Origin of the sequence: Aquihabitans sp. G128 (assembly GCF_019048865.1) — a bacterium.
Lineage (GTDB): Bacteria > Actinomycetota > Acidimicrobiia > Acidimicrobiales > Iamiaceae > Aquihabitans.
In genome coordinates, this window is the sequence record NZ_CP077604.1 from 3,923,589 (window position 1) to 3,981,259 (window position 57,671).

At 73.4% G+C, this 57,671-nt stretch carries 43 protein-coding genes and 1 pseudogene (1 of these 44 only partly in view); 26 read left to right on the top strand and 18 right to left on the bottom strand.

The annotated features are described in order from the left end of the window. Nucleotides 1-327 precede the first annotated feature (327 nt). Together KSP35_RS18855 and KSP35_RS18860 are read left to right on the top strand one after the other, a co-directional pair. Nucleotides 328-1,383 carry a GAF domain-containing protein gene (locus KSP35_RS18855; protein ID WP_216997316.1) on the top strand — a complete coding sequence of 352 codons (1,056 nt, stop codon included), beginning with the start codon at nucleotides 328-330 and terminating at the stop codon, nucleotides 1,381-1,383. Then, nucleotides 1,356-2,744, top strand: a complete 1,389-nt coding sequence (locus tag KSP35_RS18860; RefSeq protein WP_216997317.1) for a bifunctional diguanylate cyclase/phosphodiesterase — start codon at nucleotides 1,356-1,358, stop codon at nucleotides 2,742-2,744. Before KSP35_RS18855 ends, KSP35_RS18860 begins: the two co-directional genes overlap by 28 nt. 4 nt (nucleotides 2,745-2,748) lie before the next feature. Here the strand turns inward: KSP35_RS18860 and KSP35_RS18865 are convergent, their stop codons facing one another. Further along, on the bottom strand, nucleotides 2,749-3,975 hold the full coding sequence (locus KSP35_RS18865) for a YbhN family protein (protein WP_216997318.1): 1,227 nt from the start codon (nucleotides 3,973-3,975) through the stop codon (nucleotides 2,749-2,751). Between the two features lie 180 nt (nucleotides 3,976-4,155). Here KSP35_RS18865 and KSP35_RS24785 point away from each other — a divergent pair, with 180 nt between their 5' ends. The 4 genes from KSP35_RS24785 to KSP35_RS18890 all read left to right on the top strand — a co-directional run bounded on the left by KSP35_RS24785 (nucleotide 4,156) and on the right by KSP35_RS18890 (nucleotide 11,061). Further along, nucleotides 4,156-7,545: a UvrD-helicase domain-containing protein gene (locus KSP35_RS24785; RefSeq protein ID WP_254126852.1), complete on the top strand. Its 3,390-nt coding sequence runs from the start codon at nucleotides 4,156-4,158 to the stop codon at nucleotides 7,543-7,545. Between the two features lie 80 nt (nucleotides 7,546-7,625). After that, nucleotides 7,626-9,359 carry a class I adenylate-forming enzyme family protein gene (locus tag KSP35_RS18880; protein ID WP_216997319.1) on the top strand — a complete coding sequence of 578 codons (1,734 nt, stop codon included), beginning with the start codon at nucleotides 7,626-7,628 and terminating at the stop codon, nucleotides 9,357-9,359. A gap of 275 nt (nucleotides 9,360-9,634) precedes the next feature. Beyond that, the gene (locus tag KSP35_RS18885; RefSeq protein ID WP_216997320.1) at nucleotides 9,635-10,156 is read left to right on the top strand and encodes a GNAT family N-acetyltransferase; all 522 of its coding nucleotides are present in this window, start codon (nucleotides 9,635-9,637) and stop codon (nucleotides 10,154-10,156) included. Further along, on the top strand, nucleotides 10,153-11,061 hold the full coding sequence (locus KSP35_RS18890; protein ID WP_216997321.1) for an SDR family oxidoreductase: 909 nt from the start codon (nucleotides 10,153-10,155) through the stop codon (nucleotides 11,059-11,061). The genes KSP35_RS18885 and KSP35_RS18890 overlap by 4 nt, the downstream gene beginning before the upstream one ends. Here KSP35_RS18890 and KSP35_RS18895 read toward each other — a convergent pair. Next, nucleotides 11,001-12,404: a zinc-binding dehydrogenase gene (locus tag KSP35_RS18895; protein ID WP_216997322.1), complete on the bottom strand. Its 1,404-nt coding sequence runs from the start codon at nucleotides 12,402-12,404 to the stop codon at nucleotides 11,001-11,003. The two genes, KSP35_RS18890 and KSP35_RS18895, sit on opposite strands and share 61 nt — an antisense overlap. A 138-nt stretch (nucleotides 12,405-12,542) precedes the next feature. Beyond that, nucleotides 12,543-13,055, bottom strand: a complete 513-nt coding sequence (locus KSP35_RS18900; protein WP_216997323.1) for a hypothetical protein — start codon at nucleotides 13,053-13,055, stop codon at nucleotides 12,543-12,545. A gap of 231 nt (nucleotides 13,056-13,286) precedes the next feature. On the opposite strand from KSP35_RS18900, the gene sucC reads away from it, so the two are divergent. Both sucC and sucD read left to right on the top strand, forming a co-directional pair. Further along, nucleotides 13,287-14,426 carry an ADP-forming succinate--CoA ligase subunit beta gene (sucC, locus tag KSP35_RS18905; protein WP_216997324.1) on the top strand — a complete coding sequence of 380 codons (1,140 nt, stop codon included), beginning with the start codon at nucleotides 13,287-13,289 and terminating at the stop codon, nucleotides 14,424-14,426. A gap of 13 nt (nucleotides 14,427-14,439) precedes the next feature. After that, nucleotides 14,440-15,324 (top strand): succinate--CoA ligase subunit alpha, encoded by an 885-nt coding sequence (gene sucD, locus KSP35_RS18910; protein WP_216997325.1) that lies wholly within the window; start codon nucleotides 14,440-14,442, stop codon nucleotides 15,322-15,324. A gap of 135 nt (nucleotides 15,325-15,459) precedes the next feature. Here sucD and KSP35_RS18915 read toward each other — a convergent pair whose 3' ends face one another. Beyond that, entirely contained in the window at nucleotides 15,460-15,930 is a 471-nt protein-coding gene (locus KSP35_RS18915; RefSeq protein WP_216997326.1) for a hypothetical protein, read from the bottom strand. A 154-nt stretch (nucleotides 15,931-16,084) separates the two neighbouring features. Between KSP35_RS18915 and purN the strand changes: the two genes are divergently transcribed. The 4 genes from purN to KSP35_RS18935 all read left to right on the top strand — a co-directional run bounded on the left by purN (nucleotide 16,085) and on the right by KSP35_RS18935 (nucleotide 20,123). Beyond that, nucleotides 16,085-16,651 (top strand): phosphoribosylglycinamide formyltransferase, encoded by a 567-nt coding sequence (purN, locus tag KSP35_RS18920; RefSeq protein ID WP_216997327.1) that lies wholly within the window; start codon nucleotides 16,085-16,087, stop codon nucleotides 16,649-16,651. 28 nt (nucleotides 16,652-16,679) lie between these two features. Beyond that, on the top strand, nucleotides 16,680-18,233 hold the full coding sequence (gene purH / locus KSP35_RS18925; RefSeq protein ID WP_216997328.1) for a bifunctional phosphoribosylaminoimidazolecarboxamide formyltransferase/IMP cyclohydrolase: 1,554 nt from the start codon (nucleotides 16,680-16,682) through the stop codon (nucleotides 18,231-18,233). 146 nt (nucleotides 18,234-18,379) lie between these two features. Further along, a complete protein-coding gene (locus tag KSP35_RS18930) occupies nucleotides 18,380-19,252 on the top strand; it encodes a bifunctional 5,10-methylenetetrahydrofolate dehydrogenase/5,10-methenyltetrahydrofolate cyclohydrolase (RefSeq protein ID WP_216997329.1) in 873 nt (290 codons plus the stop codon). Between the two features lie 13 nt (nucleotides 19,253-19,265). Next, complete coding sequence (locus KSP35_RS18935) at nucleotides 19,266-20,123, top strand: methylenetetrahydrofolate reductase (protein ID WP_216997330.1); 858 nt, start codon at nucleotides 19,266-19,268, stop codon at nucleotides 20,121-20,123. A 122-nt stretch (nucleotides 20,124-20,245) separates the two neighbouring features. Here the strand turns inward: KSP35_RS18935 and KSP35_RS18940 are convergent, their stop codons facing one another. Further along, nucleotides 20,246-22,474: an NADP-dependent isocitrate dehydrogenase gene (locus KSP35_RS18940; RefSeq protein WP_216997331.1), complete on the bottom strand. Its 2,229-nt coding sequence runs from the start codon at nucleotides 22,472-22,474 to the stop codon at nucleotides 20,246-20,248. Between the two features lie 185 nt (nucleotides 22,475-22,659). Between KSP35_RS18940 and KSP35_RS18945 the strand changes: the two genes are divergently transcribed. Continuing rightward, nucleotides 22,660-24,384: an amidohydrolase family protein gene (locus tag KSP35_RS18945; protein WP_216997332.1), complete on the top strand. Its 1,725-nt coding sequence runs from the start codon at nucleotides 22,660-22,662 to the stop codon at nucleotides 24,382-24,384. 118 nt (nucleotides 24,385-24,502) lie between these two features. Here the strand turns inward: KSP35_RS18945 and KSP35_RS18950 are convergent, their stop codons facing one another. Then, the gene (locus tag KSP35_RS18950; protein WP_216997333.1) at nucleotides 24,503-24,883 is read right to left on the bottom strand and encodes a hypothetical protein; all 381 of its coding nucleotides are present in this window, start codon (nucleotides 24,881-24,883) and stop codon (nucleotides 24,503-24,505) included. A 984-nt stretch (nucleotides 24,884-25,867) separates the two neighbouring features. On the opposite strand from KSP35_RS18950, the gene KSP35_RS18955 reads away from it, so the two are divergent. Further along, on the top strand, nucleotides 25,868-27,298 hold the full coding sequence (locus KSP35_RS18955; protein WP_217002291.1) for an aldehyde dehydrogenase family protein: 1,431 nt from the start codon (nucleotides 25,868-25,870) through the stop codon (nucleotides 27,296-27,298). A gap of 105 nt (nucleotides 27,299-27,403) precedes the next feature. Here the strand turns inward: KSP35_RS18955 and KSP35_RS18960 are convergent, their stop codons facing one another. Then, nucleotides 27,404-27,853: a gamma-glutamylcyclotransferase gene (locus KSP35_RS18960; RefSeq protein ID WP_216997334.1), complete on the bottom strand. Its 450-nt coding sequence runs from the start codon at nucleotides 27,851-27,853 to the stop codon at nucleotides 27,404-27,406. Nucleotides 27,854-27,929: 76 nt separating this feature from the next. Between KSP35_RS18960 and KSP35_RS18965 the strand changes: the two genes are divergently transcribed. After that, nucleotides 27,930-29,558 (top strand): NAD(P)/FAD-dependent oxidoreductase, encoded by a 1,629-nt coding sequence (locus KSP35_RS18965; RefSeq protein WP_216997335.1) that lies wholly within the window; start codon nucleotides 27,930-27,932, stop codon nucleotides 29,556-29,558. 108 nt (nucleotides 29,559-29,666) lie between these two features. Then, entirely contained in the window at nucleotides 29,667-30,656 is a 990-nt protein-coding gene (locus KSP35_RS18970; protein WP_216997336.1) for a malate dehydrogenase, read from the top strand. 68 nt (nucleotides 30,657-30,724) lie between these two features. Here KSP35_RS18970 and KSP35_RS18975 read toward each other — a convergent pair whose 3' ends face one another. Together KSP35_RS18975 and KSP35_RS18980 are read right to left on the bottom strand one after the other, a co-directional pair. Next, nucleotides 30,725-31,561: a DNA-formamidopyrimidine glycosylase family protein gene (locus KSP35_RS18975; RefSeq protein WP_216997337.1), complete on the bottom strand. Its 837-nt coding sequence runs from the start codon at nucleotides 31,559-31,561 to the stop codon at nucleotides 30,725-30,727. Next, nucleotides 31,554-31,979 carry an SCP2 sterol-binding domain-containing protein gene (locus KSP35_RS18980; protein WP_216997338.1) on the bottom strand — a complete coding sequence of 142 codons (426 nt, stop codon included), beginning with the start codon at nucleotides 31,977-31,979 and terminating at the stop codon, nucleotides 31,554-31,556. Before KSP35_RS18980 ends, KSP35_RS18975 begins: the two co-directional genes overlap by 8 nt. Before the next feature lie 77 nt (nucleotides 31,980-32,056). Between KSP35_RS18980 and KSP35_RS18985 the strand changes: the two genes are divergently transcribed. The 3 genes from KSP35_RS18985 to KSP35_RS18995 are packed head-to-tail and all read left to right on the top strand — an operon-like array spanning nucleotide 32,057 to nucleotide 35,349. Next, nucleotides 32,057-32,989, top strand: a complete 933-nt coding sequence (locus KSP35_RS18985) for a hypothetical protein (protein WP_216997339.1) — start codon at nucleotides 32,057-32,059, stop codon at nucleotides 32,987-32,989. Nucleotides 32,990-33,044: 55 nt separating this feature from the next. After that, nucleotides 33,045-34,316 carry an acyltransferase gene (locus KSP35_RS18990; RefSeq protein ID WP_216997340.1) on the top strand — a complete coding sequence of 424 codons (1,272 nt, stop codon included), beginning with the start codon at nucleotides 33,045-33,047 and terminating at the stop codon, nucleotides 34,314-34,316. Between the two features lie 52 nt (nucleotides 34,317-34,368). Further along, nucleotides 34,369-35,349 (top strand): hypothetical protein, encoded by a 981-nt coding sequence (locus KSP35_RS18995; RefSeq protein WP_216997341.1) that lies wholly within the window; start codon nucleotides 34,369-34,371, stop codon nucleotides 35,347-35,349. Nucleotides 35,350-35,732: 383 nt separating this feature from the next. Here KSP35_RS18995 and KSP35_RS25315 read toward each other — a convergent pair whose 3' ends face one another. The 6 genes and pseudogenes from KSP35_RS25315 to KSP35_RS19020 form a co-directional block, all read right to left on the bottom strand. Beyond that, the gene (locus tag KSP35_RS25315; RefSeq protein WP_216997342.1) at nucleotides 35,733-40,076 is read right to left on the bottom strand and encodes an alpha-(1->3)-arabinofuranosyltransferase family protein; all 4,344 of its coding nucleotides are present in this window, start codon (nucleotides 40,074-40,076) and stop codon (nucleotides 35,733-35,735) included. A gap of 154 nt (nucleotides 40,077-40,230) precedes the next feature. Continuing rightward, nucleotides 40,231-41,685, bottom strand: a complete 1,455-nt coding sequence (locus KSP35_RS19005) for an FtsX-like permease family protein (protein WP_216997343.1) — start codon at nucleotides 41,683-41,685, stop codon at nucleotides 40,231-40,233. After that, nucleotides 41,636-41,803, bottom strand: a pseudogene (locus tag KSP35_RS26180) (hypothetical protein); the annotation flags it as partial. The gene KSP35_RS19005 and the pseudogene KSP35_RS26180, both read right to left, overlap by 50 nt. Continuing rightward, nucleotides 41,761-42,708, bottom strand: a complete 948-nt coding sequence (locus KSP35_RS19010) for a hypothetical protein (protein ID WP_216997344.1) — start codon at nucleotides 42,706-42,708, stop codon at nucleotides 41,761-41,763. The gene KSP35_RS19010 and the pseudogene KSP35_RS26180, both read right to left, overlap by 43 nt. 37 nt (nucleotides 42,709-42,745) lie before the next feature. Then, complete coding sequence (locus KSP35_RS19015) at nucleotides 42,746-43,471, bottom strand: ABC transporter ATP-binding protein (protein ID WP_216997345.1); 726 nt, start codon at nucleotides 43,469-43,471, stop codon at nucleotides 42,746-42,748. A gap of 101 nt (nucleotides 43,472-43,572) precedes the next feature. Next, the gene (locus KSP35_RS19020) at nucleotides 43,573-44,070 is read right to left on the bottom strand and encodes an LPXTG cell wall anchor domain-containing protein (protein ID WP_216997346.1); all 498 of its coding nucleotides are present in this window, start codon (nucleotides 44,068-44,070) and stop codon (nucleotides 43,573-43,575) included. Nucleotides 44,071-44,329: 259 nt separating this feature from the next. Between KSP35_RS19020 and KSP35_RS19025 the strand changes: the two genes are divergently transcribed. Both KSP35_RS19025 and KSP35_RS19030 read left to right on the top strand, forming a co-directional pair. After that, complete coding sequence (locus tag KSP35_RS19025) at nucleotides 44,330-46,570, top strand: hypothetical protein (protein WP_216997347.1); 2,241 nt, start codon at nucleotides 44,330-44,332, stop codon at nucleotides 46,568-46,570. A 62-nt stretch (nucleotides 46,571-46,632) separates the two neighbouring features. Continuing rightward, nucleotides 46,633-47,205 (top strand): hypothetical protein, encoded by a 573-nt coding sequence (locus KSP35_RS19030; RefSeq protein WP_216997348.1) that lies wholly within the window; start codon nucleotides 46,633-46,635, stop codon nucleotides 47,203-47,205. 55 nt (nucleotides 47,206-47,260) lie between these two features. Here the strand turns inward: KSP35_RS19030 and KSP35_RS19035 are convergent, their stop codons facing one another. Continuing rightward, nucleotides 47,261-49,219: a hypothetical protein gene (locus KSP35_RS19035; protein ID WP_216997349.1), complete on the bottom strand. Its 1,959-nt coding sequence runs from the start codon at nucleotides 49,217-49,219 to the stop codon at nucleotides 47,261-47,263. A gap of 193 nt (nucleotides 49,220-49,412) precedes the next feature. Here KSP35_RS19035 and KSP35_RS19040 point away from each other — a divergent pair, with 193 nt between their 5' ends. Genes KSP35_RS19040 through KSP35_RS19050 form a run of 3 tightly spaced genes read left to right on the top strand, consistent with a single transcriptional unit; the run spans nucleotide 49,413 to nucleotide 54,807 of the window. Then, nucleotides 49,413-51,473 carry a glycosyltransferase gene (locus KSP35_RS19040; protein WP_216997350.1) on the top strand — a complete coding sequence of 687 codons (2,061 nt, stop codon included), beginning with the start codon at nucleotides 49,413-49,415 and terminating at the stop codon, nucleotides 51,471-51,473. After that, a complete protein-coding gene (locus tag KSP35_RS19045; RefSeq protein ID WP_216997351.1) occupies nucleotides 51,470-52,339 on the top strand; it encodes a hypothetical protein in 870 nt (289 codons plus the stop codon). The genes KSP35_RS19040 and KSP35_RS19045 overlap by 4 nt, the downstream gene beginning before the upstream one ends. Continuing rightward, a complete protein-coding gene (locus KSP35_RS19050; protein ID WP_216997352.1) occupies nucleotides 52,339-54,807 on the top strand; it encodes an acyltransferase in 2,469 nt (822 codons plus the stop codon). Before KSP35_RS19045 ends, KSP35_RS19050 begins: the two co-directional genes overlap by 1 nt. 18 nt (nucleotides 54,808-54,825) lie before the next feature. Here KSP35_RS19050 and KSP35_RS19055 read toward each other — a convergent pair whose 3' ends face one another. Then, nucleotides 54,826-55,566, bottom strand: coding sequence for a class I SAM-dependent methyltransferase (locus KSP35_RS19055; protein ID WP_216997353.1), 741 nt, complete (start codon nucleotides 55,564-55,566; stop codon nucleotides 54,826-54,828). 60 nt (nucleotides 55,567-55,626) lie between these two features. On the opposite strand from KSP35_RS19055, the gene KSP35_RS19060 reads away from it, so the two are divergent. Next, nucleotides 55,627-56,802 carry an acyltransferase gene (locus tag KSP35_RS19060; protein WP_216997354.1) on the top strand — a complete coding sequence of 392 codons (1,176 nt, stop codon included), beginning with the start codon at nucleotides 55,627-55,629 and terminating at the stop codon, nucleotides 56,800-56,802. Further along, the gene (locus KSP35_RS19065) at nucleotides 56,799-57,545 is read left to right on the top strand and encodes a class I SAM-dependent methyltransferase (protein WP_216997355.1); all 747 of its coding nucleotides are present in this window, start codon (nucleotides 56,799-56,801) and stop codon (nucleotides 57,543-57,545) included. The genes KSP35_RS19060 and KSP35_RS19065 overlap by 4 nt, the downstream gene beginning before the upstream one ends. A 54-nt stretch (nucleotides 57,546-57,599) precedes the next feature. Here KSP35_RS19065 and KSP35_RS19070 read toward each other — a convergent pair whose 3' ends face one another. Beyond that, nucleotides 57,600-57,671: the 3' end of a DedA family protein gene (locus tag KSP35_RS19070; RefSeq protein WP_216997356.1), read on the bottom strand. It continues 684 nt past the right edge of the window; the window shows 72 of its 756 coding nt (coding positions 685-756); its start codon lies beyond the right edge, outside the window; the stop codon is at nucleotides 57,600-57,602.

Consider the following 57,671-nt stretch of genomic DNA (forward strand, 5'->3'; position numbering starts at 1 on the left):
TGGCCCTGATCGACGTGGTGGCCGACGGCGTGGCCCGGGTCCTCGAGCACCAGGCCGACACGCGGGCGCGGGTGCGCGTGGAGTCCCAGGCCGAGGCCATGATCGACCTGATCCCCGACCCGGTGGTGCGCCTGGACCGGGACGGGCGGGTGCTCGACGGCGAGGCGGCCGGCGAGCGGTTCGACCCGTGCCGAGCGGTGCGCGAGCCCGGCTCGGCGCCCGAGCCGGCGCTGCTCGACGAGGTCGTGGCCACCGTGGCCGGCGCGCTGGCCGCCGGCTCGCTGCGGACCGCCCTCTTCGCCTCGGGCACCGAGCCCACCGCGCCGGGTGGAGGCCCGCTTCGTGCCGGCGTCGTCGCACGAGGTCCTCTGCATCGTGCGGGACATCACCGACCGCCACCGGGCCGAGCAGGCGCTGGCCGAGCAGGTTGCGTTCGAGGCGCTGGTGACCGCGATCTCGACCCGCCTGATCAGCTGTGCGCCCGGCGCGCTCGACGCGGCCATCGTGGCCGGGCTGGGGGAGATCGCCGGCTTCTTCGCCGCCGACACCGCGTTCATCGACGAGCTCTCCGCCGACGGCGGGACGCTGCACCTGTCGCACCTGTGGACCCGACCGGGCCACGAGGGCGGACGGTGGCGGGGGCAGCGGGTGGACCTGGCCGGCTTCGGCTGGCTCACCGCTCGCTTCGAGCGCACGGGCCACGTCTTCGCCCGAGGGCCCCGGCACCTGCCGCCCGAGGCCACCGAGACCTCGCTCGTCGGCGCCGACGACCTGGGCGTGCTGTGGGTCCGCCTCGGAGCCGGCGGCGACCTGGCTGGGGTGGTGGGGCTGACGTGGACCAGCCACGAGCCGCCCGCCACCGACGAGGTGCTGGGCCTGGTGCGCTTCGCCGCCGACGCGTTCCACGGCGCCATCCGCCGGCGCAGCGTGGCGCTGCTGGCCGAGGGCCAGGCCGAGGTGTTCGAGGCCATCGCCCGCAGCGAGCCGGTCGCCACCGCGCTGCTGGGCGCCGGCCAGCTCCTGGCCCGCCACACCCTGGGGGCCACGGTGCTGGTGATCACCGTGGGCGAGGACCGCCTCGACCTGGTGGCCGAGGACGTCGACGACCCGTGGGTCAGCTGGTTCGCCGAGCGGCCGCTCGACCTGGCCAACCCCTACGGGCAGGCCGTCGTCACGGGGGAGCCGGTGGTGGTGGCCGACGCCCTGAGCGACCCCCGCTTCGGCGGCGACGCGGTGCCGGAGCCCTCCTTCCGCTCGGTCTCGGTGCTGCCGGTGCGCTCGCCGCGGGACGGCCGGACCCTGGCGCTGATCGCCCTCCTGGGCGCCGAGCCGGCGGCCACCACGCGCGCGCCGGCGTGCGCGACTCGGCCATCTCCCTGGTGACCGTCGCCCTCGAGCGCGAGCACGACATCGCCCGCCTCGCCCACCAGGCCACCCACGACCCGCTCACCGGGGTGGGCAACCGCGCCGCGCTGCTGGACCGGCTGAACGTGGTGCTGGCCCGCGCCCGGCGAACCAGCCGCGCCGTGGCGGTCCTGTTCTGCGACCTCGACGGGTTCAAGGCCGTCAACGACCAGTACGGCCACGACCGGGGTGATCGGCTCCTGGTGGAGGTGGCGAACCGGATCCGCGGTGCGGTGCGCCCGAGCGACACGGTCTCGCGCACCGGCGGCGACGAGTTCGTGGTGGTGTGCGAGGACCTCGGCTCACCGGAGCAGGCGCACCAGATCGCGTCGCGCGTGCACGAGGCGGTGGAGGGCTCACCGGTCGAGCTGGGCGAGGCCCACCTCGACATCCGGCTCAGCATCGGCGTCGCCCTGGCCGACCCGGTGCTCGACGACCCGGACCGCCTGCTGCGCAACGCCGACCTCGCCATGTACGAGATGAAGCAGCGCAGCCGGGCGCCGTCGGAGGTGGCCGGCGGCGACGCCGGCGTGTCGCGGGCCAGCGGGCCGGTCGCCCTCGGCCGCCCGATCGACCCGTTCGAGGACGACCTGTCGCGGGCCATCGCCGAGGGCGCGCTCGAGCTGCACCAGCAGCCCCTCGTCGGCCGCGACGGATCGCTGGCCGGCGTCGAGGTGCTGCTGCGGTGGCAGGACGAGCGCCACGGCCTGCTGGGGCCCGAGCGGATCGTGGCCGCTGCCGCCGAGCTCGGCCTGTCCGCAGCGCTCGGCCGCTGGGTCCGGCGCGAGGCGCTCGCCCTGCGTCGGCAGTGGAACCTCGGCGCCGCCGCCCGGCCACCCGTGCACGTCAACGTCGGCGGTGGCGAGCTGGTCGCCGACGGGTTCGTGAACGACCTCGTCGACGACCTGCGAGCGGCGTCGATCGGGCCCGACGACCTCGTCCTGGAGGTGCGGGAGGCGAACCTGCTGCGACCCGGGGCCCGACCGGTGCTGGTGGAGCTGGAGCGCCTCGCCATCCCGGTGATCGTCGACGGCGTGGCCCAGGGCGGGCTCCCGCTCGACGTGCTGGCCGCCCTGCCGGTGCGCGGCATCAAGCTGGCGCCGGGCCTGGTGCGCCGCATCGACGACGAGCCGTCCGGCGTCGAGGTCGTCCGGTCCCTGGTCCTGCTCGCCCACGGGCTGGGCTGGCACTCGATGGCGGTCGGGGTGGAGACCGAGCGCCAGCGGGCCGTGCTCTTCGGCTTCGGGATCGACGCCGTCCAGGGCCGGGCGGTCACCATGCCCGTGCCCGCCGAGGCGTTCAGCCGGTGGCTGGGCGACCGCGGCAGCGACGGCCGCTGAGGGCTCAGCCGAGGGCGTTGGTGGACGGCTCGCCGCTGTCGGCAGCGTCGTCGCCGGCCGCGTCGTCGTCGGCTGCTTCGTCGGCCGGCGGGGAGCTGCCCGGCGCGGGGTCGCGGCCGACCACCCGGTACTCGCCGGTGGCCTCGTCCCACACCCGCTTGTGGGCGCTCTGGCCGGCCTCGGCCGCCAGGGCCCGCACCCGGGCCAGGCGGCGCTCCTTGTGCCCCAGCGGGCCCAGCTTGAGCGGCGCGTACGCGATGCCGCCCAAGGGGATCGGCAGCCAGTACTGGGCGAAGCGCCAGCAGAGGACGGCGGCGGTGGCCGTGGTGCCGGGGACGCCGAAGCCGATGAGGGCGGTCGGCAGGGCCAGCTCGACCACGCCCAGCCCGCCCGGCGTGATGGGGATGGCGGCCAGGACGCCCGCCAGGCCGTAGGCGACGATCAGGTTCACCGGGCTGACCACCGACCCGAACGCCCACAGCAGCGCCCACAGGCACGCGGCGTCGAGCAGCCAGTTGGCCGCAGCCCAGATGACGCCCCGGCGGACGAGGTCGGGCTGGGCGGCCAGGTCCTGGAGCCGGTCGGCGATCTGGTGCACGAACCGTGACGCGGTCTCCTCCTCGACGAAGGGCAGCTTGCGGAAGATCGTGCGCATCACGCGCTCGGCGCGGTCGCGGCCTTCGAGCAGCAGGTAGACGAGGGCCGCGGCGAAGGCGAGCAGGAGGATGCCGACGATGGCCGCCGACACGTACGCCGGCTTCAGCCCGTTGAACGGGATCGAGATCAGCAGCGCCAGCCAGAGCATGAGGTTGAGCACCACCGCCGAGCCCAGCCCCACCGTCGCCAGCGAGAAGCCGGCCGCGGTGGGGGCGACGCCGGCCTCGGTCAGCAGCCGGTAGCCGAGCGTGCCGCCGGCCGCCGAGCCGCCGGGAACGGTGTTGGTGACGGCCTTGGTGGCGAGCTGGATCCGGAAGAGGGTGGAGAGCGCCAGCTTGGGCTCGGCCGGCAGCGTCACCTTGGTGAGGACCGTGTAGGCCAGCAGCGCGGCGACCTCGAGGCCGATCGCCAGCAGCACGAGCAAGGGGTTCACCCGCCGGAGGGCCTCGGCCGCCTCCTTCTGCTGACCGACCTGTGGGAGGACGATGTAGAAGAGGATGAACAGCGTGCCGATGACCAGCACGGTCCGCTTCGCGGCGGTCTTGGCCGGCCCGGCCTGGCGACGGGGGCTCATCGCTCGACGGGCGGTCGGGGCCGGGAGGGCCGGGTGGCTGGGCAGCGGATCGGGCCATTCTTCCCGCCCGTGGGGGTGCCGACGCTCATCGCCGCCAGAACGCCCGTCCGGCCGGCGGGCGGCGCGGTGGGCTCGGAGGGCCCGGATGGCCTGTCACCCCTCACCGGTAGGGTGGCCGTGATGCCCGATCGCCCTCACCGCTCGGCCCTCCTCGAGGGGCTCAACCCCGTGCAGGAAGAAGCGGTGGTGCACACCGAGGGGCCGCTGCTGGTGGTCGCCGGTGCCGGGTCGGGCAAGACGCGGGTGCTCACCCACCGCATCGCCCACCTCATCGAGGAGGGGGTGTCGCCGTTCGAGATCCTGGCCATCACCTTCACCAACAAGGCGGCCCAGGAGATGCGCGAACGGGTGGGCGCCCTGGTGGGCCCGGTCGCCCAGAAGATGTGGGTGTCCACGTTCCACGCCGCTTGCGTGCGCATCCTGCGCCGTGACGGCCACCGCCTGGGCTTCCCGTCGTCGTTCACCATCTACGACCAGGCCGATGCCCAGCGCCTCGCCGGCTACGTCATCCGCGACCTCAACCTGGACGCCAAGCGGTTCCCCACCCGGTCGGTGCACGCCATCATCTCGGCCGCCAAGAACGACGACCGGGGCCCCGAGGAGTTCGCCGCCCGGGCCGAGGTGATCTTCGAGCGCAAGATCGCCGACGTGTACCGCGAGTACCAGGCTCGGCTGCTGAAGGCCGGCGCCATGGACTTCGACGACCTGCTGCGCAACACCGTCGAGCTGCTGCGCACCGAGCCCGAGGTGCTGGAGCACTACCGCACCCGCTTCAAGCACGTGCTGGTCGACGAGTACCAGGACACCAACAAGGTCCAGAACGAGCTCGTCCTCCAGATCGCCGGCGGCCACCACAACGTCTGCGTCGTGGGCGACAGCGACCAGTGCCTGCTCCCCGGCACGCTGGTGCGCACGCCCACGGGAGAGGTTCCCATCGAGTCGATCCGTGTGGGCGACGAGGTCCTCGGCGCCGCGGCCGCCGACGCCGCGCTGCCCGCTCGGGTCACGCAGGTCATGCCGGGCCGGTACCAGGGTCGGGTGTACCGGGTCTCCGCCGACGGCCACCAGGTCACCGGGACGCCCCACCACGTCGTGCTCGCCCGACCGTCGCTCGATGACGACCGGCACGTCGTCTACCTGATGGAGCGGGCCGACCGCGGCTACCGGATCGGTCGGACCACCAGCGTCCGGCAGCGCTCGGGCGGCGGGCCGGACCTCGGCCCCCGCGTGCGGCTCAACCAGGAGCACGGCGACCGGCTGTGGATCCTCGGCGTCTACGACACCCTTGCCGACGCGGCGTGGTGGGAGTCCTGGTTCGCCGCCCAGTACGGGCTGCCCACCGCCTGCTTCCAAGCCTCAGGGCGTCGGCTCGCGCTCGGCGAGCCCGAGCTCGACCGGCTGTTCGCAGCGATCGACACCCGCACCCGCGCCAAGGACCTCATGGAGGACCTCGACCTCCACCCGGACTTCCCGCACCTGGTCCCGCAGAACGGGGCGCGACGCCAGACCCTGAACCTGACGATGTTCAGCGATCCCCGGGGCGGGGTCGTCGGCCACCACCGCATCCAGTGGTCCTCGAACCGCTCCGACGTCGCCGACCAGCTCCGAGACGCCGGCTTCTCGGTCCGCGCCGGCAAGGCGGGCGGGCATCGGGTCGAGACGCTGCGGCGCGACTACGTCGATGCTCTGGAGCTGGCCAAGGCGATGGCGCACGCCGGGGGGCTGCGGATCCGGCGACGGGCCAACGTGGCCGGCGCCATCTGGGACTTCCAGCCGCTCAGCCACCTGCGGCCGGGGATGGAGGTGCTGGTGGCCGACGCCGCCGGGGAGCTCCGGGCCCGGCGCATCGATCGCGTCGAGGTCGGCGAGCACGACGGGCCGGTCTACGACCTCGAGGTGTCCCCCACCCACACCTACATCGCAGGTGATCTGGTGGTGCACAATTCGATCTACAAGTTCCGGGGCGCCGACATCCGGAACATCCTGGAGTTCGAGGAGGCGTTCCCGGACGCCACGGTGATCGTGCTGGAGCAGAACTACCGCTCCACCCAGACCATCCTCGACGCCGCCAACTCGGTGATCGCCAACAACCTCGGGCGCAAGCCCAAGGAGCTGTGGACCGACGAGGGCGACGGCCACACCATCGTCCGCTACCACGCCGACGACGAGGGCGACGAGGCCCAGTGGGTGGCCCACGAGATCGCCAAGCTGCACGACTCCGGAGAGCACGTGTGGGGCGACGTCGCCGTCTTCTACCGCACCAACGGCCAGAGCCGCGTGGTCGAGGAGCACCTCCTGCGCGCCGGCATCCCGTACAAGGTGGTCGGCGGCACCCGGTTCTACGACCGGCGCGAGATCAAGGACGCGCTGTCCTACGTGCGCGCCGTGGTGAACCCGGCCGACGAGGTGTCGGTGAAGCGGGTCCTGAACCAGCCCAAGCGCGGGATCGGCGAGTCCACCGTGGCCCGGCTCGACAACTGGGCCGCCGGCCACGGCTACACGTTCATGGAGGCCCTGCGCCGAGCGGACGACGCCGGCGTCCAGGGCCGTGCGGTCCGGGGCATCGAGGCGTTCCTCGCCCTCATCGACGGCGTGGCCGACAAGGTCGAGGAGGGGCCCGGCCCGCTGCTCGAGGCCCTGCTCGATCGCAGCGGGTACGTGGCGGAGCTGCAGGAGGAGCACTCCATCGAGGCCGAGGGCCGGTTGGAGAACCTGGCGGAGCTGGTGGGCTCGGCGCGCGAGATCGAGTCGACGGTGGAGTTCCTGGAGCAGGTGAGCCTGGTGGCCGACACCGACCAGGTCCCCGACGACGACTCCCAGGTCATCCTCATGACCCTGCACTCGGCCAAGGGCCTCGAGTTCCCGGCGGTCTTCCTGGTGGGCCTGGAGGACGGGATCTTCCCGCACCTCCGCTCCATCGGCGAGCCCGACGAGCTGGAGGAGGAGCGGCGGCTGGCCTACGTCGGCATCACCCGGGCCCGGGAGCGGCTGTACCTGAGCCACGCCTGGAGCCGCACCATCTACGGCTCCACGCAGTACAACCCGCCGAGCCGGTTCCTGGACGAGATCCCCCAGCGGCTCGTGAGCGCCATCGAGGGCAACCGCCGGTCGTCGCGCTCGGGCTCCTGGGCCGACTCGTCGTCGTCCGATTCGACGGTGTCGAGCTGGGGCGACCGTCCGAACCGGCGCAGCGGCATCTCGTCGGAGCGCCGCCAGGCCAACCGCGACCGCATGGTCGACCAGGCCATGGCGGCCGGCCAGGGTCGCTCCTCGTTCGGCTCGTCGGGCTCCTCATCCGGGGCGTCGGGCACCTCGTCCGCGGCGGCGGCCGCCGCTGCCGGGCCGGCCGGCGGGTTCCGCGTGGGGGAGGACGTCGTCCACGGCAAGTGGGGCGAGGGCATCGTCATGGACCTGCGCGGCAGCGGCGACAAGACCGAGATCACCATCAACTTCCCCACGGTCGGCCAGAAGGTGCTCCTCCTCGCCTGGGCGCCGCTGAAGAGGAACTGAGGGCGCTCGGCGTTCGACCGTTCGGGTGGACCCGGTCGCGCAAGTGGCCGCGGTCCCGAGGCCGTTCCTAGGGTGGCTCGATGCGCTTGCTCGACCGGATCGCCCTGGCTCGTGGCCGGGAGCTCACCCTCGGCACCCTCATGGAGCGGCTGGCCGCCATCCACGGTGACCGCCCGTTCGTCACCGAGGCCGACGGCGGGTTCGCCGCCACCTTCGCCGAGGCCGCCGCGCTGGTCGACCGGTGGGCCGGCGGCATCGCCGCCCAGAGCGAGCCCGGCAGCCGCGTGGTGCTGGCCACGGCCAACGGCTACGAGCAGTTCCTCCTGACGCTGGCGGCGTCGCGGGCCGGGCGGGTGCCGGCCCCGGTGAACGGGCAGATGTCCAAGGCCGAGATCGAGCACGTGGTGGCCGACTCGGGGGCCTCGCTCGTGGTCCGGGCGGTGGCGGACGTTGACGACGCCGAGGTCGAGCCGTTTGGTCCGGCGGCGGCCGCCGATCCGGGCGACATCGGCGCGCTCTTCTACACGTCCGGCACCACCGGCAAGCCCAAGGGCGCCGAGCTCACCCACCGCGGCCTGGTGGGGGGCATGTCCATGGCGGCGCTGCTGCCCAGCGGCCTCCGTCGCGACGAGGTCGTGCTCGGCCTGCCGGTGGCACACATCTTCGGCTTCACCGCCGTGGTGGGGGCGGCCTGCGGCGGGCTGCCCGTCTACTTCTTCCCGCGCTTCAACCCGGCCAAGGCCCTCGACGCCATCGAGTCGCGCCGAGCCACGATCTTCGTGGGCGTGCCCGCCATGTACCGGATGCTGCTGGAGGCCGGTGCCGAGGACCGCGACCTGACCTCGGTCCGGCTCTGGATCTCGGGCGCCGACGCCATGCCCACCGAGCTGGCCACGCGCTTCAAGCGCTTCGGCGCCACCGCCACCCTGCCTCTGGTCGGGCCGATCGGCGAGGCATCGTTCGCCGAGGGCTACGGCATGGTCGAGACCGGCGGCGGCGTGGCTGTGCGCCTGTCGCCGCCCCTGCTGCCGGCGGGGCTCGGCGGCTCGGTGGGCGTGCCGCTGCCGGGGAACACCTTCAAGGTGGTGGGCGACGACGGCGAGGAGGTCGCGGTCGGCGGGGTGGGCGAGCTCCTGCTCAGCGGCCCCGGGGTCCTGAAGGGGTACCACGGTGCTCCCGAGGCGACCGCGGCGGCGCTCACCGACGACGGGTGGCTGCGCACGGGCGACCTCGCCCGCCGCGGCGTGGCCGGCATGGTCAACTTCGAGGGCCGCATGAAGGACGTCATCAAGCGCGGCGGGTACTCCGTGTACGCCCTCGAGGTGGAGAAGACCCTCGAGGAGCACCAGGACGTGCTGGAGGCGGCGGTGGTCCCGGTGCCAGACGACCGCGACGGCGAGGTGCCGGTGGCTGCGGTGCGGCTGCGTCCCGGTGCCGACCTCGCCTCGCTCGACCTGGGTGCCTGGGCGGCCGAGCGCCTGTCGAAGTACAAGGTCCCGCTGCGGTTCGTCGCCGTGGACGACCTGCCGCGCACGGGCACCAACAAGGTGCAGCGCAAGGAGGTCGTGGCGCTCGTCGAGGACGCTTCCGACGCACCGGGTGCCGAGGCGGCGGCTGCAGGCTCGACGGCTTCGGGTTCGACGGCGAAGGCATCGGCCAAGCGGGCGCCGGCCAAGAGGGGCGCGGCAAAGAAGGCGGCGGGCAAGAAGGCACCGGCGAAGAAGGCGGCGACGACCAAGGCGCCGGCCAAGAAGGGCGCGGCGAAGAAGGCGGCGACGAGCGCGGCACCGGCCAAGAGGGCACCGGCGAAGTAGCCGGCGACGAGCGAGGCGCCGGCCATGAGGGCACCAACGAGGAAGGCTGCGGCGAGGGGTTCGACGCCCAAGGGGGCGCCCGCCAAGCGGGCACGGACGACGAAGCCGGCGGCGAACGAGGCGCCCGCCACGAAGGCGACTGGCTCGACCACCGCTCCGTGATCGGCCGGTAGCGCCAGCGAGGTGGCGCCGGGGTCGACAGACTGTCGGCCGAGCGCAGCCCGCGCCGCGGACGTCCGCCCGTGCGGCTGCCAGGCCGACGGACGGGGTGCAGGGTGGACCAGCGGAGCGGTGGTGGCGACGGCGAGCACGCCGCGCACGGGTGCCTCCTGCGGCCGGCAGGGGTGGCCGACATCGATGACATCGCCCGCATCTGGCACGACGGCTGGCGAGATGGCCACCTCGGGCACGTGCCGGACGGGTTGATCGCCCACCGAGCGCCGGAGGCGTTCGCAGCTCGGGTGCCGGAGCGGGTGGCTGCGACGACGGTGGCCGTCGTCGACGGTGTCGTGGTGGGGTTCGCCACCCTCGCCGACGACGAGCTCGAGCAGCTCTACGTCACCGCGGCGAGCCGAGGCTCGGGCGCCGCCGACCGGTTGATCGACCACGCCGAGGCGGCGATCGGCGCCTGGCACCTGGTGGCGTGGCTGGCCGTCGTGGCGGGCAACGCCCGGGCCCGCCGGTTCTACGAGCGGCACGGCTGGTCCGATGCCGGCGAGTTCGACTACGAAGCCGAGGCGGTGGGCGGCACCTTCGTGGTGCCCAGCCGTCGCTACGAGAAGGAGGTCGGCCGATGACCGACTGGCAGCCCGATCCCGAGGCGCTGCGCGGCAAGGTGGCGGTGGTCGCGGGCGCCACCCGTGGCGCAGGGCGAGGCATCGCCGCCGCCCTCGGCGAGCTGGGGGCGACCGTGGTGTGCACCGGTCGGAGCAGCCGGACCGGCTCGCTGCGCTCGGACTACGCGGGGCGCACCGAGACCATCGAGGAGACCGCCGAGCTGGTCGACTCGCTCGGCGGTCAGGGCGTCGCCGTCGCCGTCGACCACCTGGATCCGGCGCAGGTGGCGGCGCTGGCAGATCGCCTCCGCGTCGACCACGGCCACGTCGACGTGCTGGTGAACGACATCTGGGGCGCCGAGGTGCTCAAGGGCGGCCCCGACGAGTGGGACACGCCGCTGTGGGAGCACGACCTCGACGCCGGCCTGCGGATCCTGCGACTGGCCATCGACACGCACCTGATCACGTCCCACCACCTGCTCCCGCTGCTCGTCGACCGGCCCGGTGGGTTGGTCGTCGAGGTCACCGACGGGACCACCGCCTACAACGCCGACACCTACCGGATCTCGGTCTTCTACGACCTGGCCAAGGTGGCCGTGAACCGCTTGGCGTGGTCCCAAGGCCACGAGCTGGCCGCCCACGGGGCGACGGCGGTGGCCGTCACCCCCGGGTGGATGCGATCGGAGATCATGCTCGAGGCGTTCCACACCGATGAGGAGCACTGGCGGACGGCGGCCGCCCCGCCCGGCTTCGTCCACTCGGAGACCACCCGCTTCGTGGGGCGGGGCATCGCCGCGCTGGCGGCCGACGAGGGCCGGGCCCGCTGGAACCAGGGATCGGTCACCGCCGGCGAGCTGGCCCGGCACTACGGCCACACCGACCTCGACGGCACCCAGCCCGACGCCTGGCTCCACATGGACGACTGACCCCGCCCGCCCGCCCGCCCCCCGCCCGCCGACCCCCGCCCCGCTGCCCCGAGCACCCCAGTGGTCGCTGGGGTCGTCCTCGGCGGCGATTCGACGTCGATTCGCCGCCGAGGTGGCCGCCGCCGACACCTCCGAGGTGGGGTCGATGGTCTGGCGAACGGCGTCCAGGGCCGCGCCGATCGCCCGCAGCGGTGCGTGCTCGACGCCCTGACCTGGCGCGATGGCGCTGGCTCCCCGCCCGCACCGTCCCCTGGTCGGCGGCCGCGGGCGGCCCTCGGTGCCGGGTCGACGCCGAATCGGGGTGAGCGCCGGGGTGAGCGCGCAGCCGACGGCGGGGGAGCGGCAGCGCAGCCCCGGTCCTCGGCGGTCAGGCGGGGGTGAGGACGGCCTTGCCGCGGAGGCGCCGCTCGAGCAGGTCCCGCAGCACGGCGCCCGCCTCGGCGAGGGGCCGCTCGGTGGGCGGGGAGGGGTGCAGCGAACCGTCGGCCACCGCCCCCAGCACCTCGTGCAGCAGCGCCGCTTGCGCCGCGCCGTCGCGCATGGCCCAGGCCCCCCCAGTCGACCCCCACCACCGACCGGTTGTTGAGCAGGACCTGGTTCGCCGGCAGCGAGGGGATCCCGCCGGCGGCGAACCCGATCACCAGGAGCCGTCCGCCCACGCCGAGCGCCCGCAGCGCCGCATCGGTGTGGGGTCCACCCACCGGGTCGACCACGACGTCGACACCACCGGCGGAGAGCTCGCGGGCCCGCACCTTCAGGTCCTCGGTCTCGTACGCGATGGTGGCCTCGGCGCCCATGGCGGTGGCGTCGGCCAGCTTCTCCGGTGACGAGGCCGCGGCGATCACCCGCGCCCCGAGGGAGCGGGCCACGTCGATGGCGGCCAGGCCCACCCCGCCGGCCGCGCCCAGCACGAGCACCGTCTCGCCGGCCGCCACCGTCGTCCGACGGGTCAGGGCGAACCACATGGTGCAGTAGCTCTGCACGAGCGCCGCCGCGGTGGCCAGGTCGAGCCCGTCGGGCACCGGCGTGACGGCGGCGGCGGGCACCACCGCGTGGGTCGTCCAGGCGCCGAGCCCGAGCGAGGAGAGCACCCGGTCGCCGACGGCCAGGCCCTCGACCCCCTCGCCCAGTGCGGCGACCGTCCCGGCCAGCTCGCTGCCGGGCGTGAAGGGCGGCGGCACCTTGATCTGGTAGGTCCCGCCGACGAAGAGGGCGTCCACGAAGTTCACCCCGGCGGCTGCGACGTCGACCACCACCTGGCCCGGTCCCGGCGTCGGGTCGGGCTCCTCGACGAGCTCCAGGTCCTCGGGCGGTCCCCACTGCTGGCAGACGATGCGGCGCATGGCGTCGACCCTAGGAGCGGGCCACCGGCCCCGCCGGACGGCGGGAGCGCGGCGGCGACCCGGTCGGCCGGGGCGGCCCGCGGCCCGGTCGGCGGGGGCAGATCAGCCCGGTCAGCCGGGGCGATCAGGCCGGGTCGGTCACCCGGGTGCGCTCGTCGTGGTGGTGGAGGCCTGCTTGCGGGCGTCGGCGTTCAGGTCGACGTCGACCTTGCCGCCGCTGACGGTGACCTTGAACTGGGGGAGGCCCTTCCCGTCGGCCGGGGCGGTGAGCTTGCGGTCGCACTTGGCCCGGAACAGCTCCTCGTCGCGCTGCCACTGCCAGGTGCAGTCCCGGGCCTTGTCGGTGGGCGCCGCCAGGAAGGCGGTCCAACCCTTGTCGGGATCGGACCCCAGGTGCTGCACGATGATGTCGCGGTCCTTGCGGCCGGACACGTCGCCGTAGATGATCGGGCCGCGATCGGCGATCTCGTCAGCCAGGTCGCTGGCGTCCTGGCGGTTGAAGGTCTGGTCGCCCAGGCGCAGGTCCGGGCTGTTGCGGCCCTTGAGCGCCAGCGTGGTGAGGCCGAGCACGGCGAAGAGCACCACGACGCCCACGAGCGCCACCACGGCGGCCCGGCCGACGTGGTTGTTGGAGGGGGCGACGGGGCTCACCGGCGGCCTCGCCGGGACCGGTGCGGATGAGGGTGGACCACAGGCACCTGCCTAGTATCCCTGGCGTGGAGCGCCGTCAACGAGTCGCCCGGGCCGCAACGGCCCTCGACCGCTGCCGGTCTCGGATCGCAGCCCCCGGCGGGTCGCTGCGCAGGTCCGGCCCCATGCCAGAGCCGTTCGACGTGGCCTCCGCGCCCGGCACCGACCAGTAGCGACCTTCCAGGAGTCCGAGTGGACCTTCTCGAGTACCAAGGCAAGCAGTTCTTCGCGAGCTTCGACATCCCGGTCTCACCGGGCGAAGCCGTCACCACGGTGGACGAGGCGGTGGCCGCGGCCGACCGCATCGGCTACCCGGTGGTCGTGAAGGCCCAGGTCCACGTCGGTGGGCGGGGCAAGGCGGGTGGCGTGAAGCTCGCCGCCAACACCGAGGAGGCCCGCGAGCACGCCGGCAACATCCTCGGCCTCGACATCAAGGGCCACGTCGTCAAGATCGTGTGGATCGAGGCGGCCTCGGACATCGCCGAGGAGTACTACGCCAGCTTCACCCTCGACCGTGCCGCCAAGAAGCACCTCGGCATGCTGTCGGCCCAGGGCGGCGTGGAGATCGAGGTCGTGGCCGAGAAGGACCCCGACGCCATCGCCAAGATCTGGATCGACCCGGTCGACGGCCTCACCGAAGAGGCCGCCCGTGCCTGGGTGACCGCCGCCAAGCTCAACCCGGAGGCCAACGACGGCGCCGTCGACATCCTCCTCAAGCTCTACAAGGCCTACACCGAGGGCGACGCCGACCTCTGCGAGATCAACCCGCTGATCCTCAAGCCCACCGGCGAGGTGCACGCGCTGGACGCCAAGGTCACCCTCGACGGCAACGCCGAGTTCCGCCACGAGGGCTGGGACGTCTACGACGCCACCCAGATCCGTGACGACCGCGAGCAGGCCGCCCACGACAAGGGCCTGCAGTACGTCGGCCTCGACGGATCCGTCGGCGTGATCGCCAACGGCGCCGGCTTGGCCATGTCCACCGTCGACATCGTCAACCAGGTGGGCGGCAGCCCCGCCAACTTCCTCGACATCGGCGGCGGCGCCAACGCCGAGGTGATGGCCGGCGCGCTGGAGGTCATCAACAACGACCCCAACGTGAAGTCCATCTTCATCAACATCTTCGGTGGCATCACCAAGGGCGACGAGGTGGCCAACGGCATCGTCACCGCCCTGGGCCGCGTCAAGATCGACGCCCCCATCGTGATCCGCATCGACGGCACCAACGCCGAGCAGGGTCGAGCGATCCTGGCCGAGCACGAGTCCGAGAAGCTCCAGTCCAAGTCCACGATGCTCGAAGCGGCCCGCACGGCCGTCGAGCTGGCGAAGTAGAGGTAGGGAACCCATGGCGATCTTCGTCGACGAGAACACCAAGGTCCTCTACCAGGGCCTCACCGGTTCGCAGGGCCGCTTCTACGGCCTGCGCAACCGCGACTACGGCACCCAGGTGGTGGCCGGGGTCAACCCCAAGAAGGCCGGCACCGACGTGGACGGCATCCCCGTCTACGCCTCGGTGGCCGAGGCCAAAGAGGCCACCGGCGCCACGGTGTCGTGCGTCTTCATCCCCGCCCCGGGCGTGCAGTCCGCGGTGCTCGAGGCGGCTGAGGCCGGCCTCGAGCTGGTGGTCGTCATCACCGAGGGCGTCCCCGCCCAGGACGAGGCGTACTTCTTCAACAAGGTGAAGCGGGACTTCCCCGGCACCCGGATCCTCGGGCCGAACTGCCCCGGCATCATCAGCCCCGGGAAGGCCAACATCGGCATCACCGCCGGCGAGATCGCCAAGCCCGGCGGCCCGGTGGGCATCGTGAGCCGCTCCGGCACGCTCACCTACCAGGCCCTCTACGAGCTCAAGCTCCAGGACATCGGCGTCACCACCTGCGTGGGCATCGGTGGCGACCCGGTCCCCGGCACCTCGTTCATCGACTGCCTGGAGGCCTTCGAGGCCGACCCCGAGACCAAGGCCGTCATGCTCATCGGTGAGATCGGTGGCTCGGCGGAGGAAGAGGCCGCCGAGTTCATCAAGCACAAGATGACCAAGCCGGTCAGCGCCTACATCGCGGGCGTCACCGCCCCTCCCGGCAAGAAGATGGGCCACGCCGGCGCCATCGTGTCGGGCGGCAAGGGCACCGCGGCGGCCAAGATGGAGGCCCTCACCGACGCCGGGGTCAAGGTGGGCAACAACCCGACCGAGGCCGGCGAGCTCATGGTGGAGATCGTCAAGGGCCTCTGAGCCCGTCGATCGCCGAGCGCTCGGCGGCCTTCGGGCCGCACCCGAGCCAGCACCGCACGCGGAACGGCCCGCCCCTTCGGGGGCGGGCCGTTCACGTTCTCGGGGCTCGGTCGTCGGCCGCCGCCGACCGAGGTCCTAGAAGGGGGTGCTGGGGCCACCCGGGGCGGCGGGGCCGCTGCCGGCGCCGGTGGTGCCGCCGACCTCGATGCCGAGGAGCTCCATCACGGAGCCGGCGAAGAGGGCGATGGCGCCGAGGAGCGACAGGAGCAGGCCGGCGCCGGCGTCGAGGCCGTCGGGCAGGCCGATGAGCAGGCCGATCAGGATCACCAGGCCGGTGAACGAAAGCATGAAGTTGATCTGCTTCCAGTTCAGCGTGAGGATCTGTTCGGGCAGCTTGACGTCGGCGAAGAGGGTGGCGGCGGTGGTGCCGCCGACGATCAGGCCGAAGAGCAGCGGGAAGATGGTCAGCGGGAAGTAGAAGTCCCCGCTCCACGCGCTCACCCCATCGCCGAACGACGGCTTCACGAAGTTGAGGAAGCTGAAGATCAGCAGGACGACGGCGCCAGCGAGGATGGCGATCTGGCTGGGTTTCGGGGTGGTCTTCATGACGGCCCGCTCCTTGGAGGTTGGTGAAGTTGCCGGGGGTGTTGCGGCGACGCTATCCCAGCGCTGGTGACGGCTGAGCGGATCCTTGCTGGCGCTTCTCTGTCCTGGCCGCGCACTTCCTGGGCGCCGGAGGTCGGCTGGTAGCGTCGCCCCAGTGCGCGTGGGTGTCTTGGTGTCGGGAACAGGGACGATCCTGCACGCCATCCTCGCCGCCGGCATCCCCGTCTCGCTGGTGGCCGCCGATCGACCGTGCGCCGGGCTGGGCATCGCCGCCGACGCCGGGATCGCCACCGAGCTGGTCGCCCGGGACCGCTTCGACGGCGCCTTCGACCGGGACGCGTACTCGGCCGAGCTGGCCGGCGTGCTGGCGTCGCACGACCTCGACTGGGTGGCCATGGCCGGCTTCGGCACCATCCTCGCCGAGCCGGTCCACGCCGCCTTCCCGGGCCGCATCCTCAACACCCACCCGGCCCTGCTGCCGTCGTTCAAGGGCTGGCACGCGGTGCGGGACGCGCTGGCCTACGGCGTGAAGGTCACCGGCTGCACCGTGCACGTGGCGGGGCTCGACGTCGACACCGGGCCGATCCTGGCCCAAGAGGCCGTCTCCGTCCTGCCGGACGACACCGAGGCTTCGCTCCAGGAGCGCATCAAGGAGGTGGAGCGCCGCATCTACCCCGCCGTGCTCCGCCAGCTCATCGACCAGGGGCAGGTCGCCCCGTGAACCACCCAACGCAAGGACGCCACCTGCCATGAGGGCCCTCATCTCCGTCTACGACAAGTCCGGGATCGGCGAGCTGGCCCAGGGCCTGGCCGACCTGGGCTGGGACCTGGTCTCCAGCGGGGGCACGGCCCAGCAGCTGCGCGAGGCCGGCCTCACCGTCGTCGACACCGCCGAGATCACCGGCTTCCCGGCGATCCTCGGCCACCGTGTGGTCACCCTGCACCCGAAGATCCACGGCGGGATCCTGGCCGACCGCAGCAACCCCCACCACGTGGCCGAGATGGAGCAGTACGACATCGAGGGCATCGACCTGGTGGTCGGCAACCTGTACCCGTTCGGCTCCGACCCGGCGGCGTTCGCCCATGGCGGCGGCACCGCCGAGGACGTCATCGACATCGGTGGCCCGGCCATGGTGCGGGCCGCGGCCAAGAACCACGCCCACGTCGGCGTCGTGGTCGACCCCGCCGACTACGACGGCGTGCTGGCCGAGCTGCGCGCCGACGGCTCGCTGTCGGCCGCCACCCGGCGCCGCCTCGCCCGGTCGGCCTTCGCCCACACCGCGGCCTACGACGCTGCCGTGGTCGCCTGGTTCGACGCCGGCGACGAGGAGCTGCTGCCGCCGACCCTGCACGTGGCGGCCACCCGTGAGGAGCGGACGCTGCGCTACGGCGAGAACCCGCACCAGAAGGCGGCGCTCTACCGCAGCCAGGGCGAGGACCCCTGGTGGGCCACCGCCACCCAGCACGGCGGCGTGGCGCTCAGCTACCTGAACCTCTACGACGCCGACGCGGCGTGGATCCTGGCCCACGACCTCGGCTCGGCCGGCGGCTCGAAGCCCGCACGGCCCACCGTCGCCATCATCAAGCACGCCAACCCGTGTGGCGTGGCCGTGGCCGACACGCTGGCCGAGGCCTACCAGCGGGCCTTCGACTGCGATCCCCGCTCGGCGTTCGGCGGCATCGTCGCCCTGAACCAGGTGGTCGACGACGACACCGTGGTCGAGATGGTCGCCGCCGCCCAGGCCGATGTGGTGATCGCTCCCGGCTACGCCCCGGGCGTGGTCGAGGCGCTGCAGGCCAAGCGCAAGAACACCCGGCTGCTCGAGGCCGTGGCGCCGACCCCGCCGAGCCGGCACCTGCGCCCGGTCTCCGGCGGCTGGCTGGTCCAGGAGCCCCACCGGGTGGTCTCGAGCCCCGACCAGTGGGACGTGGTCACCAGCCGCGTGCCCACCGCCGACGAGCTGGCCGACGCCGACCTGGCGTTCCGGGTCTGCGCCGCCACCATCTCCAACTCGATCGTGCTGGTGAAGGACGGCGTGGCCTGGGGCATCGGCGCCGGGCAGCAGAACCGGGTGGAGGCCGGCCAGATCGCCGCCGAGAAGGCGGCGGGGCGGGCTGCGGGCGGGGCCTGCGCCAGCGACGCCTTCTACCCGTTCCCCGACGGCATCGAGGCGGCGGCTTCGGCCGGCGTCGCCGTGATCGTCCAGCCCGGCGGCTCGGTCCGCGACGCCGAGAACATCGCCAAGGCCGACGAGCTCGGCGTGGCCATGGTGTTCACCGGCGAGCGCCAGTTCAAGCACTGATCCCACCCCGCCAACCCGCCACCCCCTACCCCACCCCGCCACCCCGCGTGGCGGCACCCCTTCGCTGGGGCGGATCAGCGGCGAATCGACGTCGATTCGCCGCCGACCTCGACCCAGCCACCACCTGCACCTCCGAGGAGCGCCCCATGACCGCCAAGCTGATGCCGGGCAAGCCCGTCGCCGACGCCGTCTTCGCCGACCTGGCGCCGCGCATCGCCGCCCTGGTCGCCGCCGGCCACACGCCGGGCCTCGGGACCCTCCTCGTCGGCGGCGACTCCGCCAGCGCCGGCTACATCCGCATGAAGCAGGAGAAGGCCGCCGAGCTTGGCTTCACCTCGCCGCACACCCACCTGCCCGAGGACGCCACCCAGGCCGACGTCCTGGCCGCGATCCGCGAGATGAACGACGCCGACGACGTCGACGCCGTCCTGCTCCAGCACCCGACGCCGCCCCAGATCGACTTCGACGCCGCCCTGCTCACCCTCGATCCCGACAAGGACGTCGACGGGCTGCACCCGGTGAACATGGGCCGCCTGGCCCTCGGCATGCCCGGCCCCGTGCCCTGCACCCCCGCCGGCATCGAGGCGCTCCTGGCCCACTACGAGGTCCCGATCGCCGGCAAGGACGTGTGCATCCTCGGTCGAGGCACCACGCTCGGTCGCCCCCTCGCCCTCCTGCTGTCGCAGAAGCGCCCCACCGCCAACGCCGCGGTCACGGTCGTCCACACCGGGGTGCCGAACTGGGCCGACTACACCCGCCGGGCCGACGTCGTGATCGCCGCGGCCGGCGCCCCCGGCATCCTCCAGCCCGAGCACCTCACCCCCGGGGTGACCGTCGTGGGCGGCGGCGTCCGCTACGAGGGCCGCAAGCTCCTGCCCGACGTCGACGAGCGCTGCGAAGAGGTGGCCGGCGCCATCACCCCGCGCATCGGCGGGGTCGGTCCCACCACCATCGCCCTGCTGTTCCGCAACGCCGTCGAGGCCGCCGAGCGCCGCGCCGGCCTGGCCGCCCGCGCCTAGCCTCGCCGCCACCATGACCCGGATCGCCGACCTCCTCGCCAAGGGCACCACCTGGTCCTTCGAGTTCTTCCCGCCGAAGACGCCCGAAGGCCTGGTCGCCTTCGACGCCGCGGTCAACGACCTCTCGGCGCTGGAGCCGTCGTACGTTTCGGTCACCTACGGCGCCCTCGGCGCCACCCGCGACACCACCCGGGACCTCGTCCTGCGGGTCAACCGGGAGCAGTCGTTCCCCGCCATGCCCCACCTCACCTGCGTCGGCCACACCCGGGCCGAGCTGGTGGAGCTGCTCGAGTCCTACCGCGAGGGGGGCATCGAGAACATCCTGGCCCTGGCCGGTGACCCGCCGGCCGACGGCAGCGATCCCGGTGGCGACTTCACCTACGCCACCGAGCTCATCGAGCTGGTCCGCGAGGTGGGCGACTTCTCCGTCGGCGTCGCCGCCTTCCCCGAGCTCCACCCCCGCTCTCCTGATCGGGAGACCGACCGTCGGCTGCTGGCCGAGAAGCTGGCCCTGGCCGACTTCGGCATGACCCAGTTCTTCTTCGACGCCGAGCACTACCGCCGCCTCGTCGACGAGCTGGCCGACCTCGGCAGCACCACGCCGGTGATCCCCGGCGTGATGCCGCTGGTCAACGTGGCCGGCACCCGCCGGATGGCGGCCATGAACGGCTCGGAGATCCCGACCTGGCTCCAGGAGCGCCTGGACGCCGTCGACGGCGACCCCGAGGCCACCCGCCGGCTGGGCGTCGAGGTGGCCACCGGCCTGGTGGCCGACCTGCTCGAGCTGGGCGTGCCCGGCGTGCACCTCTATGCGCTGAACCGGGCCAACTCCATCGAGGAGATCTACGCCGGGCTCGGCCTGAAGCGCTGACGCGACGAGGCCCGGTCCAGCGGACCTGGCCTCGTCGTGTTCGTGGTGCTGTGGGCTGGGCCGGCCCCCGCCGGGACGTCCTGCCGAGATGCCTCGCCGGGTGCGGGCTGCGGCCGCCCGGATCAGCCGAGGCCGGCGAGCACCTCGTTGAACGTGGCGCTCGGGCGCATGGCGGCGGTGGCCAGCGCCGGGTCCGGGGCGTAGTAGCCGCCGATGTCGACGGGCTTGCCCTGCACGGCGTTCAGCTCGCCGATGATGGCCTCCTCGTTGGCGGCCAGCGCGGCGGCGAGCGGAGCGAAGCGCTCGGCCAGGGCGGCGTCGGCGGTCTGCGCCGCCAGGGCCTCGGCCCAGTAGAGGGCCAGGTAGAAGTGGCTGCCGCGGTTGTCGAGCTCGCCGGCCTTGCGGGACGGGTTCTTGCCGTTGTCGAGCAGCTTGGCGGTGGCGACGTCGAGCGCCTCGCCCAGGACCTTCGCCCCGGCGTTGCCGGCGACGGTGCTGAGGTGGTCGAACGAGACGGCCAGGGCCAGGAACTCGCCGAGCGAGTCCCACCGGAGGTGGTCCTCCCGCTCGAACTGCTGGACGTGCTTGGGGGCCGAGCCGCCGGCGCCGGTCTCGAACAGGCCGCCGCCGTTCATCAGCGGCACGATCGAGAGCATCTTGGCGCTGGTGCCCAGCTCGAGGATCGGGAACAGGTCGGTGAGGTAGTCGCGCAGCACGTTGCCGGTGACCGAGATGGTGTCCTCGCCGTTGCGGATGCGCTCCAGGGAGAACCGGGTGGCGTCGGCCGGAGCCATGACCTCGATGGTCAGGCCGTCGGTGTCGTGGTCGGGCAGGTGCTGGCGGACCTTGGCGATGAGCTCGGCGTCGTGGGCGCGGGTCTCGTCGAGCCAGAAGACCGCCGGCGCGCCGGAGGCGCGAGCCCGGGTGACGGCCAGCTTGATCCAGTCCTGGATGGCGGCGTCCTTGGCCTGACAGGCCCGCCAGATGTCGCCGGCCTCGACGCTGTGCTCCATCAGGGTGGTGCCGTCGGCGTCGACCACCCGCACGGTGCCGTCGGCGGGGACCTCGAAGGTCTTGTCGTGGGAGCCGTACTCCTCGGCCTTCTGGGCCATGAGCCCGACGTTGGGCACCGAGCCCATCGTGGCCGGGTCGAACGCGCCGTGCTGCTTGCAGAACTCGATGGTGGCGACGTAGACGCCGGCGTAGCTGCTGTCGGGGATGACGGCCTTGGTGTCCTGCTGCTCGCCGGCGGCGTTCCACATCTGGCCCGACGTGCGGATCATGGCGGGCATGGAGGCGTCGACGATGACGTCGCTGGGCACGTGCAGGTTGGTGATGCCCTTGTCGGAGTCGACCATGGCGACCGCCGGGCCGTCGGCGAAGGCGGCGGCGATGCCGGCCTCGATCGGGGCCCGCTGGTCCTCGGGCAGCCCGGCCACCGCGCCGAGCACGTTGCCCAGGCCGTTGTTGGGGTTGGCGCCGATGGCATCGAGCAGCTCGCCGTGCTCGGCGAACACGTCGGCGAAGAACACCTTCACGGCGTGGCCGAAGATGATCGGGTCCGAGACCTTCATCATGGTGGCCTTGAGGTGCAGCGAGAAGAGGACGCCCTGGGCCTTGGCGTCGGCGATCTCGGCGGCGAGGAAGGCTTCGAGGGCCCGCTTGCTCATGACCGTGGCATCGACGATCTCGCCGGCGAGGATGGCCAGGGAGTCCTTCAGCACCGTGACCGAGCCGTCGCCGGCCACGTGCTCGATGCGCAGCGTGGTGGGCTCGGCGAAGGTGCGGGACTGCTCGTTGCTGCGGAAGTCGCCGCCGGACATGGTGGCGACGTGGGTCTTGGACGACGAGGTCCACGGGCCCATGGAGTGGGGGTGCGAGCGGGCGAACTCCTTGACCGGCTTCGGGGCACGGCGATCCGAGTTGCCCTCACGCAGCACCGGGTTCACCGCGCTGCCCTTGACCTTGTCGTAGCGGGCCCGGGCGTCCTGCTCCTCGGGGGTGGACGGCTCGTCGGGGAAGTCGGGGAGGTCGTAGCCCTTGGCCTGCAGCTCCTTGATGGCCGCCTTCAGCTGGGGGTCCGAGGCGCTGATGTTGGGGAGCTTGATGATGTTGGCCTCGGGGCGCAGGGCCAGCTCGCCCAGCTCGGCGAGGGCGTCACCGATGCGCTGGTCCTCGGTGAGGCGGTCGGGGAAGCTGGCGATGATGCGTCCGGCCAGGGAGATGTCCCGGGTCTCGATGTCGACGCCGCAGGCTTCGGCGAAGGCCGCCACGATCGGGAGGAACGAGTAGGTCGCCAGGGCGGGCGCCTCGTCGGTGTGGGTGTAGATGATCTTCGAGGAGTCGGTCATGGCGTCTTCGCTTCTCTTCCATCGCGAGCGGAGGGGACGGCAGGCCCGACCAGGCGGGCAACCGTCCGAGTGACGTTACCGACGGTGGCCAGGGACCACGAACGGCAGGGTCGGCGACCTGGGCGGTAGGATCTGACGGAGCGTCAGAAACGGCGCCCGTCTCGCTCCTGCGGAGGTCTCGTCACATGCTCGACCAGCTGATCAAGGGTGGCACCGTCGTCGACGGCACCGGCGCGCCGGCCCGGGTGGCCGACGTCGGCGTCCGCGACGGGCGCATCGTGGCCATCGGCGAGGTCACCGAGGAGGCCGCCGCGGTCATCGACGCCACCGGGCTGCTGGTGATCCCCGGCATCATCGACCCCCACACCCACTACGACGCCCAGCTGTTCTGGGACGGCGGCGCGTCGCCGTCGAACGTCCACGGCGTCACCACGGTCATCGGCGGCAACTGCGGCTTCACGCTGGCGCCGCTCAAGGCGGAGGACGCCGCCTACACCCGGGAGTTCATGGCCAGCGTCGAGGGCATGTCCGTGGCTGCCCTGGAAGAGGGCGTGCCGTGGAACTGGGAGAGCTTCGCCGAGTACCTCGACCAGCTCGACGGCAAGGTGGGGGTCAACGCCGGCTTCCTGGTGGGCCACAACGCGCTGCGCCGATACGTGATGGGCCCCGGATCGGTGGGCAACGAGGCCACGCCGGAGGAGGTGGCGGCCATGCAGTCGCTGCTGGCCGAGAGCATCCAGGCCGGTGGGCTCGGCTTCTCCACCACCCTGAGCCGCACCCACTCCGACGGTGACGGCCAGCCGGTGGCGTCGCGGTGGGCCACGAACGAGGAGATCCTCGCCCTGTGCGAGGTGGTCGAGCAGCACCCCGGCACGACCCTCGAGGCCATGACCGACGGGTGCCTCGATCGGTTCTCCGACGAGGAGATCGAGCTGTTCTCCGACATGTCGGCCACGGCGAAGCGCCCGCTGAACTGGAACGTGATGACGATCGACTCGCGGGAGCCGGGCCGCATCCCGCGCCAGCTCTCCGCCGGTGACCGGGCGGCGGAGAAGGGCGGACGGATCGTGGCCCTCACCCTCCCCGTGCAGGTGCCCATGAACATGAGCTTCCTGAACCACTGCGGGCTGTTCCTCATCCCCGGGTGGAAGGACCTCGTGCTGGGGCTGCCGGTGCCCGAGCGCATCGCCAAGCTGCAGGATCCCGACGTGCAGGCCCAGATGCAGGCCCTCTCGCAGGCTCCCGAGGCGGGGGTCTTCAAGCGCCTCGCCGACTTCGAGAACTACATCCTGGGCGACACCTACTCCGAGGCCAACGAGGGGCTCAAGGGCCGCCGGGTCGGCGACCTCGCTGCGGAGCGGGGCCAGGAGGCCTTCGCCACCCTCATCGACGTGGTGGTGGCCGACGAGCTGCGCACCGTCCTCTGGCCCATCCCGCCCGACGGCGACGCCGACTCGTGGGAGCTGCGCCGCCAGACGTGGGCCGACGACCGGGCGATGCTCGGGGGCTCCGACGCCGGTGCCCACCTCGACCGCATGTGCGGAGCGCCGTTCCCCACGCGCTTCCTGGGCGACACGCTGCGGGGCCGCAAGCTGGTCCCCGTGGAGCGGGCGGTGCAGCTCATGACCGAGGTGCCCGCCACCCTGTTCGGCCTGCGAGACCGAGGCCTCCTGGTCGAGGGGTTCCACGCCGACATCACGATCGTCGACCCCGAGACCGTGGGCTCGGAGCTGGCCGAGCTGGTGCACGACCTGCCCGGCGACTCGCCCCGGCTCACCGCCGACTCGATCGGGGTGGTGCGGGTGCTGGTCAACGGCACCGTCACCGTGGTCGACGGCAAGCCCACCGGGGAGCTGCCCGGCACCGTCCTGCGCAGCGGTCGCGACACCGACACCGTCGCCACCAGCTGAAGCTCCAGGCGACCCGCCGCCCTCGGGGTCGGCGGCCCGACCGAGGGCGGGAGCGCGCTCGGGTCCCGGAGCGTGCTCGGGTTCGGCCCGGTCGCTCGGGTCGACATGGTCATCTGGGTCAGCTCGGGTGGTCGGTGCCGGACCGTTGGCCGGGCGTCGTCGCCCGTCGGGCGCGCTCGGCGTCCAGCGGTGCGAACGGGTCGCCGATCGGCTCGCGTGGGGCGAGGAAGCCGGGGTGTCCCGCCCTCGACGGCTGGTCGTGGTCGAGCCACGGGTCGACGAGCGGTGGTTCGAGGCCTCGGAACCAGCGGGTGGTGGTCTCGTTGCGGGCGATGGCGTAGGTGCCTCGTGCCACCCGCTCGACGCGGCCCTGCTCGACCTCCCAGCCCATGGCGTCGGCCAGAGCCTTCACGGGGTGGGCGTGGGGGATGACGTAGCCGTAGTGGTGCAGCCAGGTGTGCAGTGACCGCAGGGGCAGAGGCCCGTGCTGCCGCAGCACCGAGCGGCAGGTCTCCCGGAGGGCTCGTCCGGCGAGCCCGCGGGCGTCGGGCTGGGCCGGGGGGGATCGGCAGCTCGCCGACGGCGGGTGGTCGTCGGCCCTTGTGATGCGGGACGACGGGCCAGAGCAGCTCTCGGGCTTCGTCCACGGCGGCGAGGGCGTCGAGGCGACGCCGGGTCAACAGGTCGATCTGGCGATCGAGCTGTCCGACCTCGTGCAGCCGCTCGTCCCGGTCGATCTGGAGCTGGCGGCGGGTGCCCGGGGACAGGGTGGACCAGCGTCGGCTGTGCAGCAGGCCGCGACCCGCGATGATCGGGCGGCGGTGGGGGACGGGGTGCGGCCGCCGCGAGGGAGCGGTGGCCCAGCCGGGGACGTCGGCAGGGTCCTCGTGGATGCCGTGACCCGGTTCGTCCTGCGGGTCGGCTGCCGTGCTGACGGGTCCGGGGGCGGGTCGTGGAGGTGGGGGTGAGGGTGGGGGTGGCGGGTCCGGAAGGGGTGGTGCGGGGTCCATCGAAGGGACCTCCTCGCTCGGGCGTGTGGGCGATGCAGGCGAGGCCGGAGGTGCGGCGAGCGGGAAGGCCCCAACAGCTTCTCGCGCCCCTCTGACATCGAACGGTCCGACGGGAGCACCTCAGCGGCGAATCGACGTCGAATCGCCGCCGAGGTGCACCCGCACGACCAACCCGGTCGCCGCGGTCGCCGCGGTCGCCGCGGTCGCCGCGGTCGGCGTCGGCGGTCGGCGGTCGGCGGTCGGTCGCCTCGGTCGCCTCGGTCGCCTCGGTCGCCTCGGTCGCCGCGCGCCTCCCACCGCCGGTGGGAGGCGCCGGACCCGGCCCGGCCGAAGACCACGGCCGCCGCTGGCTCGAACCCCGCTCTGCAGCGCGCCCGGCCCGGGGAACCCGTCACCTCGACCCGCCGGGGCATCCGGCGAACTCGGGCGATAGCGTGCCCAGCCAGGGGTACGACATGCCGGGAGGCAACCAGATGCAGGACTTCTCCAAGCTGTACATCGACGGCGCGTGGGTCGCGCCGGAGAGCAGCGAGACCATCGAGGTGGTCAACGCCTCGACCGAGCAGGTCATGGGCAGCGTCCCGGCCGGCACGGCGGGCGACGTCGACAAGGCCGTGGCCGCCGCCAAGGCCGCCTTCGAGGGCTGGGCGCAGACCAGCCCGCAGGACCGCGCCAAGTACGTGCAGGCCCTGTCCGAGGGCATCGGCGCCCGCAACCAGGAGATCGCCGAGACCATCACCGGTGAGGTCGGCATGCCGATCTTCCTCTCGCAGCTCATCCAGGCCGGCCTGCCGCAGGCCGTCTCCGGCAGCTACCCGGCCATCGCCGAGGAGTACGTCTGGGAAGAGGAGATCGGGAACTCCCTCGTGGTGAAGGAGCCCGTCGGCGTCGTCGGCGCCATCACGCCCTGGAACTACCCGCTGCACCAGATCGTGGCGAAGGTGGCGCCGGCGCTCGTCGCCGGGTGCACCGTGGTCCTCAAGCCCAGCGAGGTCGCTCCGCTCAACGCGTTCCTGCTGGCCGAGATCATCGACGGCATCGGCCTGCCGGCCGGCGTGTTCAACCTCGTCTCCGGCACCGGCCCCGTCGTCGGCGAGGCCATCGCCTCCCACCCCGACGTCGACATGGTCAGCTTCACCGGCTCCACCCGCGCCGGCACCCGGGTCGCCGAGCTCGGCGCCCCCACGGTCAAGCGGGTGGCCCTGGAGCTCGGCGGCAAGTCCGCCAACATCCTCCTTCCCGACCTCGACGGCGAGGAGCTCGAGAAGGCCGCTCGGGCAGCCGTCGGCAGCGCCTACCTCAACTCGGGCCAGACCTGCACGGCGTTCACCCGCCTGCTCGTCCCCGCCGACAAGCACGACCAGATCGTCGACATCCTCGTCGACGAGGTGAACAAGACCTACACCATCGGCGATCCCGCCACCGGCGCCGGGTTCCTCGGCCCGGTCATCTCCGACGTCCAGCGAGACCGGGTCCGGGGCTTCATCCAGCAGGGCATCGACGAGGGCGCCACCCTCGCCGTCGGCGGTCCCGAGCAGCCCGAGGACCTGCCCACCGGCTACTACGTGAAGCCCACCGTGTTCGCCGGGGTGCGCAACGACATGACCATCGCCCAGGAGGAGATCTTCGGACCGGTCCTCTCGGTGATCCCCTACGACGACGTCGACGACGCCGTGGCCATCGCCAACGACACGGTCTACGGCCTCTCGGGTGGCGTGTGGGGCGCCGACAAGGAGGGCGCCAAGGCCGTCGCCCGCCGGGTCCGGACCGGCCAGCTCGAGGTCAACGGCGGGTCGTTCAACCCGCTCGCCCCCTTCGGTGGCTACAAGCGCTCCGGCAACGGCCGCGAGCTGGGCAAGTTCGGCCTGGAGGAGTTCCTCCAGACCAAGTCCCTCCAGCTCTGACCCCAGGGCACCGGCGCACCGCAGTACCGCAGCGCCGCAGTACCGCAGCGCCGCAGCACGAACGGGCTAGACACGGCCGGGCCCCAGGGCCCGGCCGTGCCGCGCTCAGTTCTCGTCGCGCCCCACCCAGGCGTCGACCGGCACCCAGCCCGGCTCGACCTCCAGGGCCTCGTAGGCCCAGGCCTCGTCGCCGGCGGCGGTCAGCACCCGGACCCGGCGGTACCCGCCCGGCACCGGGTCGGTCCCGATCCCGCTCCCCGGTTCGGCCAGCACCGCGCCCTCGACCTCGTCGAGCTGGCCGAGCAGGGAGGCCGCTGCGCCCGGAGCCAGCTCCACCCACCAGCCGGGCACCGTCGCCAGAGCAGCAGGCGCCCCCGACGCGATGGTGGCCACGCCGAGGGGCCGGGTGAACCGCGCCGCCGGCCACCCCTGGCCCGTGTCGTAGAGCTGGCCCTCGACGCTGGCGGGCCGGCTGCCCACCGCCGACGGCGCGATCAGCCCCCAGCGGAGGTGGCCGGGCATGAGCGTCCCGTAGACGAAGACGGCGGCGAGCACCCGCCGAGCATGCCAGTCCGGCGCCGCCCCGCCGAACCCACTTGACCGAGCGGTCAAGGTTGCTACGGTCGGTCTCGTGACCGACTCCGTCCGCCTCACGTCGTGGACGGCCCGCCTGGGCGACCGGCTCCCGGAGCCCCTTCGACGCCGGGCCGCCCGCCTGCCCGGTTCGCACGCCCCACCGCTCGCAGCCGGCACGCCGACCCCGCGCGTCGCGATCATCGGCTCCGGGTTCGGCGGCCTCGGCATGGGCGTGCGCCTCCGCCAGGCCGGCATCGAGACCTTCACCATCCACGAGAAGGCCGACCGATTGGGCGGCACGTGGCGCGACAACCGCTACCCGGGCGCAGCGTGCGACGTGCCGTCGCACCTCTACTCCCTCTCGTTCGCGCCGAAGGCCGACTGGAGCCGGAGGTTCCCCGAGCAGCCCGAGATCCTCGACTACCTCGAGTCGGTGGCCGACGACTTCGGCCTCCGCCCCCACCTGGCCTTCGGCTCCGAGGTCGTCGAGGCCGCCTTCGACGAGGAGCAGGGCTGCTGGCACCTGGCCTTCGCCGACGGCTCCACCGACGACGTCGACGTCGTCGTCTCCGCCACCGGCCAGCTCAACCGCCCCCACGTGCCCGACATCCCGGGCCTCGACGACTTCGCCGGCACGGCGTTCCACTCGGCCCGCTGGGACCACGACCACGACCTGTCCGGCCGGGACGTGGCCGTGATCGGCATCGGCGCCAGCGCCATCCAGTTCGTCCCCGAGCTGGCCGGGACCACCGGGTCGCTCCGCCTCTTCCAGCGCAGCGCCAACTACGTCGGCCCCAAGCCCGACGGCGAGTTCTCCGAGCGGGCCAAGTGGGCCTTCGCCCGCTTCCCGACCCTGCAACGCCTCTACCGGGCCTCGATCTGGGCCCGGTTCGAGGCCCGCTGGAGCCTGTTCACCGACGGGTCCCGCACGGCGCCCCTGGCGCAGAAGGCGTTCGACAAGGGCCTGGGGGAGCTGGTCTCGGTCGACCTCCCCGGTGAGGTGGTCGTGCCCGACTACCCCCTGGGTTGCAAGCGGATCCTGATCTCGAACGACTGGTACCCGACCCTCCTGCGCCCCGACGTCGCGGTGATCACCGAGCCCATCGAGCGGATCGTGCCCGAGGGCGTGGTGGCGGGCGGCACCACCCACCCGGTCGACACGATCGTGTTCGGCACCGGGTTCCAGACCACCGGCTTCCTCGCGCCCATGCGGGTCACGGGCCGCGCCGGTCGGGACCTGCACGACGGGTGGGCCGCCGGCGCCGAGGCCCACCTCGGCATCACCGTCAGCGGCTTCCCGAACCTGTTCCTGCTCTACGGGCCCAACACCAACCTGGGCCACAACTCCATCGTGTTCATGCTCGAACGCCAGATCGGTTACGCCCTCACCTGCATCCGCGACCTGGTCGAGGACGGCCTCCCGTGGCGCGACGTCCGCCCGGAGGCGCAGGCGGCGTCGAACCGTCGCCTGGTCGCCGAGCTGGACCGCACCGTGTGGGCTGCGGGCTGCCACTCCTGGTACAAGACGGCGTCGGGTCGCATCACCAACAACTGGTCGGGCCCGTCGGCCCGCTACTGGCTGCGCACCGTGCGGCGCCGGTCGGAGGACTTCGACGGCCCGGGCCCGCACCCGTCCGCCGGGCCGCGCCGCGGGCCCTTCACCATGGTCGACCAGACCCCCTGAACGGGGCCGGCCAAGGCTCCTCGCCCATTCGGGAGCGGCCGGAGCGGGTGGGTAGGGTTCGCACGAGGCCCCTGCCTCCGATCCGCATCCCCACCGAGGAGACCCCAGATGACCACCGAGCCCGTACGCATCGCGGTGACCGGCGCTGCCGGCCAGATCGGCTACAGCCTGCTGTTCCGCATCGCCAGCGGCGCGGTGCTCGGCCCCGACCAGCCGGTGATCCTGCAGCTGCTCGAGATCACCCCGGCCCTGGGCGCCCTGGACGGCGTGGCCATGGAGCTCGACGACTGCGCCTTCCCGCTGCTCGCCGGCATCGTCAAGACCGACGACGCCAACGTGGCCTTCGCCGACGCCGACCTCGCCTTCCTGGTCGGCTCCCGCCCCCGCACCAAGGGCATGGAGCGCGGCGACCTGCTCGCCGCCAACGGCGCCATCTTCACCGTGCAGGGCAAGGCCCTGTCCGAGAGCGCCAAGAAGGACTGCAAGGTGCTGGTCGTCGGCAACCCGGCCAACACCAACGCCCTCATCGCCATGAACAACGCGCCGGACCTGGCGGACGAGCAGTTCACGGCCATGACCCGGCTCGACCACAACCGGGCCAAGGCGCAGCTCGCCGCCAAGACCGGCGCCAGCGTGAACGACATCACCAACATGACGATCTGGGGCAACCACTCCGCCACCCAGTACCCGGACCTGTTCCACGCCACGGTCGGCGGCAAGAACGCCGCCGAGGCCGTCGGCGACCAGGCGTGGCTGGAGGGCGACTTCATCCCGACCGTCCAGAAGCGCGGCGCTGCCATCATCGAGGCCCGAGGCGCCTCATCGGCGGCCAGCGCGGCCAGCGCCGCGTGCGACCACATGCGGGACTGGGTGGCCGGCACGCCCGAGGGCGACTGGGTCTCCATGGCGGTCCCGTCCGACGGCAGCTACGGGGTGCCCGAAGGCTTGATCAGCTCGTTCCCCGTCACCACCAAGGACGGCACGTGGTCGATCGTGCAGGGCCTGGAGCTCGACGACTTCTCCAAGGGCCGCATCGACGCCAGCAACGCCGAGCTGGCCGAGGAGCGTGACGCGGTCAAGGAGCTCGGGCTCATCTAGCCCCAGCCCGCACCGAGGTCCGAGGAGGGCGGTCGCTCCGGCGGCCGCCCTCGTCGCGTCTCCGGCTGCTACTTGAGGAACTTGCTGGTGGTGTTGTCGGCCAGCACCTTGCCGGCCGTCTGGCAGGTGGGGCAGTAGGCGACGGTGTAGGCGCGGTACTCCACGGACCGGATGGTGTCGCCGCACACCGGACACGCCTCGCCCACCCGGTTGTGGACGTTGCCCTCGCGCTCGGCCGACTTCACCAGCTCGGTGCGTCCGCGCTCGGCGGCGAGCGACTCGTTGATGCACGCCCGCATGGCCTCGGCCAGCTGCTCGATCTGGGTCCGGTCGAGCTTCCGGGTGTTGGCGAAGGGCGACAGCTTGGCCCGGTGGCAGATCTCGTTGGCGAGGCGACGGCCGATGCCGGCCAGGATCCGCTGGTCGCGCAGGAAGCCGTGCAGCCGGACCGAGTGCTCGGCGAGCAGGTCGCCCAACGTGGTGGCGTCGAGCTGGTCGGCGTCGGGGCCCAACCCCGCCAGGGGCGCCTCGTGCTCGGGGTCGCCGGCCACCACCCAGACGCCGGCCTTGCGCTCGGTGCCGGGCTCGGTGAGCAGCAGGGCGCGTCCGTCCTCGAACGTCCAGCGGGCGATGCCGCCGCGCGGCTTGGCCGACTGCTTCTCGTCCGGCTTGAGCCGCCCGCCCTGCATGAGGTGGACGACGAACGTGACGGTGCCCACGTCCAGGAGCAGGTACTTGCCCCGCCGGCCGACGAACACGAGCGGCGAGCCCACGGCGGTGGCCGGATCGGGGTCGAAGGTCTTGAGCGCCGTGAAGGTGATGGGGCGGAACCCGGCGAGCACGGCACCGGCGAAGTCGGCGTCGAGGCGCTCGGCGTGGGCCTGGAGCTCCGGAAGCTCAGGCATCGGGGCTCCCGGCGACGTGGGGCTCGGCCCCCAGGTCGGTGCGGGCCCGGACGCCGGCGAAGACGTCGTCGAGCGCCGCGAGGGCGTCCTGCTGGTCGAGCAGGACGCGGAGGTCACCGCCCACCTGCAGCCGCCCGGTCATGAACGCCCGCTGGGCCGAGTCGACCCCGGCGGCGATGGCGAGGGCCGTGGCCCGGTCCTGGCGGAAGCGCACGGTGGCCTCCTGCGCCGGTCCGCCCACCACCGACACCCGGCCGTGGTCGAAGACCACGTGGTAGGCGACCTCGCTCCCGTCGGGCTCGGTCACCCGCTGTTCGACCACCAGGTCGATCGCCGCGGTGGCGGTGGCCAGCGCCGGGTCGAGGCGGGCCGCCTCGTCGAGCGCGCCGAGCCACTCCGGGGAGAGGAAGCTGAGCATCCGGGCCACGCTACCGCCGGCCCACCGTCGGCCCGGGCGCCTAGGGTCGGCCGAGCCCGTCCCCGGAGGTTGACGCCGTGTCCGAACCGACCACAGGGTCCCCGGCCCGCCCGGCCGACGAGGGGCGCCACGCCCCCGGTCCCGAGCAGCTGTGGAGCGAGAGCTACTACCTGGACTTCTTCGATCCGGCCCTGGGCGTCGCCGGCTACGTCCGCCTCGGCCTGTGCGCTGGTCTGGACCGGGCGTGGTACTGGGCGTGCCTCGTCGGCCCCGATCGACCGCTGGTCACCGTCATCGACCACGACGTGAAGCTGCCCGCGGCGGATGGGACCGAGATCCGGACCGACGGCCTGTGGGCCGACTACACGGTGGAGACCGCGCTCGACCACGTGACGGTGGGGGTGGAGGCATTCGCGGTGGGCGTCGACGACCCCACCGAGGTCTACGGCGACCTGCGCGGCGATCGGGTGCCGTTCGGGATGGACCTGGAGTGGGAGACCGACGGGGGCACCTACGCCTACCCGGGCGTCGACCGCTACGAGGTGCCGTGCCGCGTGCACGGCGAGGTGCTGGTGGGCTCCGAGGTCCTCAACGTCGACGGCTGGGGCCAGCGTGACCACTCCTGGGGCCCCCGCGACTGGTGGGGCATGGCGTGGAGCTGGACCGCCGGTCGGCTCGACGACGGCACCCGCTTCCACGGGACCAGCGTGGACCTCGGTGGCGTGCCCGTGTACGGGACCGGCTACGTGCAGGCGCCGGGAGGGCCGCTCGTCGGCACCGACCGGGCGGTGCGCTCCGAGGACCTGGGCCGGCTCGGCCTGCCCGACCGGGCCCGCTGGCAGGTGGGCGACCTGGAGCTGCAGGTCGAGCCGGTCGCCTTCTCGCCGGTGCTGCTCACCGCTCCCGACGGGCGCACCAGCCGCTTCCCCCGCGCCTGGACGCGGTTCACCGCCAGCGACGGGCGGACCGGCCACGGGTGGACCGAGTGGAACCAGCCCCTGCCGGGCTGAGCGGCGCAGCGCACCGCCCACCCGGCGAGGCCGATCCACGCCCTACGATGCGCCGATGGCCGTGAGCACGACGATGGACGCGCCCGCGCCGGAGACCACCGGGCGGGCGCCGAGGTTCCAGGCCATGAACGGCCTCCGCCTGCTGAGCGCCGTGCTGATCGTGGTCTTCCACGCTGCGTCGTCGGGCGGCGGCACCGGGCTGGATCGCGACGGCGGCATCGGCCCGCTGTTCTCCCTGTTCGACCTCGGCGTGCCGATCTTCTTCGTGCTATCGGGCTTCCTCCTCTACCGCCCCATGGTGTCGGCCCGTCTGGCGGGCACGCCCCGCAAGTCGATCGGTCGCTACGCCTGGCACCGCTTCCGTCGGATCTTCCCCGCCTACTGGGCGGTGCTGTTCATCGCCGCGTGGCGGGGCCAAGCCGAGCTGGGCACCGGCTGGCAGCCGTGGCGCATCGCTGCGCTGCTCCAGGTGTACGACTCCGTGGCCATCGCGTTCGGCCTCGGCCTCGTGGTGGCGTGGAGCCTCTGCACCGAGGTGTCGTTCTACGCCTACCTCCCGATCCACAACCTGGTCATGCGCTTCTCGAAGGGGCTGCCGGGCAAGCGGGTCCTCGACGAGTGGATCGCCTGTGGCGTGCTCGGCGCCATCGCCGTCGGCTACAAGCTCTGGCTCTACAGCGGCCAGCACGTCATCGGCTTCGCCGTCCTGTTCCGGTTCACCGACGCCTTCGCCGTGGGCATGGCCCTCGCCGTGCTCAGCGTGGCCGAGGGCCAGCGCCGCCAGCCCGGGCGCCTCTTCGCCCTCCTGCGCAACCTGGGGGCGCTGCCCTGGGCGGCCGCCGCCGGGCTGATCCTGGTCACCAGCTGGTACCGCTTCCCGCCGTTCCCGGAGCCGGTCTCGATGATGGAGGGCACCGGCCGCGACCTGGTCAAGGTCCTGATCGCCGCGCTGCTCGTCATGCCCCTGGTGGTGGACCAGCACGGCACCACGCCGCTCGGCAAGGCGCTCTCGACGCCGGTGCTGCGCTGGTGGGGCGAGCTCACCTACGGCATCTTCCTCATCCACCTGCCGCTGATGAGCTGGATCCAGCACGAGCACCTGCTGCTCACCCCCGAGCTGCTGCCCACGCTGTGGCTCGCCGTGATCTCCCTGGCGGCGTCGAGCGCGCTGGCCGCAGTCCTCTACTTCGTGATCGAGCGGCCGTTGCAGCACCTCGACCCGTTCCGTGGGGGCGGTCGGCGCAAGCGGGCGGGAGCCGTCGACGCCGACGGCGCCCCGGTGGACGATGGGGCGAACGCTACGCTCGCGGCTGGCGCGAACGGCTGACGAGCCGCTGCCGGCAGGTCCGACGGGCCCGCCACGTCGACAGGGAGAGCGCATGCCGAACGATGACCAGCCCCTCGACATCGAGGACCAGCCCTTCGCGGCGGACCTCGACGAGCCTCGCCCGGTCGTCGACAGCGCTCGGGACGACGTCGACGACGGCTGGGGCCCGGATCCGGAACCGGAGCCGGAGGCGGCGTCCGAGGGCGCACCTCGCTCTGTGGCCGACGAGTGGGTCCGGCCTTCGGGCCAGTCGTCCTCGCTGCTGCTGATCATGGGCGTGCTGGTCCTGGTGATGGTCGGCGTCGTCGTCTTCCTCGCCATCAACAACAAGGACGACGAGAAGGCCGCCGATCCGCCGGCCGCTTCGGCGCCGACGGGCGCAGCCGATCCGGGAGCCGGCGGCACGACCCCCGCCACCACGCCCGACCCGGGTTCGGACCCGGACCTCGACGGCAAGGCCACCAAGGTCGACGACTTCAAGCGGGCCGATGCGCCGGACCTCGGCACCTTCCCCGGGCTCGGGCCGTGGACCAACAACGTCGGCACCATCAGCATCGAGAAGGGCGTGGCCCGCACGACCGCGGTGTCGCCCGACTCCAAGGTCCAGCTGGCCACCGTCGACGCCGGAAGCGCCGACGTGACCGTCGAGGCCAAGCTCCCGTCGCCGGTCGACCGCGCCGGCATCGCCATCCGCGTGGCCTCGCCGGACCGGTTCATCGGCCTTTTCGCCACCAGCGACTACGGCACGTACACCCTGGCCCGCTTCGAGAACGGCGAGATCGACAAGATCTTCGGCAACACCGACCTCTCCGGCGTCCAGGTGGGCGACGTGATCGGGATCCGAGCCAAGGGGTCGAAGGTCGAGGTGCTCACCAACGGCACCGTGCGCAACTCCTTCGACGACGCCAAGCTCGACTACGACGCCACCGGCGTCGGGATCTTCGCCTTCCTCGACGACACCGGCCCCAAGCCCATCGACGCCCGGGACTTCGCCAACTGGGACGACTTCAAGGTCCTCGCCGCCACCAAGTAGGCGGGCGGCTCCCGTCGGCGGCCGCCGGCTGGCGCCGCCGGCACGGACGGGGGCCGGGCTGAGGCCGGGGCTGCTCGCATCTCCGTCGATCGCCCGGTGGGCCCTCGGCACCGAATCGACGTCGAATCCGATGCCACCAGGTCACGCTGACCTCGTCTGCCTCGAATCGCCGACGGCCCGACCGCCGACCTGACCCGCCCCTGGCGGCGGCGTCGATCTCGGCGGCGAATCGACGTCGAATCGCCGCCGAGGTGCTCCCGGGTGAGCAGGTCGGCGGATGGGGGCGAGGGAGCGATGGGCAGGGTGAGGCGCTTTGCGCCGGTTCGTCCGATCGGTCGACACCGTGCGGGGAGTCGCCCGGCGTGAACCCCGGCGACGAGCGGTCAGGTCGGCTGGTCGTCGGGGCCTCGGGCCCCGTCGTCGGCCTCTTGATCGGCGTCCGCATCGTCCGCCTCGACGCCGCTCGTCGCTTCGGCGTCGGCATCGTCCACGGCACCGACGCCGTCCGATGGGTCGGGCCCGACCGGGCCGGCGCCGGCGGCAGGCTCGGCACCGGCGGCCTCAGCAGGCGCCACCGCAGGCGGAGCCGCAGTCGCAGCCGCTCCGCCCCCGTCGCCGTCGGCTTCTGCGTCGGCGCCGGCATCGCCGTCGGCTTCGGCTGCCACGACGCCGCCCGCTGGGCCACCGGTGCTGGCCTCCGGCGACACGTCGGGTGTCGCGCCGGCCACGGCGAGGGCCGGGTCGCCGCCCCCGCGGAGCAGGCCGAGGGCGACGGCGCCGATGGCCAGGGTGGCGGCGGACTGGGCCAGGGCCGAGAAGCTGCCCGTGCCGGCGAACGTCGAGCCCAGCGGGGAGCGGAGCGTGGCGAAGGCCGCCAGGGCCACCGCCGCCCCCATGATCAGGGTGAGCACGCGCTCGCGCCGAGCCAGGAAGAGGAACGGCACGAACAGGCACACCGGCCCGGCGAGCGCAGCCGTGGCCACGAAGGCCACCACCGCCACCACGGCGATCGGCAGCCCGTCGAGCGGCTCGAGGCGTGACGGAGGCCGCCGGCGCATCGGGACGAGGCGTCGGACGCCGGCGAAGCTCAGGAGCACCAGCACGAGGAGGAGCACGACGCCCGCGGCGAGGAGGCCCCGGTAGCGCACACCCGGATCGAAGCGGAGCTCCACCAGCCCGGCAGGCCCCTCGGGCAGCTGCCAGCCCTGGCGCCAGCCGTCGATGGTGACCGGCTTCAGCTTGCGCCCCTGGTACGTGGCGCTCCACCCGGGGTTGGCGTTCTCGGTGGTGGCCAGGACGGCGGCGTCGCCCGCGCCCACCTCGACCCGCCGCGAGTCGGTGTCCCACAGGTCCACCCGGGTGGTGCGGGCAGCGGCGACGTTGCCCCGGTCGCCGGGATCGAGGACCGTGCCGTCGATGCTGAAGGCGTTGCCGGCCTCGGAGCGGATCCGGTGCGTCCCGGCCGAGAGGTCGACCTTGGGGTCGCAGGCCACCACGAGGGCCGGCTCCTGGCGCTCGATGGCGCCGTAGGTGGTGGCCACCGAGGTCTGCACCGTGGTGTCGTCGATCCGGAGCACCGGGCCCTTGCCGCACGGCAGGCCCACCGCCTGCCGGTCGGCGATCGAGCGGACCGGCGGCACCGGGGTGTCGAACGAGACCTCGCTGATCGACCGGATGATGGGCTCGGCCACCGCGAACGGGGCCTCGCCCGGCGCCGTCAGCCGGATCACCACCGACCGCGTGCTCAGGGGCGCGAACCGGCCGACCCCGTCGTCGCCGACGTTGACCGTGCGCACGCCGCTGGGCGACTCGAGGCGCACCCGGCCGATGGGCTCGCCCGGGAACCCGGGGCCCTGGATCCGGATCCGGCTCAACGTCACGGGGTTGTCCCACTTGATGGTGAGCGACGGGGCCGGATCGTCGACGGCCGCCACCCAGGACGTGGTGAGGTCGTCGTCGTGGGCCGCATCGGACGTGAACGCCGGCAGGTCCTGCCACACCGACGACGCGACCACCCCGGCGTCGACCGCACCCAGGTTCGTGCGCAGGTCTCCGAGCAACTCGTCGAGCGCGGGCCCGGGCACCGGAGAGCCGGCCAGGGTGAGGTCGAAGGATCCGGCGTCGTCGAGGTCGAAGCGGCGGTCGAGCACCGCGTCCTCGTCGCGCTTGAGGCGGTTGGTCCGGTCGGTGCGAGAGCGGTCGAACACCAGGACGGGTGGCCCGTCGGTCTTGGCCCAGTCGGGCCGGGTGGCCACCGGGACCACCGGGCGGGACAGGTCGATGCCGGCCAGGCGGATGTCGCTGAGGCCCGGCGCGCCGAAGCCGGGCCCGGCGCGCACCGCGCCGGCGATGGTGAAGCGGATCGACGAGGTGGCGCCGGCGGGCAACCGCACCACCATCGTGTCCTTCTTGCCGAACGACGCGACCTTCGAGCCGTGGTCGGTGGTGACGCGGACCTTCTCGACGCGTGCGACGTCGTCGGCCGGTCGGGAGATCGTCACCTCGGCGACGGGGGTCGGCCCGTCGAAGGTGGTCTCGACCCAGGCGCCGATGGGCGAGCCCGAGGTGGAGGGGTACCAGGCGCTGTCCGGGTCGGCGTCGAAGGCGGCCCACGGCTGGGTGCCGGGGTACCGCGTCTGGGAGCTGAGGGAGTACGACGAGGCGCGGATGGACGCGACACCGGTGAGCCCGGCGGTGGCCCGCTGGTCGTCGAAGACCGGCTCGAGGCGGTCCTGCGGGGCCTTCCCGGTGTCGGGCGCGTCCTCGGTGGGGGTCAGCGTGTAGGACACGTCATCACGGACGGTGGAGAAGGTGGTGTCGCGGCGACGGGTGGTGTCGGTGACGGCCCAGCCGTCGGCGGTCATGCCGGTGGCGCCGGCGTCGGCCATGACCGTCGCCCGGCCCGAGAGCAGGCCGGCGTCGGCCAGCGGGAACAGCGATTCGGGACCGCCGTCCACCGCCAGGGTGGCCTTGGCGTCGTAGGCCATGACCCGGTTGGTGGGCGACTGGACCTCCCACACCTCGATCGCTCGCAGGCCTTCCCCCGAGGCCGGTCCGAACTCGGTGGTGAGCTGGTCCCCGAGCAGCGACGGGCCGACGGTGGGCCCGAACGCCGCCACCCGGCGCAGCTGGGGCACGTCCTCGAGCGCGGCGCGGAGCTGGCCCGGCGCGGGGGAGAGGGTGCGGGCGCGGTCGAGGTCGTTGCGGACCACCAGGTAGCGCACGCCCATGCGGGCCAGCAGCTCGGCGGTGCCGGTGCCGAGCTCGCGGTTGACCAGCCGCCGGTCGAGCTCGTCGAGCAGCCGGGTGGGGCCCGAGCCGCCGAGCGGGATGATGTTGCGCCCGGCCCACGCCTCGTTCGACAGCCCCTGGATCGGCTCGTCGAGCGGTCGTCCCCACGTGTACTCGCCGAACGAGCTGCTCGGCACCAGCAGGGTCCGCCGGCTGTCGCCGTTGGCGTCGACCCACTTGACGGCCTGCTTCCAGTACGTCGGGATCTGCTCGAACGAGCCGTCGGGGCTGAGCCCGGCCTGCTGGTAGCGGGCCACGGGGAGGAAGACGGCCAGCACCATGGCCAGCAGCGCGATGCGCGGCGCCCGGGCGGAACGCCCCACGCGCGTCCAGCTCGGCAGCTTCCCGACGGCGAGCAGGTGGGTGACCCCGATGGCCAGCGGGAAGCGCACGAGGGCCGAGAACTTCTGGACGTTGCGGAAGGGGGCCAGGGCCCCGTCGAGCAGCGTGCGAGCCGGGCCAGCGGCGAAGCCGTCGAGCGGACCGACGAAGGCCAGGCCGGTGGCGACCAGGCCGAGCAGCAACGTCGCCACCAGCCAGGTCCGCTCGCGCAGGTCGCGTCGCAGCAGCCCGGCCATGCCCACGCCGGCCACGAGGAGGGTGGCGATGATCGACGCCCGGTCGATGGCCATCGCCCGGGCGCCGGGCACCAGCGGGTGGCCGTCGACCACCAGGTAGGAGAGCCAGCTGCCCGTGCCCCGGAGGACCTCGGTGGCCGACTGCGTGGCCGTCGTCAGGTCGGCGCGCTCGGTGTACTGCGTGAAGGCGAAGCCGTAGCGGCCCTGCAGGGTGAGCGGCGCCAGCCACCACGCCATGCCGAGGATCGAGGCCACGCCCCACGTGCCCGCCAGCCGCCAGTGCTGCAGCGGGCGCTTCCGGCTCACGAACCACAGCGCTGGCACCACCAGGACGATGACGGCGGCCGCGCCGTTGACCGCGCCGATGCAGGCCACGGCCAGCGCCGAGCGCCAGACGGCACCGGCGGGCATGGTGCCGTCCTCGTCGCGGCGCAGCAGCGGCGCCATGATCCACGGCAGCGCGGCCACCGGGATCTGCGCCGCCGACTGGTAGATCATCGACGACAGGAAGCTGGGGGCCAGGGCGTAGGCGGCGGCGCCGACCACCCGGCTCGTGGGCGTGCCCACCTCGAGCCGGCGGAGCACGGCGTGCATGCCCCACAGGGCGAGGATCACCAGGGTGGCGATCCAGAGGCGCTGGGTGAACCACGGCGGGATGCCGAGGGCGCTGCCGAGCAGGTAGAAGGGCCCCATGGGCCAGAGGTAGCCGACGGCCTGGTTCTGGATGCGGCCGAAGTCGGCGGACGGGTCCCAGAAGAAGGTGGCCCGCGAGAGGAACCGACCGGGGTCGGTGAGCAGGTCGAGCTTGGTCTCGGGGAGGATGTCGCCGAAGCGGTGGGCGATCGTCACCACCAGCACCGCCAGGCTCAGCCCGGCCAGCGCGCCCCCCCTCGCTGCGCAGGGCGAAGCGGGACGACCGGCGTCGACGGGGGGGACGCCGCCGTGGCGTCCCCGGCCTGCGGCGGGCCCCGCCCGTGGGGGGCGCGCCGGACGGTGGTGGGGGCCAACTCGGTCACTCCTCGACCAGCCCCTCGTTGACCGGGATGCGGGTGGCGCGGAGCGCCGGCACGAGGCCGGCGGCCGAGCACAGCACCGTGGCCGTGACCGCCAGGGCGGCGAGCCGGACCCACGGCACGCTGATCGGCGTGCCGGCCGGCGCCACGCTGCTGATCAGCAGGGTGCCCGTGGCCACCGCCATGGCGGTGGCGGCCGCCGACACGAGGGCGGCGAGGATCGCGGTCTCGAGGGTGACGAGCTTGGCCAGCTGGCCGGCCCCCAGGCCCAGGGCCCGCAGCACCGAGACTTCGCGGCGACGTTCGGCCACCGAGGCGGCCACCGTGTTGGCGAGGCCGATCACCGAGGTGATCAGCGTCATCGCCAGCAGGGCGACCGAGAGCTGGAAGGCCCGGTCCGCTGACGAGGCGGTCCGGCTGGCCAGCCCGCCGACGCTGAGCACGTCGATGGCCGGGTCCTCGGCGGCGCGGCGGCGCAGCTCGGCCGGGCCGACCTCGCCGATGGTGTCGACCAGCACGGCGTCGTCGGGCCCGGGCCGCAGCACCTGGTCGGCGAGGGCGAGGGGGAGCACGGCATCGATCTGGCCGCCCGAGCCGTTCACGATCCGTCCGTCGAACGTGCCGGCGACGGTGGTGGCCGACTCGCCCTCGGCGCCCGTGACGGTCACCTTGTCGCCCTTGGAAAGCCCCAGCCCGGAGCGCACCAGGATGCCCTTGGGGTCGGCCTTCACGGCGGCCACGGTGCTGCGGCTGAACGCCGGTCCGAGGAAGGTGCCGGGGCGACCGAGCGCGATGGCGGTGCCGACGTTCGAGCCGAACTTGATCGAGCCCTGGCGGATGGGCGTCGATGCCTGCACGCCGAGGGCGGTGGTGAGCGCGGTGCCGTCGGTCCGCGCGATGCCGGGCACGTCCGAGCGGGGCGCCACCACGGCGTCGGCCCGGTAGAGCCGGTCCACCGAGTTGGTGATGTTGGCCTGGAAGCTGCTGGTGAAGACGGTGGTCAGCAGCACCAGCCCGATGCCCACCAGCACGCTCACGGCCGTGCCGGCGGTACGGGCCGGCGAGCGAGCCAGGTTGCCCACGGCGAGGCGCAGCACCGGCCAGCGCCGCGTGGGCACCACCCGGGCGAGCAGGCCCGTGATCACGCCCACGAGGGCGGCGGCCAGGATGCAGGAGCCGGCGACCAGGAGGAGGCCGGCGAGGCCGGCCCGCCCGAGGTCGGCGTCGGCCCGCGAGCCGGTGCCCGAGACGATGATCCCGGCGGCGGCGATGACGGCGCCGACGACCGCGGCGCCCGACCAGCCGCCGGGTGGGCTCGCCCAGGTCCCCCAGCGCGGCGCGGACCGAGAGCCGGCCGGCGCGGCGGGCGGGCAGGTAGGCGCCGACGAGGCCCAGGACCACCCCGAGGCCGACCGAGAGGGCGAGGACCGCCAGGTCGAGGCGGGGCCCGGCATCGGGGGTGGTGAGCCCGAGCCCGTCGGCCTTGTCGTTCAGGACCAGGGCCATGGCGGTGCCCAGGGGCCCGGCGATCAGCCCGCCGACGAGGCCGACGGTGGCCGCTTCGGTGAGCACGAGGGCCCGGACCTGTCGGGGGTGGCGCCGGCGGTGCGCAGCGTCGCCAGCTCACCCGTGCGGCGCACGACGGCGGCAGCGGTGCCCGAGACGACGATCAAGCCCGTCACCGCCACCGCGATCCCGGCGAACAGGGTGAGCAGCTTGCGGGTGCCGACCGCCCGGTCGTGCTCGGCGTCGGTGCGCTCGGCGTCGAACTTGGCCTTGGTGAGGGTCTCGAAGTCCGGGTTGGCCACGAAGACCGCGCTGGCCACCTGGTCCTCGGTGCCGGTGCCGGCGACCACCACCTGGCCGACCACGCCGTCGCGGCCCACCAGGGCGTTGGCGGTGAGCAGGGAGGCGTAGACGTCGGGCACCGCCGAGCCGCTGGAGCGGTTCTGGACGATCGACGTCACCGTGGCGTCGGCCCGGGCCCGGCCCACCAGCTCGATCGGGTCGCCGACCGACAGGCCCAGGTCGTCGGCCAGGTCGGTGCTGACCCCGACGCCGAGGTCGGCGGGCGCGTCGCCCGCCACCAGCGTCGCCGGCCGCAGGCCGTCGTCCTCGAACCACGTGCCCAGCGTGGCGCCGGCCCGCCGCCCCTCGTGGAGCACGCCGACGGCGCCGTGGTCGTCGCCCTCGGCCCGGGTCACCCCGCCCGACGCGGCGATCGTGGCGATGGCGTCGACGGGGATGCCGGGCCGCTGGACCTCGCCGAAGTTGCTGAACGCCGCCGCGCCGCGGACCACCACGGAGGTGCCGGGGCCGAGGTCGGCGGGTGCGGTGGCGACGCCCCGGTCCAGCGCTCCCTGGAGCTCGAACACCGCCACCACCATGACCAGCCCGGCCGCCACCGCGATGGTGCGGCCGAGGATGTGGCGGCGCTGGAACCGGAGCGCGGCGGTGAGCAGCGCGTTGAACGTCACCGGGTGCGCGCCCGGGCGGCGCGCGAGGACGGGCGGGTCACGAGGCGAGCAGCCCGGTCACGTGGTCGACGTCGGGCGAGCTGATGTCGTGGGCGACGACGCCGTCGCGCAGCACCAGGACCCGATCGGCGAAGCCGATGGCCCGGGGGTCGTGGGTGGCCAGCAGCACGGTCTGGCCGAAGCGGTCGGTGGTGGAGCGCAGCAGCCGCAGCACCTGCTCGCCCTGGCGGACGTCGAGGTTGCCGTGTGGCTCGTCGGCGATCAGCACCTCGGGCTTGGTGGCCAGGGCCCGACCCAGCGCCACGCGCTGCTCCTCGCCGCCCGACAGCTGGCCGGGCAGCTGCTCGAGGCGCTCGTGGATGCCGAGCGCACGGGTCAGGCGATCCATCCAGGCGGGATCGGGATCGCGCTTGTCGAGGAGGTAGGGCAACAAGAGGTTGCTCCGTGCGGTGAGGTAGGGCACCAGCTCGCTGTGCTGGAAGACCAGGCCGATGTACCGGCGGCGGAAGACCGTGCGAGACGCCTCGTTGAGGCTGGCCAGGTCGACGCCGCCGACCGTGACCGTACCGGCATCGGGGGCCTCCAGGCCCGCGAGCAGGTGGAGGAGCGTGGTCTTGCCGGCGCCCGAGGCGCCGAGCACCACCGTGAAGCTGGCCCGGGGCAGGCGCAGGCTGATGCCGTCGACCGCCGCCACCTTGGTGGCACCTCGCCCGTGGGTGCGGCGCAGGTCCTCGGCGACGACGACGTCGTCAGGGGTGCTCATGGGACGTCACGGCCTCGGGGTGGGGCTGGGCGGACGATGGGGAAAACGCGCAGAGGTCCCTGCCTGGTGGGCAGGGACCTCTGCGACGGTCGTGCGGTTGATCAGGCGGCGACGGTGGAGCGGCGGGTGCGCCGGGCACCGATCGCCAGGGTGCCACCGAGGAGCAGGAAGCCTGCGCCCACGCCGACCAGGGTCTGCGTGTTGTCGGAACCGGTGCGGGGCAGGGTGCCCGAGCTGACCGGGGCGGCGGCGGCCGTGATGTTCAGGTTCAGGACCTTGGTCACGGTGCCGTCGGGGCCGTCGCAGGTGGCGGTGGCCGTGGCCGTGCCGACCGGGGCGTCCGACGGGACGGTGATGGTGCTCGTGTAAGAGCCGTCGTCACCGGCGGTGGTGGTGCCGGCGCCGACCTCGTAGGACCCGTTGGTGATGGTGAAGGTCACCGTGGCGCCGGGGTTGCAGCCGTCACCGGTCACGGAGATGGTCTCACCCTGGACAACCGTGACCGTGGAGGGGCCGCCGTACTCCGCGTTCGCCGCGCCGCTGAAGATGAGGAGGGTGGCGATGGCGAGCACCGCACCCAGCATTCCCTTTTTGATCATGGTGTTCCGCTCTCCCGTAGACGATGCCCGCGCCGTGCGTTCATTCGTTCTGCGGGAGTATAGGGACGCGCGGGGCCCAGGTAAAGCGGCTGAGCAGCGCATTCGCCACACGGGGTGGTCGAACCGGGCGGATCGCTCGGATCTTCGTTGCCGTGGCAGGGGTCACGGTCGTTGCGAGCCGGTCGCGGATCCGGTCCGACGGGGGGCGCGCCCACCCTGATCCGGGGCCGCGCGGGTCGGGAAGTACCCTCTGGGCCACATGTACCGGCTGCGGGACCTCGATCACCGTGGGAGGCAGGTCGCGGCGATCGTCGTGGTCCTGCTGGCCCTCCCGTTCGCCGTGGCGGTCGGCCGCGCCCATGCCGCCGACTGGTTGCCCAGTGGCGACAACGGGATCATCGCCCTGCAGGGCTTCGACGTGTTCAGCGACGACCCGCCCCTCGTCGGGCTCCCCAGCACCGCCGGCGTGTACGTCGAGGCCAACCCCCGGCACCCCGGCCCCATCGAGTTCTACGCGCTGGCCCTGCCGATGAAGGCGCTCGGCCCGGGCATGGGGATGGTCAGCTGGACCGCCCTGGCCAACGCCGCCTCGGTCCTGGTGGCGGCCTGGGTGGTGTTCCGCCGCACCGGCCCGGGGGTGGGGCTCTGGGGCGCGTTCGTCGTCGGGACCATCGCCTGGGCCCAGGGGCCGGCGCAGCTCACCGACCCCGTGAGCTCGAACGCCGGCGGCATCCCGATGGTCGCGCTGGCCGTGCTGGCGGTCGCGCTCGCCGATGGCGACCGGCGCCTGCTGCCCCTCTTCGCCCTCTGGTCGGCCTACGTCACCCAACAGCACCTGGGCGTCTTCGGCTTCGGCATCGCGCTCACCGTCGGCGGCGTGGCGGGGCTCGGCCTGCACGCCTGGCGGGCCCGGCGCGGGGTGCTGGTCCGGTCCGGCGCGGAGCCCGTGGCCCCGATCGCCGCCGTCCACCGCGACGCCCACCCCGGCTCGGGCGCGACGGTCGCCGCGCTGGTGGGCGCCGAGGTCGACCATGCGACGCCGGGGGCCTTCGGCGCGCCGGCACCAGCTGCGGCCGCCGCTCGAACGGCGACGCCGGCCGAGGTCGCGACAGGCGACGCCGGCGCGGTGCCCGACGAGGTCGACCCGTGGAGCATCGAGGTCGTCCTCGGCGCCCGCCCGGCCAAGCCGCCGCGGGTGCCTCGGGGCGAGCGCGCCAGAGCGCCCGGCGAGCGGTGGTGGCCGTGGGTCGGCGCGGCGTTCGTGGTCACGGTGCTGTGCTGGCTGCCGGTCCTGATCGATGTGGCCACCGGCGACCCGTCGAACCTGTCGAGGCTCACCCACTACACCGGCTCCGAGGGGCGGCAGACCATCGGTTCCACGGCCGGCCTGCGCCAGGCCGTCCGGGCCCTGGGCGTGCCGCCGCTGGTGGGGCGCACCGACCTCAGCGGCAACGACCTCATCGCCCCCGCCTCGATCCTCGCCTGGCTGTCGGCCCTGCTGGTGGTGGCTTTCCTGGTGCGGGTGGTCGTGCGCCAGGGGTCGGCGCGGCCGGCCCTGTCTCGCGCTGCGCTCGCCGCCCTGGGGCTGGCGGCCACCGGCGCCATCATCGGCGCCAACGTGCCGGCGTTCGAGTCCGACCGGCTGAACCTCTACCGGTGGGCCTTCGTGGTGAGCGCGCTCACCTGGCTGGTCATCGGTTGGTCGGCGGCGCTGTGGGTGGACGCCGGCCGAGGTCGCTACGCCACCCGGGCGCGCTGGGAGACCCCGTGGCTCGGGGTCCTGGCGCTGCTGGCGCTCACGGTCGGCTCGTGCACGGGGGCCGGGCCGAGGGACTACCGCGACGGTGAGCTCTTCCAGATCGAGCACCAGCTCAACGACCGGGTGCTCACGGCGGTCGAGGGCAAGCACACGGTGCTGATCCTCCCGTTCGGCGGCATGGCCGGGCGCTCGCTGGCGGAGTCCTTGGCGGTCGACCTCGAGGCCGCAGGCCACGCCACCGTGCTGCCGTCGTACGAGCTGCCGAACTACGGCGACCGCCGGAGCCTGGCCCGCAACCGTCCCGACGCGGCGATCGTCATCCGCACGGGGCGGAACCAGGTGACCACGAAGGAGGCCGGTGCGAAGGTGCTCTACCGCGCCGACCTCAACCCGGGCCGGCGCAAGACCGTCCAGGCCCTGGTCGACCAGGCCAAGGGCCAGGTGCTGGTCCCCGCCGAGGACGCCAACGCCATCGCCCGGCGCAACGGGGTCGACCCGCTGGCAGCCAAGCTGGCCATCGAGAAGCTGTCGTTCAACCCATCGGCGGTGCTCTACGACCCGACCCTGGTCGGGCTGCTCGAGGCCGGGTACCTCACCAGCCCGAAGCTCGATCCGGCGGGGCTGGCCGACCTGCGTCGCCGCCCGCTCGACGTGTCGTGGAGCGAGGATCGCATCGAGGTGGTGCAGATCACCCCGGGATCGGCGCTCTACCTGTATCCGGAGATCGGTGCGGCACCCTGAGCTGAACCGGGGCTGAACCGCCCGAATCCAGCCGTGAGGGCCGCTCCGCTACCGTGCCCGCCATGCGTGGACGTGGATTCCTGGTCGTGGCGGTGGCTGCGTCGTTGCTGGTCGCCGGTTGCTCGAAGAGCGACGGCAGCGACGGCAAGGGGAAGACCAAGGTCACCGTGCCCGACAAGCCGGCCGGCCTCGACGGCGACGAGTTCTGCGGCCGGGTCTCGAAGGACCTGATCACCGCGGCCATCGACGCCCCCTATCGGACCTACGACCCGATCCCGCTCAACGACTTCCCCGTGCCCGGCGTGCGGGGCTACGAGTGCCAGTGGGAGTGGCGGAACCCGGCGGGCGACGTGCGCAACCTCAAGGTCGACGTCCTCGGCTTCGACGGCGCCCTCGACGGTGCGCTCGATGCGGCGTGGAAGGGCACCGTCGACCTGCTCGGCACCGCCGGCAAGAAGCTCGAGAACGTCGGCGACGAGGCCATGCAGGCCCGGCTCCAGGGCCTGGTCACCATCAGCGCACGCGAGGGCAACTGGCAGGTCACCACGGTGAGCGGGGCCAAGGGCGAGGTGTCGCCGGCGACGGTCGACACCCTGTCGCTGGTCACCGCCGCCGCCCTCAAGATCGGCAACTGACCCGGCGCTGCCGGCCCGGCCCGGCCGGCGCTGGGAGCCCATCGCCGGTCGCCGCTCAGGTCGTCGCCGTGCGCCCGGGCTCCGGCTCGGGCGGCGGTGCCGTGGGGGCGTCGCCCGCCCCGGTGGCGGTCGGCGTCGGCTCGGGCGCCGGGCGGGCGGCCCGGAGGTCGCCGATCCAGGCGCCCGCCAGGCGGGCCACCCAGGCGAGGGCGACGAGGTCCCCGAGCAGGATCGGGACGGCGGGCCAGTACCAGAGCGGACCGCTGCCGGCCGGCACGCGGAGCAGCCCGAGGTCGGTGACCTCGACGCCCTCGGTCCCGCGGAGCCAGCCACCGGTGCCGGGGAACGCCCAGGTGCCACCCGAGCGGGGAACCGTGCGGAACGGGGCGAACGTGGCGGGGACGTCGGCCCGTCCGCCGGTGGGCGTGCGCAGCGGGCCGGCCCACCCCCGGACCTCGTAGAGCAGCACGCGGTCGCCCACCGGCACCGGGCGGAGGCCGGGATCGTCGGCCAGCGCCTTGCCGGAGACCGACCAGTCGTACTCCAGCGGCACGAACACCCACCTCACGCCGAGGGCCGCGAGCCTCGCCGCGCCGGGTCGGCCCTTCCGGTACCCGTCGAGGATCCGCTCGGCCTCGGCGGGCCGGGTGTCGAGCTGCTCCTGGCCGCTGTCGCCCTCCTCGGGGTCGTAGCTGGAGATGGTGTCCCCGCCGAGGACGTCGGGCCCGGGGTTGAGCACGTTGCGGTCATCGGCGAAGGAGGCGGTGTAGTAGAGGTGCCACGGCAGGACGAGCGTGGTGCCCGGGTGGGCCCGCACCTGGGCCTCGGCCCCGGCCCAACCCGACGGGAGGTGGCGGGGCTCGAAGGCTCCCTGGGCCCCGAAGGCCGCCGGCGCCGTCAGCGCCAGGCCCAGCGCGAGCGGCACCGCCGCCACCGTGGGGGCCAGCGCCGCGCTCGCCCGGCGGGCGAGGTGGTCGGCGCCCAGGGCGGCGAGCGGCAGGGCCACCACCAGCCACAGCACCAGGAACCGCTGGCCCTCGCGCAGCGGCGCGCCGAGGGGCCCGTCCGAGAGGGCATCCCACCCGGTCCGCAGGCCGGGGGCGGCCGAGGCCACGGCGAGGAGGAGGCCGGCCGCCGCGACCACCGTCGCCGGCGTGCGCAGGTCGGGGTCGAACCGCCGCCACCCGAAGGCGGCGAGGCCCAGGAGCGCGGTCCCGGCCGCCATGGCGACCAGCCCCGTCCCGCCGACCTGGAGGCCCGGGATCCAGAAGCCGCTGCCGGCCACCAGGCGGAGGGCGCCGGCCGGGCCGGGCACGTCGGTGCGGAACGGGTCGGCCCCCACCACCGACGCGCCCTGGGCGAGGACGACCACGTTGGGGACCAGCCAGGGCAGCGAGGCGAGCAGCGCCGTCCACCCGACGGCCAGGACCCGACGGCGGCCGTCGACCGCCAGCCCGACGGCGACGACGCCGAGGCCCAGGACCGCGCTCGCCGTGCCGCCCAGGCCCAGGACGAGCAAGGCCAGGAACGTGCGGCGGGTGGAGCGGGAGGGGCGCAGCAGGGTCGGCAGCGCCCAGGGCAGGGTGGCCACGGCCCAGGCCACGTTGAGGTGGCCGACGGCGAGCCGGGTGGCGGCGAACGGGCCGACGGCGTAGGCCAGCGCCACGCCGTGGCGGGCCAGCGCGGAGGCGGGCCGGGCCAGCCGCTCCATGCCGGCGTAGGCGACGGCCACCGTCGCCACGATCAGGAGCTTCACGGTGAGCGGACCGCCGAGCAGCACGCCGATGGCGGCCTCGATGGTGCCGAGCGGGACGCGCTGGGTGAGGGCGGGCCCGAGCCCCCACGTGCCGGGCGGGACCCGGAGCTCGGGCGGCGCGGCGAGGTCGAGGTTCAGCAGGAGGCCTCGGCGCAGGCCGGGGCCCACGAGGACCAGGCCGGCCACCGTGCCGAGGGCGGCAGCGAGCCAGCGGGGACCGGGGTCGGTGGCCGGCGCCGGCTCCACGGGGTTGGCCATCGGGCGACATCGTAGGGGCGGCGCCGGAGGCGTCGACGGGCGCTGGCGGTCGCCGCGGCCGGGCCGAGTACCGTGGGGCCGCCCTGGACACGTCGCCCAGGGGGCCAGTTGGGAGCAGGGGAGACGTGGTTTGCGACTGCTGTTCGTAGCGTGGCGGGACCTCGCGAACGCCCAGGCGGGTGGATCCGAGCAGTTGGTCGACCAGCTGGCCAGCCGCCTCACCCTGCGGGGCCACGACGTCGCGGTGATGACCGGCGGGCCGATCGCGCCGCGCGACTACGAGATCGTCGCCAACGGCGGGGAGCTGAGCCAGTACGCGCTGGCGCCGGTGGCCTACGCCCGCCAGTTCCGCGACCGCGACCTGGTGGTCGACGTCGCCAACGGGATCCCCTTCTTCGTGGGCGCCTGGCGGGACAAGCCGTCGATCTGCCTGGTCCACCACATCCACACCGACCAGTGGTCCCAGCGGTTCTCGGCACCGATGGCGAGCGTCGGCCGGGCCCTCGAGCAGCGGGTGATGCCGCGGGTCTACCGCGACCGGTCGTTCATCGCCGTCTCGCCGTCCACCAGCGCGGGCCTCGCCGCCCTCGGCGTCGACCCGGCCCGCATCCACCTGGTGCCCAACGGGGTCGAGGTCCCGCTGGAGCTCGGGGCCCGCTCGCCCGAGCCGCTCTTCCTGGCCCTCGGCCGCATGGTGCCGCACAAGCGGATGGAGCTCCTGTTCGACCTGTGGCCCACCGTGCGCCACCAGGTGGGCGGTCGGCTGGTCGTGGCCGGAGACGGCCCGTCCGCCGAGGCGCTGCGCCGTCGCCCGCTGCCCGAGGGGCTGGAGCTCATCGGCCGCGTCGACGAGGCGCAGAAGCAGCAGCTCTTCGGCGAGGCCTGGGCCCTGGTGCACCCGGCCGCCTGGGAGGGCTGGGGCATCGTGGTGATGGAGGCGGCGGCGCACGCCACGCCCACCGTCGGCTTCCGGGTCCCCGGCGTGCAGGACGCCATCGAGGATGGCACCACCGGCCTGCTGGCCGGCACCGACGACGAGTTCGTCGAGCACTGGCTGGCCCTCGGGCGAGACGCCGAGCTCCGGGACCGCTTGGGCGCCGCCGCCCGCCAGCGGGCCGGCGACTACAGCTGGGACGCCACCACCGACAAGTTCCTCGAGGTGGCCGACGCCGCGCTCGCCTCCAGCCGGCCCGGCCGATCGGCCCCGCCCGGCGAGCCCACCCTGCCCCGCTACCACGTGGTGGAGCAGTGGGGGACCGGTGACGGCGTCCCCGAGCTGTCCATCGTCATCCCGGCCTACAACGAGAGCCAACGGCTGCCGCTGGCGCTGCCAAGGCTGCGCGAGGCGGTGGCCGACCACGACTGGGAGGTCATCCTCGTCGACGACTGCTCCACCGACTCCACCGTGTCGGTGGCGGCCGACCTGCTGGCCGGGCTGCCCCGGGCGCGGGTCCTGCAGCTCGACCAGCACCGGGGCAAGGGCGCCGCGGTGAAGGCGGGGGTCGCCGACGCCACCGGCGGGCTCATCATGTTCATGGACGCCGACATGGCCACCGACCTCGAGCACCTGCCCGAGATGGTCGCCCACCTCGAGGAGCACGACGCGGTGATCGGCTCGCGGTACGCCCCGGGTGCGGTCGCCGCCGGCCTCACGCCGTCTCGCGACAACGTCAGCCGCCTCTTCCTCACCATGTCCCGCAACGCCATGGGCCTGCGCCTGTCGGACTTCCAGTGCGGGTTCAAGGGCTTCCGGGCCCCGGTGGCCCGGGTGGTGTTCCACCTCATGAAGGAGCACGGCTGGGCCTTCGACGTCGAGCTGCTCGCCCTCACCAACGCCGTCGGCGCCGACATCCACGAGATGCCGGTGCGGTGGTCCTCGGTGCAGGGCAGCCACATCAAGATCCTCTCCGACTCCGCCAAGATGGTGCGCGACCTCGGCCGCATCGCCAAGAACTACGGGCGGTCGGCCTCGCTCTACCTGCTGGAGCTGCACGACGTGACGCTGGCCGGCGACCTGTCCGCCCTGCTCGAGAAGGTGGCCCCGGCTGCGGTGGCCGCCGAGCTGGGCCAGGACGTCCTGGTGCTGCTGCCCTTCACCGACCGCGCCTCGGCCGACCAGCTCAGCCGCCGGCTGCGCGAGGAGCTGCCCGGCAACCAGGTCCGCCTGCGGCTCCTGCCCGTCGAGGAGCTGCTCGCTCCCCGCCTCCACCGGGAGCGCGAGGCGCTCCTCGCCGCAGGGCGGGGCGACTCGTGACCGACGTCGGCGTGGGCACCGAGCTCACCGACCCCGAGGACCAGGGCGGCGACCTCGGCGACGGTCCCCTCGGGGCCCCCGAGGCGGCTGCGCCGGTCAAGGACCGCCACCAGACCGGCGAGCCGGTGCGGATGACCTACAGCCTCTTCCCCACCAGCAAGCGGGGGCGGATGGGCTACGGGATCCTCTACGCCGTGCTGATGCTGGTGGCCATCGGCCTGGTGGGCCGGGGCCCCACCAGCTCGGTCCACGTCGAGGGCGACACCATCGAGTTCCTGCGGGCCGGGCCCGACGGCGACCTGCCCACGTCGAAGGCGCTGGGCGACTGGACCTACGAGGCCGGCACCTGGACCGTCGACGGTGGCGCCGTGGGCGAGGCCTCGCAGGCCGGCGCCACCTTCGCCATCCTCCAGGCGAAGCCCCGGTCGTCGGTGGAGGCCACCTTCGCCACCCTGGCCGACGGCGCCGAGCTCATCTTCCGCTACCAGGACCCGGCCAACTACTGGGGCATCCGGGCGGCGCCCTCGTACGGCGGCTGGAACATCGTCAAGGTCGTCGACGGCCGCGAGGACGTCGTGCGGGTGCTGGTGGGCCAGGCGCTCGACGGCACCGAGGTCGGCGTGCAGCAGTCCGGAACCCGCTTCCGCGTGATGCTCAACGGGCTGGTCCGGAGCCGCATCGACGACAAGGCCCTGTCCCAGGCGACCGGCATCGGGCTGATGGCCCCGGCGGGCGACGGCACCGGGCGCCAGGCCCGCATCCGCTCGCTCACCGTCGGCACGTTCGACGGCACCATCGCCCTGCGCGACGGCGACGACCAGCGCCAGGACCAGATCATCCCCGAGCTCAACCCGGGCGGGACCTGATGGTGGCGGTGGCCGCGTCGGGGGCGGTCCCCGCCGAGGTCGTGCCGGCGGCCGCGCCGGCCAAGGGCGGCAGCATCTTCCCCGGCCTCTACGGCATCCGGGCCCTCGCCGCGGTCGGCATCCTGCTCGAGCACACCATGTCGCTCACGCTGGCGCCCGACACCCCGCTCAGCAACCCCCTGCGGGCGCCGCTGGTGATCTTCGTGGTGCTGTCGGGCTTCCTGAACTACCGGCCGTGGGTGGTGGCGCACCTGCGCAACACCGACCCGCCCGAGACCCGCACCTACGTGTTCCGCCGCATGCTGCGGGTGTTCCCGCTCTACTGGGCCGTGCTGGCCGCCTACCTCGTGGTGCGCGGCTTCGGCGAGATCCACAACGCCGTCGACCTCGCCAAGGTCGTCTTCCTGCTCCAGACCTTCGACAAGCGGCTGGTGTTCTCCGGCGTCGGGCCGGCGTGGACGCTCTCGGTGGAGTTCACCTTCTACCTGATGCTCCCGCTCTTCTCCCGCCTGGTGCGGTGGGTGGCCCGGTGGCTCGGCGCCCGTGACGCCTACGGCCGCCTCATGGGCGAGCTCGCCGTGGTGGCCGCCTTCTGGCTCATCGGCCCCGCGGTCCGGCTGGGCTTCGGCGTCGGCGAGCGCTACATCACCGACGTGCCCTCGTGCGCCGACATGCTGGCCACCGGCATGCTCATGGCCATCGCCTCGGCGTGGGTGTCGGAGGGCAACCGCCTGCCGCGGTTCCTCGAGCGCTGGTGGAGCTGGACCTGGTCGACGGCCATCGCGGTGGCGGCGGTCATGGTGATCTTCATCGGCATCCCGTCGCCGCTCCCGCCGCTGGAGGAAGCGCCCGCGTACTGGAGCGCCTTCCGCATCGCCTCGGCGCTGTTCCTGGGCGCCACGCTCATCGGCATCAGCCTCTTCGGGCCGGAGCGCCACCCGGTCCGCCGGTTCCTCTCGGCCAAGCCGCTCCAGGCCCTCGCGGTGCTCTCGTTCGGCCTCTACCTGTGGCACGTGCTGGTCATCGACGAGCTGGTCGACCACATCGGCGGCTACTCGGCATCGATGCTGCTGCCGCTCACGTTCTGCACCCTCATGTTCGCCGGCACCCTCGCTGCCCTCACCTACTATGCGGTGCAGCTGCCGGTGGAGGCGCTGCGCCGCCGCATCCGCTTCCCGCAGCGCGCCGAGGTGGTGCGCCCGGACCAGAAGCCCCGGCCGTCGCCGTTCTCCATCCCCGCGGGGGCCACCGACCTCCTGCCGCTCGCCGGCTACCGCGCCTGGGCCGCGTCGTTCGTGGTGGTCGCCCACGTGATCCTGGCGGCGCGGGTGGAGCACACCATCCCGCTCATGACCCCGTTCCACAGCCTGGCGTTCGTGGTCCCGGTGTTCTTCGCCCTGGCCGGGTTCGTGGCCTACCGCCCGTTCGTGACGGCCAACCTCACGGGGGCCGAGCCGCCCAGCGCCAAGCGCTACATCTGGAAGCGGATCGTGCGGATCTACTTCTTCTACGTGATCGTGCTCACGGTGTACCTGCTGGTCGTGCCGATCTTCCGGCCCGACACCTTCCGCGGCTACCTGCAGCTCTACACGCTCACCCAGGTGTACAGCCCCGAGCTGCTGCAGAAGGGCCTGCCCGCCGCCTGGTTCGAGGCCGCGCTCTTCCCGATGTACGTCCTCATGCCCGCCTTCGCCGCCCTGGCCCGCACCATCGCCAACCGCACCGGCGCCTCCACCATCCGCCAGCGGGTCCAGAGCGAGGTGTTCGTCGCGGTGGCGATCATCGTGATCTCCGTGGTGGTCCGCACCGCGCTGGTGGCCGGCCAGGTGAAGGGCTCCACCAGCTGGCCGGTGGCCTACGCCGACTACGTGGCCCTGGGCATGCTGTGCGCCCTGGCCAACGTGTGGGCCCGGGGCGGCGGTGCGCTGCCCCGCCTGATCGAGTGGTGGCGGCGCCACCCCAGCACCTCCTATGCGTTGCTGGTGGCCATCTGCGTGTTCTTCGAGTGGGTGAACCCGCCGGTCGACGGCCCGCTCACCCTGAACATGCAGATCTTCCGCTTCTCCGCCTACTTCGTGCTGGTGGCCTTGATCCTCGTGCCCGCCACGCTGTCGGGCCCGCTCTCGTGGCTCAACCGCTTCATGGCCACCTTCCCGATGGTGGTGCTGGGCCTGGCGTCCTACAGCACCTACCTGTGGCACCAGCTCGTGCTGATCGCCATCGCCTACCGCTTCGGCGCCACCATCGACATCGCCTACTTCTGGCCGATCATCGTGGCCGGCGTCATCCTCAGCCACATCGTCGGGCTCATCTCGTTCGTGCTCATCGAGGGCCCGCTCGAGCAGGTGAAGGAGCTCAGCCTCCGCGGCAGCCGGCCGGGTGCCGCCCGTGGGGCCACGCCATCGCCCGGGGCGCGGCCTCGGAGCAAGGGCGTGCCCGTGCCTGCCTCGAGGCCCTCCACCGCCTGAGCGGAGCGGCTCGCTGGCTCAGCCGGCGCGGATGACGTAGCGGTTGGTGTGCCAGGCGGGGCCGACGGACCCGTCGGGCCGGACGTCGACGACGTCGCCGCCCGCAGCGCGGACCACGGCCTCGACCTCTTCGCGGCGCATGCCGTGGAGCTCCATGAGCCCGTCGTAGCCGAACCGCTTCTTGCGGTAGTAGTTCAGGGCGCGGTTCGGGAGCACCGCGAACCCGATGCCCAAGGGGGTCTTCAGGTTGGGGTGGCTCGGGATGGTCACGTAGGCCACGCCGCCGGGCCGCAGGACCCGCAGGAACTCCCGCAGGTAGGCGGCCTTGTAGCGGTTCTCGATGTGCTGCAGGACGATGATCGACAGCACGAGGTCGAACGAGTCGTCGGCGAACGCCGCCAGGTCGTCGCCCTCGTTGAGCTGGTAGGTGACCCGGGGCCCGACCTGGTTGTGCAGGTCGGCGCCGGCGATCATCGACGGGGCGATGTCGATGCCGACCACCTCGTGGAGGTGCTCGGCGAGCGCCAGGGTGAGCCGGCCGAAGCCGCAGCCGAAGTCCAGCGCCCGGCCGTCAGCCGGCAGCTCGATGCCCAGCCCCACGAGGTCCGAGACGGCCTCGTCGACCGCCTCGCGGCCGGTGGCGAAGAACTCGTCGGGGTCCCACTGGTTGCCGTGGCGGTCGTTCTCGGTGCAGATGGCCCAGAGCGGATCGTTCTGGCCGAGGTTGTCCCAGTTCCGCTGCACCTCGCTGAGTTCCACGGGCGGGATCGTAGGCCCTGGGCGCCCGGACGACCGCCAGGCAGCGGGTACGGTGCTGCGGTGGCCACCTCGGGGACAGCGGCACCGGCCCGGGCCGTCGATCAATCCGGCCTCTGGGGCCTGCGGGGCGTCGCCGCCATCGCCGTGGTCCTGGCCCACACCGTGGTGGTCGTCGGCATGACCCAGGTCGAGTGGCCGGCACAGTTCGCGGTGGCGGCCATCGCCTTCGTGCACGTCTTCCTCGTGCAGTCGGCCTACCTCCTGGGCCGTGGCTACCTGCGGCGCCAGCGGGCAGCGGAGCCCGCCGAGCGGGCCGGCCGCTTCCTGTGGAAGCGGGCCACCCGGATCCTGCCGGGGTACTGGCTCATGTTGGCCGTCGCCATCCCGGTGATGCACCTGGCGCTGTGGACCAACAAGCTCGACGGGCTGGCGGCGCTGTTCCTGGTGAACGTGTACTCCGTGCCGGCCCTCCTGGCCGGCCCCATCCACGTGTGGTGCCTGCAGGTGGAGGCGGGCTTCTACCTGCTGCTGCCCCTGCACGACCGGCTGTCGCGCCGCCTGGTGGGCAAGGGCCGGTTCCCCGAGCAGCCCCTCATGGTGCTGCTGCTGGGCTACGCCATCCTCGGCGTGCTGTTCGTGGCCGTGCTCTACACCGGCCAGTGGAAGGTCGGCTACACCTGGCCCTTCGCCTACCTCACCACCTTCGCCCTCGGGATGGGCCTGGCCGTGGTCGACGTGTGCCGGCCGCCGGGCGTGCCGGGCAACCGGAGGCCGCGGCTCAGCGCCGCCTGGTGCGTGGGCATCGCCGTGCTCATCCTCGCCCTCATGATCGCCACCCGCCTGCCACCGGAGGCGGTCAACATCACCGCCCCCATCCCGTTCTGGCAGTCCCTGCTGCGTCGGGCCTGCAACGACCTCGCCGCCTTCTTCCTGGTGGCGGCCTTCGTGTTCCCCGACGGGCGTCGCAGCCTCGTCCACCTCGTCCTGTCCTCGGCGCCGGCCCAGTGGCTCGGCCAACGGAGCTTCCACGTGTACCTCTGGCACATCCCCGTCCTGTTCCAGCTCGACCAGCGCCTCCGTGGCGACCGGGCGCACCTGCCGTACCTCGAGCTGGTGGCGCTGGGCATCCCGATCTCGATCCTCGTGGCGGCCGCCGCCCACCTGCTCGTGTCCTTCGTGACCGAGCGCCTCCGCGGCGTCGGACCCCGCCCGGCCCCGGCGGTGGCGGTCTCGTGAGCGCCCCCACCGGCCCGCCGCTCACGCGCGACGTCGCCCGCACCTGGAAGCTGCTCAGCGGCTTCCGCTACGAGCAGTCCGACCCCGCCCGCTACTACACGATGCTGGCGGCCGACTCCGCGTCGCTGCTGGCCGACCACCTCGACCTGGCCGGCGCCACGGTCGTCGACATCGGTGGCGGCCCCGGCTACACGGCGGCCGCCCTGCGGGCCCGGGGCGCGGCGGCGTTCACCCTGGACGCCTACGTCGACGAGCTCGAGCTGCACGACCGCGTGCCCGAGCTGGCGGTGGCGGGCGACGGGCAGAACCTGCCCATCGGCGACGGGGTCCTCGACGCCGCGTGCACCTTCAACGTGCTCGAGCACGTGCCCAACCCGTGGGCCTTCCTGGCCGAGCTCACCCGGGTCACCCGGCCCGGCGGCATCGTCTTCGTGGGCGTCACCAACTGGCTCTCGCCGTGGGGCGGCCACGAGACCTCGCCGTGGCACTGGCTGGGCGGCCGCAAGGCGCTCGACCGCTTCGACCGCAAGCACCCCGGGCAACCGGCCAAGAACCGCTTCGGTGAGAGCCTGCACCCGGTCCACATCGCCGAGGTGCTGCGCTGGGCCGAGGCCTGCCCCGACGTCGACGTCGTCGACGCCTTCCCGCGCTACTACCCGTCCTGGGCCCGGCCGCTGGTGCGGATCCCCGGCGTTCGCGAGGTGGCCTCCTGGAACCTGGCCATCGTGCTGCGGGTGCGCTGAGCGCTCCCGGCCGCCGCCCGCCAGCGGCCGCCGTGGGGCTGCTCGTCCGGCGGGTCAGCCCTCGTCGGTGAGGGCGTCCTCGATGTCCTGGAAGCCCTCGGCCAGGGGCGTGCCCGGGTTCTGGTG

Excerpts from the sequence above, each read along its gene's own strand:
- KSP35_RS18865 (WP_216997318.1), bottom strand. The coding sequence starts at position 3,975 with ATGAGCCCCCGTCGCCAGGCCGGGCCGGCCAAGACCGCCGCGAAGCGG.
- KSP35_RS24785 (WP_254126852.1), top strand. The coding sequence starts at position 4,156 with ATGCCCGATCGCCCTCACCGCTCGGCCCTCCTCGAGGGGCTCAACCCC.
- KSP35_RS18880 (WP_216997319.1), top strand. The coding sequence starts at position 7,626 with ATGCGCTTGCTCGACCGGATCGCCCTGGCTCGTGGCCGGGAGCTCACC.
- KSP35_RS18890 (WP_216997321.1), top strand. The coding sequence starts at position 10,153 with ATGACCGACTGGCAGCCCGATCCCGAGGCGCTGCGCGGCAAGGTGGCG.
- KSP35_RS18895 (WP_216997322.1), bottom strand. The coding sequence starts at position 12,404 with ATGCGCCGCATCGTCTGCCAGCAGTGGGGACCGCCCGAGGACCTGGAG.
- sucD (WP_216997325.1), top strand. The coding sequence starts at position 14,440 with ATGGCGATCTTCGTCGACGAGAACACCAAGGTCCTCTACCAGGGCCTC.
- KSP35_RS18915 (WP_216997326.1), bottom strand. The coding sequence starts at position 15,930 with ATGAAGACCACCCCGAAACCCAGCCAGATCGCCATCCTCGCTGGCGCC.
- purH (WP_216997328.1), top strand. The coding sequence starts at position 16,680 with ATGAGGGCCCTCATCTCCGTCTACGACAAGTCCGGGATCGGCGAGCTG.
- KSP35_RS18930 (WP_216997329.1), top strand. The coding sequence starts at position 18,380 with ATGACCGCCAAGCTGATGCCGGGCAAGCCCGTCGCCGACGCCGTCTTC.
- KSP35_RS18935 (WP_216997330.1), top strand. The coding sequence starts at position 19,266 with ATGACCCGGATCGCCGACCTCCTCGCCAAGGGCACCACCTGGTCCTTC.
- KSP35_RS18940 (WP_216997331.1), bottom strand. The coding sequence starts at position 22,474 with ATGACCGACTCCTCGAAGATCATCTACACCCACACCGACGAGGCGCCC.
- KSP35_RS18945 (WP_216997332.1), top strand. The coding sequence starts at position 22,660 with ATGCTCGACCAGCTGATCAAGGGTGGCACCGTCGTCGACGGCACCGGC.
- KSP35_RS18955 (WP_217002291.1), top strand. The coding sequence starts at position 25,868 with ATGCAGGACTTCTCCAAGCTGTACATCGACGGCGCGTGGGTCGCGCCG.
- KSP35_RS18970 (WP_216997336.1), top strand. The coding sequence starts at position 29,667 with ATGACCACCGAGCCCGTACGCATCGCGGTGACCGGCGCTGCCGGCCAG.
- KSP35_RS18975 (WP_216997337.1), bottom strand. The coding sequence starts at position 31,561 with ATGCCTGAGCTTCCGGAGCTCCAGGCCCACGCCGAGCGCCTCGACGCC.
- KSP35_RS18980 (WP_216997338.1), bottom strand. The coding sequence starts at position 31,979 with ATGCTCAGCTTCCTCTCCCCGGAGTGGCTCGGCGCGCTCGACGAGGCG.
- KSP35_RS18990 (WP_216997340.1), top strand. The coding sequence starts at position 33,045 with ATGGCCGTGAGCACGACGATGGACGCGCCCGCGCCGGAGACCACCGGG.
- KSP35_RS18995 (WP_216997341.1), top strand. The coding sequence starts at position 34,369 with ATGCCGAACGATGACCAGCCCCTCGACATCGAGGACCAGCCCTTCGCG.
- KSP35_RS19005 (WP_216997343.1), bottom strand. The coding sequence starts at position 41,685 with ATGCCGGGCCCCGCCTCGACCTGGCGGTCCTCGCCCTCTCGGTCGGCC.
- KSP35_RS19015 (WP_216997345.1), bottom strand. The coding sequence starts at position 43,471 with ATGAGCACCCCTGACGACGTCGTCGTCGCCGAGGACCTGCGCCGCACC.
- KSP35_RS19020 (WP_216997346.1), bottom strand. The coding sequence starts at position 44,070 with ATGATCAAAAAGGGAATGCTGGGTGCGGTGCTCGCCATCGCCACCCTC.
- KSP35_RS19025 (WP_216997347.1), top strand. The coding sequence starts at position 44,330 with ATGTACCGGCTGCGGGACCTCGATCACCGTGGGAGGCAGGTCGCGGCG.
- KSP35_RS19030 (WP_216997348.1), top strand. The coding sequence starts at position 46,633 with ATGCGTGGACGTGGATTCCTGGTCGTGGCGGTGGCTGCGTCGTTGCTG.
- KSP35_RS19035 (WP_216997349.1), bottom strand. The coding sequence starts at position 49,219 with ATGGCCAACCCCGTGGAGCCGGCGCCGGCCACCGACCCCGGTCCCCGC.
- KSP35_RS19050 (WP_216997352.1), top strand. The coding sequence starts at position 52,339 with ATGGTGGCGGTGGCCGCGTCGGGGGCGGTCCCCGCCGAGGTCGTGCCG.